The organism is Streptomyces sp. NBC_01717 (genome assembly GCF_036248255.1).
GTDB lineage: Bacteria > Actinomycetota > Actinomycetes > Streptomycetales > Streptomycetaceae > Streptomyces.
On sequence record NZ_CP109178.1, the window covers coordinates 7,307,494 to 7,365,164 of the forward strand.

Annotated in this window: 46 protein-coding genes, 1 tRNA gene and 2 pseudogenes (2 of these 49 only partly in view); 32 read left to right on the forward strand and 17 right to left on the reverse strand. The window is 69.7% G+C overall.

All coding sequences use genetic code 11. The features are described from left to right. The 3 genes from OHB49_RS33070 to OHB49_RS33080 all read left to right on the forward strand — a co-directional run. A protein-coding gene (locus tag OHB49_RS33070; protein ID WP_329164623.1) for an amidohydrolase crosses the window boundary here: on the forward strand, positions 1-1,440 show its 3' portion. The gene continues 204 nt to the left of window position 1, outside the view; the window shows 1,440 of its 1,644 coding nt (coding positions 205-1,644); its start codon lies beyond the left edge, outside the window; its stop codon occupies positions 1,438-1,440. 161 nt (positions 1,441-1,601) lie between these two features. Next, entirely contained in the window at positions 1,602-2,687 is a 1,086-nt protein-coding gene (locus OHB49_RS33075) for an S-(hydroxymethyl)mycothiol dehydrogenase (RefSeq protein ID WP_329164624.1), read from the forward strand. Continuing rightward, a complete protein-coding gene (locus OHB49_RS33080) occupies positions 2,687-3,316 on the forward strand; it encodes an MBL fold metallo-hydrolase (protein WP_329164625.1) in 630 nt (209 codons plus the stop codon). The genes OHB49_RS33075 and OHB49_RS33080 overlap by 1 nt, the downstream gene beginning before the upstream one ends. A 12-nt stretch (positions 3,317-3,328) precedes the next feature. On the opposite strand, the gene OHB49_RS33085 is transcribed toward OHB49_RS33080, so the two are convergent. Both OHB49_RS33085 and OHB49_RS33090 read right to left on the reverse strand, forming a co-directional pair. Next, positions 3,329-4,264, reverse strand: coding sequence for a pseudouridine synthase (locus tag OHB49_RS33085; RefSeq protein ID WP_329164627.1), 936 nt, complete (start codon positions 4,262-4,264; stop codon positions 3,329-3,331). A gap of 223 nt (positions 4,265-4,487) precedes the next feature. Next, positions 4,488-4,712: pseudogene (locus OHB49_RS33090) on the reverse strand (hypothetical protein); the annotation flags it as partial. 334 nt (positions 4,713-5,046) lie between these two features. Between OHB49_RS33090 and OHB49_RS33095 the strand changes: the two are divergent. Further along, positions 5,047-5,853 carry an SDR family oxidoreductase gene (locus OHB49_RS33095; protein WP_329166699.1) on the forward strand — a complete coding sequence of 269 codons (807 nt, stop codon included), beginning with the start codon at positions 5,047-5,049 and terminating at the stop codon, positions 5,851-5,853. Between the two features lie 109 nt (positions 5,854-5,962). On the opposite strand, the gene OHB49_RS33100 is transcribed toward OHB49_RS33095, so the two are convergent. Continuing rightward, positions 5,963-7,786 (reverse strand): glycoside hydrolase family 15 protein, encoded by a 1,824-nt coding sequence (locus OHB49_RS33100; protein WP_329164629.1) that lies wholly within the window; start codon positions 7,784-7,786, stop codon positions 5,963-5,965. 346 nt (positions 7,787-8,132) lie between these two features. On the opposite strand from OHB49_RS33100, the gene OHB49_RS33105 reads away from it, so the two are divergent. Together OHB49_RS33105 and OHB49_RS33110 are read left to right on the forward strand one after the other, a co-directional pair. After that, on the forward strand, positions 8,133-9,053 hold the full coding sequence (locus OHB49_RS33105; RefSeq protein ID WP_052189305.1) for an aldose 1-epimerase family protein: 921 nt from the start codon (positions 8,133-8,135) through the stop codon (positions 9,051-9,053). A gap of 99 nt (positions 9,054-9,152) precedes the next feature. Further along, on the forward strand, positions 9,153-10,952 hold the full coding sequence (locus tag OHB49_RS33110; protein ID WP_329164630.1) for a cation:proton antiporter: 1,800 nt from the start codon (positions 9,153-9,155) through the stop codon (positions 10,950-10,952). A gap of 81 nt (positions 10,953-11,033) precedes the next feature. Here OHB49_RS33110 and OHB49_RS33115 read toward each other — a convergent pair. Further along, positions 11,034-11,121, reverse strand: a tRNA-Leu gene (locus OHB49_RS33115). A gap of 184 nt (positions 11,122-11,305) precedes the next feature. Here OHB49_RS33115 and OHB49_RS33120 point away from each other — a divergent pair. The 3 genes from OHB49_RS33120 to OHB49_RS33130 all read left to right on the forward strand — a co-directional run bounded on the left by OHB49_RS33120 (position 11,306) and on the right by OHB49_RS33130 (position 13,932). Continuing rightward, complete coding sequence (locus tag OHB49_RS33120) at positions 11,306-12,631, forward strand: M20/M25/M40 family metallo-hydrolase (protein ID WP_030968419.1); 1,326 nt, start codon at positions 11,306-11,308, stop codon at positions 12,629-12,631. A gap of 142 nt (positions 12,632-12,773) precedes the next feature. Continuing rightward, positions 12,774-13,007, forward strand: a complete 234-nt coding sequence (gene chpH / locus OHB49_RS33125) for a chaplin ChpH (RefSeq protein WP_030918339.1) — start codon at positions 12,774-12,776, stop codon at positions 13,005-13,007. A gap of 139 nt (positions 13,008-13,146) precedes the next feature. Then, a complete protein-coding gene (locus OHB49_RS33130; RefSeq protein ID WP_030968422.1) occupies positions 13,147-13,932 on the forward strand; it encodes a chaplin in 786 nt (261 codons plus the stop codon). 69 nt (positions 13,933-14,001) lie between these two features. On the opposite strand, the gene OHB49_RS33135 is transcribed toward OHB49_RS33130, so the two are convergent. Further along, complete coding sequence (locus OHB49_RS33135) at positions 14,002-14,190, reverse strand: DUF5703 family protein (protein ID WP_030918345.1); 189 nt, start codon at positions 14,188-14,190, stop codon at positions 14,002-14,004. A gap of 47 nt (positions 14,191-14,237) precedes the next feature. On the opposite strand from OHB49_RS33135, the gene OHB49_RS33140 reads away from it, so the two are divergent. After that, complete coding sequence (locus OHB49_RS33140) at positions 14,238-14,897, forward strand: hypothetical protein (RefSeq protein WP_329164631.1); 660 nt, start codon at positions 14,238-14,240, stop codon at positions 14,895-14,897. Positions 14,898-14,958: 61 nt separating this feature from the next. Here the strand turns inward: OHB49_RS33140 and OHB49_RS33145 are convergent, their stop codons facing one another. Then, positions 14,959-17,196 carry an ATP-dependent DNA helicase gene (locus OHB49_RS33145; protein ID WP_329164633.1) on the reverse strand — a complete coding sequence of 746 codons (2,238 nt, stop codon included), beginning with the start codon at positions 17,194-17,196 and terminating at the stop codon, positions 14,959-14,961. Further along, entirely contained in the window at positions 17,193-18,176 is a 984-nt protein-coding gene (locus OHB49_RS33150) for an aldo/keto reductase (protein WP_329164634.1), read from the reverse strand. The genes OHB49_RS33145 and OHB49_RS33150 overlap by 4 nt, the downstream gene beginning before the upstream one ends. A gap of 140 nt (positions 18,177-18,316) precedes the next feature. Between OHB49_RS33150 and OHB49_RS33155 the strand changes: the two genes are divergently transcribed. Both OHB49_RS33155 and OHB49_RS33160 read left to right on the forward strand, forming a co-directional pair. Next, positions 18,317-19,369 carry an LLM class F420-dependent oxidoreductase gene (locus OHB49_RS33155; RefSeq protein WP_313936472.1) on the forward strand — a complete coding sequence of 351 codons (1,053 nt, stop codon included), beginning with the start codon at positions 18,317-18,319 and terminating at the stop codon, positions 19,367-19,369. A gap of 190 nt (positions 19,370-19,559) precedes the next feature. Then, positions 19,560-20,348, forward strand: a complete 789-nt coding sequence (locus OHB49_RS33160) for a ferritin-like domain-containing protein (protein WP_329164636.1) — start codon at positions 19,560-19,562, stop codon at positions 20,346-20,348. Between the two features lie 47 nt (positions 20,349-20,395). Here the strand turns inward: OHB49_RS33160 and corA are convergent, their stop codons facing one another. Next, on the reverse strand, positions 20,396-21,391 hold the full coding sequence (corA, locus tag OHB49_RS33165; protein WP_329164637.1) for a magnesium/cobalt transporter CorA: 996 nt from the start codon (positions 21,389-21,391) through the stop codon (positions 20,396-20,398). Between the two features lie 59 nt (positions 21,392-21,450). Between corA and OHB49_RS33170 the strand changes: the two genes are divergently transcribed. The 5 genes from OHB49_RS33170 (at position 21,451) to OHB49_RS33190 (ending at position 28,374) form a co-directional block, all read left to right on the forward strand. After that, positions 21,451-22,149, forward strand: a complete 699-nt coding sequence (locus OHB49_RS33170; protein WP_030968437.1) for a histidine phosphatase family protein — start codon at positions 21,451-21,453, stop codon at positions 22,147-22,149. 107 nt (positions 22,150-22,256) lie between these two features. Continuing rightward, a complete protein-coding gene (locus OHB49_RS33175; protein WP_030918365.1) occupies positions 22,257-22,847 on the forward strand; it encodes a DUF3090 domain-containing protein in 591 nt (196 codons plus the stop codon). After that, positions 22,811-23,656 carry an SCO1664 family protein gene (locus OHB49_RS33180; RefSeq protein ID WP_329164639.1) on the forward strand — a complete coding sequence of 282 codons (846 nt, stop codon included), beginning with the start codon at positions 22,811-22,813 and terminating at the stop codon, positions 23,654-23,656. Before OHB49_RS33175 ends, OHB49_RS33180 begins: the two co-directional genes overlap by 37 nt. 323 nt (positions 23,657-23,979) lie before the next feature. Next, entirely contained in the window at positions 23,980-25,209 is a 1,230-nt protein-coding gene (gene mshC, locus OHB49_RS33185; RefSeq protein ID WP_030968441.1) for a cysteine--1-D-myo-inosityl 2-amino-2-deoxy-alpha-D-glucopyranoside ligase, read from the forward strand. A gap of 117 nt (positions 25,210-25,326) precedes the next feature. Beyond that, positions 25,327-28,374, forward strand: a complete 3,048-nt coding sequence (locus OHB49_RS33190) for an NPCBM/NEW2 domain-containing protein (RefSeq protein ID WP_329164641.1) — start codon at positions 25,327-25,329, stop codon at positions 28,372-28,374. A 70-nt stretch (positions 28,375-28,444) separates the two neighbouring features. Here the strand turns inward: OHB49_RS33190 and OHB49_RS33195 are convergent, their stop codons facing one another. Beyond that, positions 28,445-29,506, reverse strand: a complete 1,062-nt coding sequence (locus OHB49_RS33195) for a PAC2 family protein (RefSeq protein ID WP_329164642.1) — start codon at positions 29,504-29,506, stop codon at positions 28,445-28,447. 256 nt (positions 29,507-29,762) lie between these two features. Between OHB49_RS33195 and OHB49_RS33200 the strand changes: the two genes are divergently transcribed. The 5 genes from OHB49_RS33200 to OHB49_RS33220 all read left to right on the forward strand — a co-directional run bounded on the left by OHB49_RS33200 (position 29,763) and on the right by OHB49_RS33220 (position 35,583). Further along, complete coding sequence (locus OHB49_RS33200) at positions 29,763-31,109, forward strand: L-fuconate dehydratase (protein ID WP_329164643.1); 1,347 nt, start codon at positions 29,763-29,765, stop codon at positions 31,107-31,109. Further along, entirely contained in the window at positions 31,106-31,885 is a 780-nt protein-coding gene (locus OHB49_RS33205) for an SDR family NAD(P)-dependent oxidoreductase (protein WP_313936463.1), read from the forward strand. The genes OHB49_RS33200 and OHB49_RS33205 overlap by 4 nt, the downstream gene beginning before the upstream one ends. Before the next feature lie 85 nt (positions 31,886-31,970). After that, the gene (locus OHB49_RS33210; RefSeq protein ID WP_329164645.1) at positions 31,971-33,011 is read left to right on the forward strand and encodes a sugar ABC transporter substrate-binding protein; all 1,041 of its coding nucleotides are present in this window, start codon (positions 31,971-31,973) and stop codon (positions 33,009-33,011) included. 2 nt (positions 33,012-33,013) lie between these two features. Next, on the forward strand, positions 33,014-34,534 hold the full coding sequence (locus OHB49_RS33215; RefSeq protein WP_329164647.1) for a sugar ABC transporter ATP-binding protein: 1,521 nt from the start codon (positions 33,014-33,016) through the stop codon (positions 34,532-34,534). After that, positions 34,531-35,583: an ABC transporter permease gene (locus OHB49_RS33220; RefSeq protein WP_327423923.1), complete on the forward strand. Its 1,053-nt coding sequence runs from the start codon at positions 34,531-34,533 to the stop codon at positions 35,581-35,583. Before OHB49_RS33215 ends, OHB49_RS33220 begins: the two co-directional genes overlap by 4 nt. A 141-nt stretch (positions 35,584-35,724) precedes the next feature. Here OHB49_RS33220 and OHB49_RS33225 read toward each other — a convergent pair whose 3' ends face one another. The 5 genes from OHB49_RS33225 to OHB49_RS33245 form a co-directional block, all read right to left on the reverse strand. Beyond that, positions 35,725-36,396 carry a FadR/GntR family transcriptional regulator gene (locus tag OHB49_RS33225; protein WP_030968455.1) on the reverse strand — a complete coding sequence of 224 codons (672 nt, stop codon included), beginning with the start codon at positions 36,394-36,396 and terminating at the stop codon, positions 35,725-35,727. Between the two features lie 363 nt (positions 36,397-36,759). Further along, positions 36,760-38,370: a glycerol-3-phosphate dehydrogenase/oxidase gene (locus tag OHB49_RS33230; RefSeq protein ID WP_030968457.1), complete on the reverse strand. Its 1,611-nt coding sequence runs from the start codon at positions 38,368-38,370 to the stop codon at positions 36,760-36,762. Between the two features lie 5 nt (positions 38,371-38,375). Then, complete coding sequence (gene glpK / locus OHB49_RS33235) at positions 38,376-39,902, reverse strand: glycerol kinase GlpK (protein WP_030968458.1); 1,527 nt, start codon at positions 39,900-39,902, stop codon at positions 38,376-38,378. A gap of 55 nt (positions 39,903-39,957) precedes the next feature. Beyond that, a complete protein-coding gene (locus OHB49_RS33240; RefSeq protein ID WP_329164649.1) occupies positions 39,958-40,749 on the reverse strand; it encodes an MIP/aquaporin family protein in 792 nt (263 codons plus the stop codon). 231 nt (positions 40,750-40,980) lie between these two features. Beyond that, on the reverse strand, positions 40,981-41,763 hold the full coding sequence (locus tag OHB49_RS33245; RefSeq protein ID WP_030968462.1) for an IclR family transcriptional regulator: 783 nt from the start codon (positions 41,761-41,763) through the stop codon (positions 40,981-40,983). 222 nt (positions 41,764-41,985) lie between these two features. Here OHB49_RS33245 and metH point away from each other — a divergent pair, with 222 nt between their 5' ends. The 3 genes from metH (at position 41,986) to OHB49_RS33260 (ending at position 48,281) form a co-directional block, all read left to right on the forward strand. After that, a complete protein-coding gene (metH, locus tag OHB49_RS33250) occupies positions 41,986-45,498 on the forward strand; it encodes a methionine synthase (RefSeq protein ID WP_329164651.1) in 3,513 nt (1,170 codons plus the stop codon). 116 nt (positions 45,499-45,614) lie between these two features. Next, positions 45,615-46,316: an HAD family hydrolase gene (locus OHB49_RS33255; protein WP_030968466.1), complete on the forward strand. Its 702-nt coding sequence runs from the start codon at positions 45,615-45,617 to the stop codon at positions 46,314-46,316. Positions 46,317-46,679: 363 nt separating this feature from the next. Further along, the gene (locus OHB49_RS33260; RefSeq protein WP_329164653.1) at positions 46,680-48,281 is read left to right on the forward strand and encodes an ABC transporter substrate-binding protein; all 1,602 of its coding nucleotides are present in this window, start codon (positions 46,680-46,682) and stop codon (positions 48,279-48,281) included. Between the two features lie 45 nt (positions 48,282-48,326). Here OHB49_RS33260 and OHB49_RS33265 read toward each other — a convergent pair whose 3' ends face one another. Beyond that, positions 48,327-48,998: a response regulator gene (locus tag OHB49_RS33265; protein ID WP_030918413.1), complete on the reverse strand. Its 672-nt coding sequence runs from the start codon at positions 48,996-48,998 to the stop codon at positions 48,327-48,329. Between the two features lie 9 nt (positions 48,999-49,007). Further along, the gene (locus OHB49_RS33270; RefSeq protein ID WP_329166701.1) at positions 49,008-49,853 is read right to left on the reverse strand and encodes a RecB family exonuclease; all 846 of its coding nucleotides are present in this window, start codon (positions 49,851-49,853) and stop codon (positions 49,008-49,010) included. Positions 49,854-50,024: 171 nt separating this feature from the next. Between OHB49_RS33270 and OHB49_RS33275 the strand changes: the two genes are divergently transcribed. The 3 genes from OHB49_RS33275 (at position 50,025) to OHB49_RS33285 (ending at position 53,067) form a co-directional block, all read left to right on the forward strand. Beyond that, positions 50,025-51,272, forward strand: a complete 1,248-nt coding sequence (locus OHB49_RS33275; protein ID WP_329166703.1) for a site-2 protease family protein — start codon at positions 50,025-50,027, stop codon at positions 51,270-51,272. 51 nt (positions 51,273-51,323) lie between these two features. After that, positions 51,324-52,229, forward strand: a complete 906-nt coding sequence (locus OHB49_RS33280; RefSeq protein WP_030918422.1) for a tRNA (adenine-N1)-methyltransferase — start codon at positions 51,324-51,326, stop codon at positions 52,227-52,229. Between the two features lie 256 nt (positions 52,230-52,485). After that, a complete protein-coding gene (locus OHB49_RS33285; RefSeq protein WP_329164655.1) occupies positions 52,486-53,067 on the forward strand; it encodes a hypothetical protein in 582 nt (193 codons plus the stop codon). 40 nt (positions 53,068-53,107) lie between these two features. Here OHB49_RS33285 and OHB49_RS33290 read toward each other — a convergent pair whose 3' ends face one another. Continuing rightward, complete coding sequence (locus OHB49_RS33290; RefSeq protein ID WP_030968477.1) at positions 53,108-53,419, reverse strand: ferredoxin; 312 nt, start codon at positions 53,417-53,419, stop codon at positions 53,108-53,110. Positions 53,420-53,660: 241 nt separating this feature from the next. Here OHB49_RS33290 and arc point away from each other — a divergent pair, with 241 nt between their 5' ends. The 4 genes and pseudogenes from arc to OHB49_RS33310 form a co-directional block, all read left to right on the forward strand. Beyond that, positions 53,661-55,427, forward strand: a complete 1,767-nt coding sequence (gene arc / locus OHB49_RS33295; RefSeq protein WP_030968479.1) for a proteasome ATPase — start codon at positions 53,661-53,663, stop codon at positions 55,425-55,427. Positions 55,428-55,663: 236 nt separating this feature from the next. Beyond that, the gene (gene dop / locus OHB49_RS33300; protein ID WP_376259497.1) at positions 55,664-57,175 is read left to right on the forward strand and encodes a depupylase/deamidase Dop; all 1,512 of its coding nucleotides are present in this window, start codon (positions 55,664-55,666) and stop codon (positions 57,173-57,175) included. Between the two features lie 120 nt (positions 57,176-57,295). Continuing rightward, positions 57,296-57,514 (forward strand): ubiquitin-like protein Pup, encoded by a 219-nt coding sequence (locus OHB49_RS33305; protein ID WP_016325855.1) that lies wholly within the window; start codon positions 57,296-57,298, stop codon positions 57,512-57,514. A 106-nt stretch (positions 57,515-57,620) separates the two neighbouring features. Next, a pseudogene (locus OHB49_RS33310) lies at positions 57,621-57,671 on the forward strand (endonuclease domain-containing protein); its annotated part runs 135 nt beyond the window's last position; the annotation flags it as partial.

Sequence of the window (57,671 nt, forward strand, 5' to 3'; positions counted from 1 at the left end):
CACATCCACCCGGTCACCGCCGGCCTCGAACTCGGGCAGTGCAACCTCACGGAGTCCCGTACGGCGGCGGACACCCTCGCCGCGGTACGGGCCTACGCCGACAGCCATCCGAACCAGGAGTGGATCACCGGCGGCGGCTGGTCCATGGAGGCCTTCGACGGTGGCAGCCCGACCCGGGACCGGCTCGACACCGTCGTACCCGACCGTCCCGTCTTCCTGGTCAACCGCGACCATCACGGCGCCTGGGTCAACACCCGCGCCCTGACGCTCGCCGGCATCACCCGCGACACCCCCGACCCGGCCGACGGCCGTATCGAACGCGACGACCGGGGCGAGCCCACCGGACTCCTCCAGGAGGGCGCCATGGACCTGGTCGCCCAGCACACCCCGCGCTCCACGCCCGCCGACCGGCTCACCGCCCTGCTCCGAGCCCAGCGCCTCCTCCACTCCTACGGGATCACCGCCTGGCAGGACGCCATCGTCGGCGTCTACGGCTCGATGGACGACGCGTCCGACGCCTATCTCACCGCGGCCCGCGACGGATCGCTGACCGCCCGTGTCGTCGGCGCCCTGTGGTGGGACCGCGAGCGCGGCGCCGAGCAGATTCCCGAACTCGTCGCCAGGCGGAAGGAGCTGACAGACGGAAGGTTCCGGGCCGGCTCGGTGAAGATCATGCAGGACGGGGTCGCCGAGACGGGCACCGCCGCCCTGCTCACCCCGTACCTCGACGCCTGCGGCTGCGCCACCACCAACAGCGGCACCAGCTTCGTCGACCCCGTCGAGCTGCGCCGGTACGTCACCGAACTGGACGCCCTCGGCTTCCAGACCCACTTCCACGCCCTCGGTGACCGCGCCGTGCGCGAGGCACTCGACGCCGTCGAGGCGGCCCGCACCGCGAACGGCCGCACCGACACCCGGCCCCACCTCGCCCACCTCCAGATCGTCCACCCCGACGACATCCCCAGGTTCCGCGAGCTCGGTGCCACAGCCAACATCCAGCCGCTGTGGGCCGCCCATGAACCGCAGATGGACGAGCTGACCATCCCCTTTCTCGGCGACGAACGCGCCGCGCTGCAGTACCCGTTCGGCGCGCTGCTGCGGTCCGGCGCAACCGTCGCGGCGGGCAGCGACTGGCCGGTCAGCAGCGCCGAACCGCTGCACGGCATCCACACCGCGGTCAACCGGATCGCCCCGGACGGCGAAGGACCGGTCTTCCTGCCCGGGGAGCGCATCGGGCTCACCGCCGCCATCGCCGCGTACACGGCAGGATCGGCCCATGTGAACCACCTGGACGACACCGGCTCCATCCGCGCCGGAGCCCTCGCCGACCTGGTGGTCCTGGACCGCGACGTGTACGCGGGCCCGCCCGAGGAGATCGGCGCCACCCGCGTGCTCCAGACGTACGTCGGCGGACACCGGGTCCACGACACGGAGGCCTGACACACCGGTAGGCGGCCCCCGCGGAACCTCCGGTGGGGCCGCCCCGCCGCGCCACCGCTGCCGTGACACCCACCCACCGCGTACGGTTGTTCGCGTTCGATCACCGGGCATCGGTCGTACGTCGCAGAAGCCCGGACCGTCACGAAAAGGGAGACCGCGGTATGGCGCAGCAGGTACAAGGGGTCATCGCACCGGGGAAGAACGAGCCGGTACGGGTCGAGACCATCGTGATCCCGGACGCCGGCCCCGGCGAGGCTGTCGTGAAGATCCAGGCGTGCGGCGTCTGCCACACCGATCTGCACTACAAGCAGGGCGGCATCAACGACGACTTCCCGTTCCTGCTCGGTCATGAGGCCGCGGGCATCGTGGAGTCCGTCGGCGAGGGCGTCACGGACGTCGAGCCCGGCGACTTCGTCATCCTCAACTGGCGTGCGGTCTGCGGGCAGTGCCGGGCGTGTCTGCGCGGCCGCCCCTGGTACTGCTTCAACACCCACAACGCCAGGCAGAAGATGACGCTGCTGGACGGCACCGAGCTGTCGCCCGCGCTCGGCATCGGTGCGTTCGCGGAGAAGACCCTGGTCGCCGCGGGCCAGTGCACCAAGGTCGACCCCGAGGTCTCGCCGGCCGTCGCCGGGCTGCTCGGCTGCGGCGTCATGGCGGGCATCGGCGCCGCCATCAACACCGGCGAGGTCGGCCGCGGCGACTCGGTCGCCGTCATCGGCTGTGGTGGCGTCGGCGACGCGGCCGTCGTCGGCGCGCGGCTGGCCGGCGCGGCGAAGATCATCGCGGTGGACATCGACGACCGCAAGCTGGACACGGCGAAGAAGATGGGCGCCACCCACACCGTCAACTCCCGCTCCACCGACCCGGTCGAGGCGATCCGTGCCCTGACCGGCGGCAACGGCGCCGACGTCGTCATCGAGGCGGTGGGCCGCCCGGAGACGTACAAGCAGGCGTTCTACGCCCGCGACCTCGCCGGCACCGTCGTCCTCGTCGGCGTCCCCACCCCCGAGATGCAGCTCGAACTGCCGCTCCTCGACGTGTTCGGCCGTGGTGGCTCACTCAAGTCCTCCTGGTACGGCGACTGTCTGCCCTCGCGCGACTTCCCGATGCTGATCGACCTGCACCAGCAGGGCCGGATCGACCTCGGCGCGTTCGTCACCGAGACCATCGGACTCGGTGACATCGAGCAGGCCTTCACCCGGATGCACGAAGGCGACGTGCTGCGCTCGGTGGTGGTCTTCTGATGACCGCCCGCATCGACCACCTCGTCACGTCCGGCACCTTCGCCCTCGACGGCGGCGAGTGGGACGTCGACAACAACGTCTGGATCGTCGGCGACGACACCGAGGCGATCGTCATCGACGCCGCCCATGACGCCGCTGCCATCGAGGCCGCCCTGGGCGGCCGTACGCTGCGCGCCATCGTCTGCACGCACGCGCACAACGACCACATCGACGCGGCCCCGGCCCTCGCCGACGCCACCGGTGCGCCGATCCTGCTGCACCCCGACGATCTGCCGCTGTGGAAGCAGACCCATCCGCACCGCACCCCCGACGCCGAACTGGCCGAGGGCCAGGAGCTGGAGATCGCCGGGACCACGCTCCAGGTCCTGCACACGCCCGGCCATGCCCCGGGTGCGGTCTGTCTGTACGCCCCCGAGCTGGCCACCGTCTTCACCGGGGACACGCTCTTCCAGGGCGGCCCCGGCGCCACCGGACGGTCCTTCTCGCACTTCCCGACGATCGTCGAGTCGATCAGGGACCGGCTGCTCGCGCTGCCGGCGGAGACCATCGTCCGTACCGGACACGGCGACTCCACCACGATCGGCGCGGAGGCACCCCACCTGGACGAGTGGATCGCCCGGGGCCACTGACCGCGCGGGGTCTCACCGGTCCGGCCACGCGGACAGCCGCAGCCCGCTCTCGAAGCGGCGCGGTCCGCCCGTGACCGGATCGGTGAACTCCAGGACCCGGGCCAGGAGTTGCAGCGGACGCGTCCAGTCGTCCGCCGCACCCTCCGGCTCGATCACCGGATAGACCGGATCGTGGACGAGCGGCAGTCCCAGACCTCTCATGTGCACCCGCAGCTGGTGGGTCCGGCCGGTGGCGGGCAGCAACCGGTAGTGGCCGAGCCCCTCCCGGTGCTCCAGCAGTTCGATCCGGCTCTCGCTGTTCGGCTCGCCCGGCTCCTCCCGGGCGGCGATCACTCCGCGCTCCTTGACGATCCGGCTCCGTACCGTACGGGGGAAGGCGATCGAGGGGTCGTACGGTGCCACCGCCTCGTACTCCTTGCGCACCAGCTTGTCCCGGAACAGCGTCTGGTACGCACCGCGGTCCTCGGGCCGCACGACGAAGAGCACCAGGCCCGCGGTCAGCCGGTCCAGCCGGTGTGCGGGCTGCAGCGACGGCAGCCCCAGTTCCCGGCGGAGCCGCGCCACGGCCGTCTCGGTGATGTGCCGGCCGCGCGGTGTCGTGGCGAGGAAGTGCGGCTTGTCGGCGATGACGAGCCGGGCGTCGCGGTACACCACACCGACCGGGAACGGCACCGGTTCCTCGGGCGCGAAGTCCCGGTGGAACCAGAGGAAACGGCCTGCTGTGTACGGCTCGTCGGGGGCCACGGGCCCCAGCACCGATACGAACCGGCCGTCGGCGAACATGGCGTCCACCCGGTCCGCTCCGATCGCACCGGCGAACCGCGCCAGCAGATGATCGCGGACCGTCGCCCACTCCTCGCCCGGATCCTCGGGGAGCCGCACCCTGACCGGATCGATCCCGTCCCGCTGCGGCAGAGGCGCCGGCGGAGGCTTCGCACGGCCTCTCATCGCGCGGGCCCTGCCTGTTCGTCGGCGCCCGGGGCGCGGCGGCTCGAGGTGCTGGTGGTCATGGTGCGGCAATCCTGTCACAGCGTCGGCGCAGGTCAGCGACGGCTGCGCGGTCACGCCCCACCGGCATCGGGCGGGCGGCAGCGCCCTCTCCCCGGTGGCCGCAGCCGATGCGCTCGGCCACGTGGCCACCGAGGAGGAACGGGCCCCGCTCACCTCCTGCTCACTCCACGGTCGAGAACACGAACGAGAACTGTGCCGCCGCCGCGTCGAGCCGGTACTGCGGCAGCACGCCCGGACCGCACGACTGCGAACCGATGCCCTGCATCGCGTGATCCAGATTGACCCGGACGGTCTCCCGGGCCACCAGATCCGGCAGATGCTCCGCCGCATCCAGCTGCTCGTTGGTCCACCGCCGGGCGGTGAACCAGAACGGCTCAGTTCCTTCGCGGGGCTCCGGGCGGGACCGCCTGCGCCGCGCCGGCGGCGTCGGGCGTCCCGGGCGGGTCATTGGCCCGGTTGCGTGACATTCCCGCCCCCGCCGGGACCGCTCTGCGCGCCGGGTCCGGGCCGCTCGCCGCGCTCGGTGTTCCCTTCCTGGGGAAGGCGGCGCGGCGCGAAAGGGCTCGCTTCTGCTCCCGGCAGGACGGCGCGGCGACGCCCTTCCCACAAGCGACTGCCGGTTCAGCGGCCCGCCCGGCGGCCATGTCTGCCGACGGGCCGCCCTGAATGCCGAAGGAGAAGTCGTGGTGGCTGGAAGTACCGGTGAGGTCCGGGGCGCGATGTCCGCGCGGCTCGTCGCAGGGCAGAAGGCGCTGGTGACCGGGGCCAATTCAGGTATCGGCAGGGCGACCGCGATCGCACTCGGACGGGCCGGTGCGGACGTCGTGGTCAACTACGTCGCCGGTGAGGACGAGGCCGAGCAGGTCGTCGCGGAGATCAAGGGCTTCGGGGTCCGCGCCTACGCCCATCAGGCCGATGTCTCCGACGAGGCCCAGGTCGTCGGCATGGTCGCCCGCATGGTCGAGGAGTTCGACACCATCGACATCCTGGTGGCCAACGCGGGCCTCCAGCGGGATGCGCCGAGCGTGGAGATGACGCTCGCCCAGTGGCAGAAGGTCATCGACGTCAACCTCACCGGCCAGTTCCTCTGCGCGCGGGAGGCCGTCAAGGAGTTCGTGCGGCGCGGCGTCGTGCCGGAGGTCTCCCGGTCTGCCGGGAAAATCGTCTGCATGAGCTCGGTCCACCAGATCGTCCCCTGGGCGGGCCACGTGAACTACGCCTCCTCCAAAGGCGGCGTGGGCATGATGATGGAGACCCTCGCGCAGGAGCTGGCCCCCCAGGGAATCCGGGTGAACGCCGTTGCGCCGGGCGCCGTCCGCACCCCCATCAACAGGAGTGCCTGGGACACCCCGGAGGCCGAGTCCGACCTCCTGCGGCTGATCCCGTACCGCCGGGTCGGGGAGCCGGAGGACATCGCCAACGCCGTCGTCGTGGTGGCATCCGATCTGCTCGACTATGTCGTGGGCGCCACGCTGTATGTGGACGGCGGAATGACACTCTTCCCCGGCTTCGCCACCGGAGGCTGAACGCTCCTGCCTGGCGTGGCTGTGTGGCCATGGACCGTGATCCTCCCGGAGAGCCGGCCGGGCGGCTGCCCGGGCGAGCGGTCTGCCGGCGGCGGCCGGGACGGCAGGGTCAGCGGCCCTCCTCCAGGTCGAGCGCCGCGTCGAGCGTGGTGGCGGCCATGATCAGGGACAGGTGGGTGAACGCCTGCGGGAAGTTGCCCAGTTGCTCACCGCTCGGGCCGATCTCCTCGGCGAACAGCCCGACGTGGTTGGCGTAGGTCTGCATCTTCTCGAAGGCGTATCTCGCCAGCGGGAGCCGGCCCGCGCGGGCCGTCGCGTCGACGTACAGGAAGGTGCAGAGACTGAACGTGCCCTCGGAGCCGCGCAGACCGTCCGGTGAGGCCGCGGGGTCGTACCGGTAGACGAGGCTGTCCGAGACGAGTGTGCGATCCATGGCGTCCAGCGTGGACAGCCATGCCGGGTCCTTGGGGGCGATGAACCCGACTCTCGGCATCAGCAGCAGTGAGGCGTCCAGCACGTCGCCGCCGTACTGCTGGACGAAGGCCTTCTCCGACTCGCTCCAGCCACGCTCCATGATCTGCTCGAAAATGGCGTCCCTGGTCCTCGTCCACCTGATGGTGTCGGCAGGCCTGCGGAAGACGTCCGCCAGGCGAAGCCCGTTGTCGAAGGCGGCCCACGTCATCACCCGGCTGTACGTGAAGTCCTTGCGGCCGCCACGGGTCTCCCAGATGCCTTCGTCCGGCCGGTCCCAGGCGTCCGCGAGCCAGTCGAGCGTCGTGGTGAGTGCCTTCCAGCCCGAGTAGGTGGCGTGCTGGCTGATCTCGCGGCCCTGCGCCAGTGCGTAGACGGCTTCGCCGTAGATGTCCAGCTGGAGCTGGCCGGCCGCGCCGTTGCCCGCACGGACGGGGTACGAGCCCTGATACCCCTCGAAGTGCGTCAGGGTCTGCTCGGGCAGGTTCGGGTCACCGTCCACCCGGTACACGGTCTGCAGAGGCTCCCCGCCCTTTCCCTCGCGCTCGTGCAGCCGGGCGACCAGCCAGTGGACGAACGCGACCGCCTCCTCGACGAAGCCGAGATCCATCAGGGCACGCACGGACAGCGAACCGTCGCGGATCCAGGTGTACCGGTAGTCCCAGTTGCGCTCTCCGCCGACCTGTTCCGGCAGCCCCATGGTCGGCGCGGCGACCATGGCGCCGGTGGGGGCGTAGATGAGCAGCTTCAGGGTGATCGCCGAGCGGTGTACGAGCTCGGGCCACCGGCCCCGGTAGCGCGAGGTGCGCAGCCACGCCTTCCAGAAGTGGATGACGTCCCAGGACCGTGCGGTGATCCCGTCGATGGTCAGGGGCGGGGGAGCCTCACCGCCCGGATCGCAGACGGTGAACACGGCGCAGCCGATCTCGCCCGCCCTCAGGGTCACCGTGCCCCGGACGTCCCGGCCGTCGCGCTCCAGCGGGAAGGTGCTCTGCAGGTGGGCGCTGATGCCGGGGGCCCGGAAGAGCGCGCCGTCCGGACCGAGGTCGAGCTCGTGCTCGGCCCGGCCGTAGTCGAAACGCGGCCTGCACCGGAGCGTGAAACCGACGGTCCCCCGCACGACCCGCACCAAACGGACCAGGGTGTGCCGGTCGGTGGCGGTACCCGTCCGGTCGGGAGGCATGTAGTCGACCACTTCGCCCACCCCGTCCGGCGACATGAATCGGGTCACCAGGACCGCCGTGTCGGGGTAGTAGAGCTGCTTGCAGCTGATGCCGGGCTGCTCCGGCGCCAACTGGAAATACCCCCCGCGTTCGACGTCGAGCAGCGCCGCGAAGATGCTGGGAGAGTCGAATCGGGGGGCGGCGAACCAGTCGATGACACCCCGGGACGAGACGAGCGCGGCAGTCTGCAGATCGCCGACCAGCCCGTGCTCGGCGATCGGCGGATAGCGTTCGTCCATCGTGGCTCCGGTGGTAGGAAGCCCCGAGCCCCACCCACCACTATCCGACAGAACGGATACCCGCGCCTGGTCTGTACGGGGTACGGGCGTCGCCGCCCGGCCGGTGTCACGGCGTAACCCCTCGACCACATCGTGGCCCTGGTGCAGTGGACGGGCGGCGGTGCAGTGGACCGCCACGTATGGCCCCCGTGGGCGAACTTGCCCGGCCATCGGAGCAGGACGTTCGTGTCCCGCTTGACTCGCCGGGTCGTTGTCCGCACGCTCCCGAGAGGCGGCCGACGGCCCGGCCGCCACCCAGCCCGGGCTTGCGGGCCGTCCGCCTTCGAGCAGACCGAGGAGGCCACGCGTGCACGAGAGCCGGACCGGACGGCAGGTGACTCTCCGCCATGGGGACCGGAGCGCGGTCGTCGTCGAACTCGGAGCGGCCCTACGCCATTACGCCGTCGGCGACCGGCTCGTACTCGACGGATTCGCGCCGGACGACCGGATCACCGGCGGGCGCGGTCAGATCCTCGCGCCGTGGCCCAACCGGATCCAGGACGGCCGCTACCGCTGGGACGGGCAGGACCAGCAACTGCCTCTGACCGAACCGGAGAACGGCAACGCCATCCACGGCCTGCTCCGCTGGACATCGTGGCGGATCGTCGAGGCGCAGGACGACCGGGCGGTGCTCGATGTCTCCCTGTGGCCCCAGCCCGGATACCCCTTCCACCTCCGGGTCCGAGCCGAGTACACCCTGGATGACGACGGCCTCGCTGTGGCCGTCGTCGCACGCAACGTCGGCGAGAACGCCGCACCCTACGGGGTCGGCCAGCACCCCTACCTCACGGTCGGCACCGGGACCGTGGACGACGCGCTGCTGACCGTACCGGCGCGGACACGGCTGCGCACCGGCGAGCGGGGGCTGCCGGTGGCTGCGGAACCGGTCCAGGACTCTCCGTACGACTTCCGCACGCCTCGAGCCATCGGGACCCAGCGACTGGACACCCCGTTCTGCGACCTCGACCGGGATGCGCGCGGGCGGGCCGTGGTCAGCCTCGCCCATTCCTCCGGCGCATGGGGTACCGACGTATGGCTGGGTGAGGGCGCCGGGCACGTCCAGGTGTACACCGGTGACACCCTGCCCGAAGGGGAGCGCCGCCGCTCCGTCGCCATCGAGCCGATGTCGTGCCCGCCGGACGCGTTCCGCACCGGCACGGGCCTTGTCACTCTGGGGCCCGGTGAGGAGCACACAGTCCGCTGGGGGATCACCCCGTGGCAGGAATGACGGTCGCGCCGCGGCGCTCGATGCCGCCCGTTCCCCGGGGCGCCCGCGTCAGGAGCATCCACCGGCCGGTCGGATGACCCGGCACCGCGGAGGCGCCGCATGACGACGGATCAGGTCCTCCTGGGCGTGGGACTGACCCTGGTGCTAGCCGTCGGATCGCAGGTCCTGGCAGGCCGGCTGCGTATCCCGGCACTCATCGTGCTGCTGCCGGTCGGGTTCACCGCCGGTGCGCTGGTGGACGAGCTCGACCCGCACCGGCTGCTGGGTCCGGCGTTCTCCCCTCTCGTGTCACTCGCCGTCGCGGTGATCCTCTACGACGCGGGTATCGGGCTCGATCTCAGGAGACTGAAGGGCCATGTCCGCCGCGTCGTCATCAGGCTGATCTGGATCGGGGTCCTGATCACCTGGGTGCTCGGCACACTCCTCGCCGTGCCACTGCTGGGCATGGACCGGCGGGCGGCCGTCATGCTGGGCGCGATCCTCGTGGTCTCCGGACCGACCGTGGTGGGGCCGCTGCTCAGCTTCGTCCGGCCGAAGGAACGGCCGCAGCACATCCTGGTCTGGGAGGGCTCCCTCATCGACCCGGTCGGCGGCATCCTGGGAGCGCTCGTCTTCCATCTCGTCGAAGCGAGCACCGGTCGTCACGTCGGCAGCGGAGCGCTGAACTTCCTCGGCAGCGTCGGTGTCGGGATGACGGGAGGCATTGCCGGAACCGTGCTCCTGTGGGTGCTGTTCCGCCGGCTCCGGCCCGGCGAGATCCTCGGGACCACTGCCCAGCTCGCCGCGGTGATCGCGGTGGCGGCCTGCTGCGATGTCGTGCGCGAGGACTCCGGACTCATCGCCGCTGTGATGATGGGCCTGGCAGTCGCCAACCATCCGGGTTTCGACGTCCCGGCACGCCGGCCCTTCTTCGAGACCTTGGTCAGTCTGATTCTCGGCCTGCTCTTCATCTCCATCTCGGCCACTGTCACCCCGCAGTCGCTGCGGCACGTGGTACTTCCCGCGCTGGGCCTCACCGTTGTCCTCGTGCTCGTGGTCAGGCCACTGGTGGCGTTCATGTCGACGCTCGGCACGGACCTGACCAGGGGCGAGCGGGGCTTCATCGGCTGGATGGCACCGCGAGGCATCGTCGCGGCGGCGACCGCCTCGACGTTCTCCGCCACCCTGGTCGCGAAGGGAATCGGCGGCGCTTCGAAGATTCTTCCCACCACCTTCGTCGTCATCGTGGCCACGGTGACGCTGTACGGGCTGACGGCATCGGCGGTCGCCAGGGGCCTGGGCGTCGTCAGACCGTCCCGCTCACGTCCGCTGCTGGTCGGTGGCGAGCCATGGGTGGTGGACCTCGGGCGGGCGTTGAGAGCGGCGGGGCTGCAGGTACTGATGTGGGCCGGCCTGGACCAGCAGCGTGAGCGCATCGGACAGGCGGGACTCGAGCTGGCCCCGGGGGAGCTGCTGGCTGCCGCCACCGGGGAGGGCGCCGAGCTGGAGGGCATCACGGCGGTGTTCCTCCTGACAGCCGAGGACGATTTCAACGCGCTGGCGGCCACCGTCCTGCGTGGCAGCGTCGAGGGATCCGTCCATCGAGTCGGTTCTCCGCGCGAGAGCGTCGGTGTGGTGGCCCCGTTCATCGGCGGCGAGGTCCTGTTCGGTACGGAGCTGACCGGGATGGCACTGACCCGGAGGTACGAGGAAGGGGCGTCCATCGTGACGAGGCCCGCAGATCAGGCCGCACCGGCCGGCTGGGACATGCTGTTCCTGGTCCGGGGCGACGGCCGGCTCGATCCGGTCACCGAGGGGAACCGTCCGCTACCCGGACCGGGGGACCTCGCCGTCCTCCTGGCTCCCGCCTCCACCGGTCGATCCGCTGTGCCACCCGCTCCGGGGCAGACACCGGCGTAGGACCACAAAAAAGCAGATGCGGATCGAGTACCTACTCGATCCGCATCTGCTACGTCTTCCTGCACAAAAGGGGAAGACCGCTGGTGTCCGAGGGGGGACTTGAACCCCCACGCCCGATAAAGGGCACTAGCACCTCAAGCTAGCGCGTCTGCCATTCCGCCACCCGGACAAGGTGTCTGTCTCGCGGGCCGTGCCCGTTCCGACGTGGAAAACAATAGCAAACATTCGGGGGTGCTCGATCACGCCACTGGCCGTGCGAACGGTGCATGACGGGGGGACGGGCGGCCTTGGGTGAGCGGGCCCGGCGCGGGAGGATGGGCGGGAGCACCAGGGTGACAGTGGAAGGAAGCAGTGTGAGCGAGACGAACACGGTCGGCGGCCCGTCCGGCGAGGACGAGGTCGTGGACCTCTGCCGCGAGCTGATCCGGATCGACACCAGCAACTACGGAGACCACTCGGGTCCGGGTGAACGGGTGGCCGCCGAGTACATCGCCGAGCAGCTCGCCGAGGTCGGGCTCGAACCGAAGATCTTCGAATCCCACAAGGGCCGTGCCTCGACGGTGGCCCGGATCGAGGGCGAGGACCCGTCGAGGCCCGCGCTGCTCATCCACGGCCACACCGACGTCGTGCCGGCCAATGCCCAGGACTGGACGCACGACCCGTTCTCGGGCGAGATCGCGGACGGCTGCGTGTGGGGCCGCGGCGCGGTCGACATGAAGGACATGGACGCGATGACCCTCGCGGTCGTCCGCGACCGGATGCGCAGTGGCCGCAAGCCCCCGCGCGACATCGTGCTGGCGTTCCTGGCCGACGAGGAGGCCGGTGGTACGTACGGTGCGCGGTATCTCGTCGACAAGCACCCGGACCTCTTCGACGGCGTCAGCGAGGCGATCGGTGAGGTCGGCGGCTTCTCCTTCACGGTCAACGAGAAGCTGCGGCTCTATCTCGTCGAGACGGCCCAGAAGGGCATGCACTGGATGAAGCTCACCGTGGACGGTACCGCCGGGCACGGCTCGATGACCAACGACGACAACGCGATCACCGAGCTCTGCGAGGCCGTCGGGCGGCTCGGGCGGCACAAGTGGCCGGTCAGGGTGACCAAGACCGTACGGTCCTTCCTCGACGAGCTGTCCGACGCGCTCGGCACCCCGCTCGACCCGGAGGACATGGACGCCACGCTCGCCAAGCTGGGCGGCATCGCCAAGATGATCGGTGCCACCCTGCGCAACTCGGCCGCCCCGACCATGCTGGGCGCCGGGTACAAGGTGAACGTGATCCCGGGCCAGGCCGTCGCCCATGTCGACGGCCGCTTCCTGCCCGGCTTCGAGGACGAGTTCCTGGCCGACCTGGACCGGATCCTCGGCCCGCGGGTGAGGCGCGAGGACGTGCACGGCGACAAGGCGCTGGAGACCAGCTTCGACGGCTCCCTGGTCGATGCCATGCAGGTCGCGCTGAAGGCGGAGGACCCGATCGCCCGCGCCGTCCCGTACATGCTCTCCGGCGGCACCGACGCCAAGTCCTTCGACGACCTCGGCATCCGCTGCTTCGGATTCGCGCCGCTGAAGCTGCCGCCGGAGCTCGACTTCGCGGGCATGTTCCACGGTGTGGACGAGCGAGTGCCGGTCGACGGTCTGAAATTCGGCGTGCGGGTGCTCGACCGTTTCATCGACAACTGCTGAATCATCACGCCGGTAATCGCCAGCGTGTACGTATGTGACCGGAACGAGTGAAAGGAACCATACGCTCGTAGCCCCATTACTTCTTCCTCGTTACAGGTGGTGCGGTCCGCGGCTGGGGCCGCATTGCCAACTAGGAGGAATAATGATCAAGAAGGTCGTCGCTGCTGCGGCAGTCACTGGCGGTCTGGTGCTCGCGGGTGCGGGCATGGCCGTCGCCGACTCGGGCGCGCAGGGTGCCGCTGTCGGGAGCCCCGGCGTGATCTCGGGCAACACGATCCAGGTTCCCGTGCACGTGCCGGTGAACGTGTGCGGCAACACGATCTCCGTGATCGGGCTGCTCAACCCCGCCTTCGGCAACGGCTGCGTCAACGGCTGATGTTGTGCATCAACCCGTAAGGGTTTGAGCCCGGTCGGCCCCGGGGTGCACGCCATGCACTCCGGGGCCGACCGGGCACTCCGCCCCCCGCACGGTCGAGTCCGGGGGTTTTCCGGAAGGTAGAAGGCAGGAACAACCTATGCGACAGGTCACGCGTAAAGGCCTGATCACCATGGCGGCAGCGGGCGGAGTGCTCGCGCTGAGTGGTGGCTATGCGCACGCCGACGCGGGAGCGACCGGCGACGCATCGAATTCCCCGGGGGTGCTGTCAGGGAATTCGATCGAGATCCCGGTCCACGTACCGGTCAATGCATGCGGTAACTCCGTGAGTGTCGTCGGACTGCTCAATCCCGCAGCCGGAAACGCTTGCGGAAGCGGTTCGGGAAGTGATTCGGGAAGCGCGACTTCGAGCCGACACGGCTCGGCCGCCCCCGCATCGGGCAGCCGGGCGTCGAACCACAGCGCCCAGGACCCGTCGGCAGTCGACCTCGGGCCGGGAACCGGCAAGCACCGGGCCGTCGGCAGCGACAGCAGGAACGGGGCGACCGCCGAGGGGTACACGCAGGGCTCGCCCGGCATCCTCTCGGGCAACACCGTCCAGGCGCCCATCGACATCCCGGTGAACGCCTGCGGAAACAGCATCACCATCGGCGGACTCCTCAGCCCGTCCTCCGGCAACAGCTGCGAGAACGACCCTGACGTCGCACCACCGCCGGTCAGGCAGGTCACCCCGGGCAAGCCCACCCCCCCGATGGGGCTCACGGGGTTCGGAGTGCCCAGCACCCCGAATGCACCCGAGCCCCAGGCGGTCGAACTCGCACACACCGGAGCGGGCGGGCTCGACCTGCTCGTCCCGGCGAGCGCGGGCCTGCTGCTGGCGGGCGCGGGCACGGTGCTGTACCGCCGCTCCCGCATGTCCGCGTAACAGCAGGACGAACACGGGCACAGGCGGAACGAAACGAGCGGGCCCCGCGAATGCGGGGCCCGCTCCGTTTCACCAGGTGGCCCGTAGCTGGCGGATGATCCGCCGGCGCAGCCGCACCCTGCGGCTGCCGTCACGGCGCAGCGTCAGTCGGTCCAACTCCCAGTGCCCGTACTCGGCATGGTCGGTCAGCAGGCGGGCCGTCTCCTTCCGGGACACCCCGCGCGGCACGTACACGTCGACAAATTCGTATTCCGGCATCGCATCTATTGTGCGGGCAGAGGCTGTGTACGGATAGCGTCTGCACTATGTCTGATGCTGCGCAGCCCACCGCTGCCGAGGTACGCGCCGCCGCCGATGCCGTCAAAGCCGCGCTCGACCATCACCTCGAGGCGGTCGAGCGCCGGTCCGGGGACGACGACCCGGCCGTCTACGACGCGTTCAACGCACTGGCCGCTGCGGCCGAGGTCTACGACGAACTCCTCTACGACCGCTATGACGAGGTCACCCCCTTCGAGATTCCCGGCGTCGACGACTCCATGCCGCCGTACGCCGGCCCCGAGGAGCCGAACGCGCTCAGCGTGCTGATCCGCCGCGACTACGCGGTGGTGGAGCCGCCCCGGCTGCTCGCACAGGCGCAGCGGATCGCCGACGCGGATCCGGGCGACGGCGGCAAGGGGGCCGGCGCCGCGGCCGGGACCAGTGTCCATGCGGCGCTCGGTGTGCTCTTCGGCGAGTACGAACCGGACGAGATCGCCTCCCGGCATCAGGAGTTCGGCCTGGAGGAGGGCGACTCGACGCTCTGGGTCTCGGCGGCCGAGGAACTGCCCGAGGCGGGGGAGTGGCTCGGCGCCCCATTCGACGAGGCCGACCCGCAGCTGGTGGTCTGCCGCTTCGACGTCAGTTCCGTCTTCGACGAGGACGACCTCGACGAGGAGCTGGACGACCTGGCGGCCGACAGCTCCTGATCCCGTCGCCGACGGAGCCGGAGGACCGCTGCAGTGTGCGGTCCTCCGGCCCTCCGGTCGTCTAGACCGTGGCCGTCGGCAGCGCCTCCAGCAGGGCGCGCAGCCGGGTCGTGCGGTCCTGGGACGGGGACTGGGCCACCGCGCGCGGCAGCGCCTGGTCCACCCCGTGCACCACGGACAGATGCCGCTCCCCACGGCTGAACGCGGTGTACACCCACGCCCGGCTCAGCCCCTGCGCGGCGTCACCGGGCAGTACGACGACCACTGCCGGCCATCGCATCCCGGTCGCCTGGTGGGCGCTGAGGGCCCAGCCGTGGCGTACCGACGACTCCACCCGCTCCTGCGGTACGACGACCGGCGTGCCCGCGCAGTCCAGATGCAGGCCCTCGGCGTCGGCCGAGACGACCACGCCGGGGACCGTCCTGCCGGGCGTCGGGATGTGCACGACCCGGTCGCCCGGGTCGAAACCGCCGAACCGTCCGGGGCCGGCGTTCAGCCGCTGCTTGAGCGCTGTGTTGAGCGCCCGGGTGCCCGCCGGGCCGCCGTGCCCGACGGTGATCACCTGTGTGTCCGCCGACGGTACGCCGATCGCGCGCGGCACCGAGTCGGCGACCAGTTGCACGGTGCGGTGCACCGCCTCGCCCGCGTCGTGCACGGGGACGATCACCACTTCCTTGCCGGGCGCTTCCACCTGGTTCAGCTCGCCGATGCCGATCCCGGAGACCAGCTCGCCGATCGGACCGGGATCCGGCGTACGGGAGACCACCTGCGGGCACGTGCGGGCGGCCAGCACGTCCGCGAACACCCGGCCCGCACCCGCCGAGCCCAGCACTCCCGGATCGCCGCTCAGCACCAGCCGGGTGCCGTCGGCGAGGGACTCCACCAGGATCGCGGCCGTCTCGACATCCAGCTGCGGGGCGTCCAGCACGACCAGCAGGTCGACGGCGATCGCCCCGTCCTCGTCCCGGCCGGGGCCCTCCGCGCCGGAGAGCAGTCCGGTGATGGTGACTGCCGCGGACGGGTCGCCGAGTGCCTCGGCCAGCCGCCGACTGCCGTCCACGCTGTGGGTGGCGCCGACGGCCTGCAGCCCGAGGGAGCGGGCGGCGGTGATCAGCGCGGCGGGTTCGGCCCTGGCCGCCTCACCGCCGGTGTGCGCGACGAGGCCACCGGCCGCGACCGTGCGGACCAGCTCGGCCGCGGAGGGGGAACCGGCGGCCGCGGCCGGCTCCGACCAGTCGGCATCCTTCTCACAGGCGTTGACCAGCCGCGCCAGACCGTCGGCGAGACTCTCCTCGGCGAGCGCGTACCGGTCGAGCCCGAGGAGCACCTGCGGCGGCTCCTGCCCGGCGCTGACCTCGGCCTGCTCGCCGGATTCCGCGAGCTCCTCAGCCCCCTCGTCGGCCGGCTCGTCCAGACCCTCCTGGAAGACCAGCACGACGCCCTCGGCGACAGCGTGCTGCACGGCTGCCTCGGGGTCGGTCACCGCACGCTCGGCGAGCGCGGCCCGCACGGCAGAGGCGTCCAGCGCGGTATGCCCCTGCAGCGCGGCGCGCTCAAGCAGCCAACCGACCAGCGCCGCCGTCCGCCGCTCGTCGTCCGGGCCGCAGTCGGCACCCAGCAGCGCCCGCGCGAAGCCGTCGGCCTGCTCAGGCCGGACGCCGGCGACGGCCAGCAGCTGCCACGGGTCCTCACGCAGCACGTCGGCCGCCTGAGCGCCGAGCGTCTGTGCCGCCGGGCCCGCCAGTACCTCCGGCGCCCCGCCCTCGGCCAGCACGGCCGACACCGCGGCCACGGCCTCCGCGGAGGCGCCCTGCGGCGCCCGGACCGGCTCGGATGCACGGGGGCGTACCGGTGCGGGTGCGGGAGCGACCCGGCGGGGGGCGGGCGCGGGCGCGTCGAAGAACGCCGCACCGGGCTTCTCGCCGCTCTCCACGGCGCGCACCGCCGCCAGCAGATCGGCGGCCGGCCCGCTCAGCTTGGCGCCGGCCGCGATGGGACCGCCCTTCTCGGCCTTGCGCTTCTCGATCCGCTCCCGCAACTCACGCTGGGCAGCGAGCTCGGCCTCGGCCTCGGAGAGCGCGGCGGCCGCCTCGCCGTCGGCCGTGTCGGTGGAGTCCGCCGCGCCGGCCGCGTCCGTCCCGTCCGTCTCCTCCGCCTCGGGGTCCGTGGCCGCCCCGCTCGCGTCCCCTCCCACGTCCTGGGCGGACGGGTCGGGTGCGGCGGCAGCGGTGTCCGCGACAACGGTGTCGTCGGCGGCGGCCGAGGGGCCGGGGGTTTCCCCCCGGGGAAGCGCAGTCACAGCGTGCTCCAGTCCTGGTCGGGATAGCGGTGCACGGGCGCCGACACATCGTCGAGCGCCTGGCAGATCTCGTCAGGAAGACTAAGCGCCTCCACTGACAATGCTTCCGTGAGCTGCTGCGCGTTGCGTGCGCCGACGATCGGAGCCACCACTCCCGGCCGGTCCCGGACCCAGGCGAGCGCCACCTGCAGGGGTGTCGTGGCCAGACCGTCGGCCGCCGTCGCCACCGCGTCCACGATGCGGCTCGCCGGGTCGTCGAGATACGGCTCGACGAACGGGGCCAGCAGCTCCGATGCGCCGCGCGAGTCCGCCGGAGTGCCCGTCCGGTACTTGCCGGTCAGCACCCCGCGGCCCAGCGGGGACGACGGCAGCAGCCCCACGCCCAGATCGAGCGCGGCCGGCAGCACCTCGCGTTCCACGCCCCGCTGCAGCAGTGAGTACTCCATCTGCGTACTGGCCAGCCGGGTGCGCACCCCGGGCGAGGCGAGCTGCCAGGTCGCCGCCTTGGCGAGCTGCCAGCCGCAGAAGTTGGACACCCCCGCGTACCGGGCGCGGCCGGTCGACACCGCCAGGTCGACCGCCTGAAGGGTCTCCTCCAGCGGAGTCACCGGGTCGAAGGCGTGCACCTGCCACAAGTCCACGTAATCCGTACCGAGCCGCTCCAGCGAAGCGTCCAGCGCGGCCAGCAGATGCCCGCGCGAGCCGTTGAAACGGCGGTACGGATCGGCCACGCTGCCCGCTTTCGTGGCGATGACCAGATCGTGCCGAGGCACCAGCCCCTCGACGAGCTGCCCCAGCAGGTACTCGGCCTCGCCGCCGCCGTACACATCGGCTGTGTCGATCAGCGTGCCGCCCGCCTCCCAGAAGGCCTTCAGCTGTTCGGCAGCGTCGTGCTCGTCGGTGTCCCGGCCCCAGGTGAGGGTGCCGAGCCCGATCCGGGACACTCGAAGGCCGGTGCGGCCGAGATGCCTCTGCTCCATGGGGGCTGAGATTACTGGCCAGAGCCCCACTCGGCGGAAGCCTGTGGACAACCAGTGGCCAAGTCGCCCCTGCCGGATCCCGTTGCCGCGCGCTAGAGTCCCCGACACAGGGACGTTACTGATCAGTAAGGGGAGCGGCTATGCGGCTCGGCATCAATCTCGGTTACTGGGGCGCGGGAATGGACGGCGACAACCTCGCCGTCGCCCAGGAGGCCGACCGGCTCGGCTACGACGTCTGCTGGGCGGCCGAGGCGTACGGCTCCGACGCCCCGACCGTACTGACCTGGGTCGCGGCCCAGACCGAGTCCATCGACGTCGGCTCCGCCATCATGCAGATCCCGGCCCGCCAGCCGGCCATGACGGCGATGACCGCCGCCACGCTCGACTCGCTCTCCGGCGGCAGGTTCCGCCTCGGCCTCGGTGTGTCGGGACCGCAGGTCTCCGAGGGCTGGTACGGCGTCAAGTTCGACAAGCCGCTGGCCCGTACCCGTGAGTACGTGGAGATCGTCCGCCGGGCGATGTCCCGCGAGCGGCTCTCGTACGAGGGCGAGCACTGGACGCTCCCGCTCCCGGACGGCCCGGGCAAGCCCATCAAGCTGACCGTCCACCCGCAGCGCGAGCACATTCCGCTGTACATCGCCGCGATCGGCCCGAAGAACCTGGAGCAGACCGGCGAGATCGCCGACGGTGCGCTGCTGATCTTCCCGTCCGCCGAACACCTCGAGGACACCGCCGTGAAGCACCTGCGGGCGGGCCGCGAGAAGGCAGGGAAGACCATGGAGGGCTTCGACGTCTGCCCGACGCTGCCGCTGGCCGTCGGTGACGACATCAACGGGCTCGCCGACATGTTCCGCCCGTACACCGCGCTGTACGTCGGCGGCATGGGCAGCCGCAAGCAGAACTTCTACAACCAGCTCGCCCAGCGCATGGGGTACGAGAAGGAAGCCGCCGAGATCCAGGACAAGTACCTGTCCGGCGACAAGAACGGTGCCGCGGCCGCCGTGCCGCACCAGCTGATCGACCAGACCACACTGCTCGGTTCGGTCGAGCGGATCGCCGAGCGGATGCAGGCCTACGCCGCCGCCGGTGTCACCACGCTGACCCTCGCCCCGGCCGGCTTCACACTCGACGAGCGGCTCGCCGCCCTGCGCGCCGGTACGGACGCCCTGGAGCTGTCCGGCCTGACCGCCTGAGCGGACAGCACTACGGCCGTGGTGGGGGCTCGGGGGTCTTCCCCGCCACGGCCGTTACGCAGCACAACGCGCCACGCCGTCATCGGTTACGCTCCGCCCGTTCGGCCCTGTCGAACCGGACTCCGGTTGCCGACCTCCCCGTACCGCATTTGACTTTCCTTCTGCGGTCACCGGCACGGAGGCGCCAGCGATGCTCTCGGCAAAGAACCTGTTCCAGGAGATCCTCGACAACGACGAGTCGTTCCGTCTCTTCTGTTCCGTCGCCGCCGGCGGAGAGTCCCAGGGCGGCTGGGAGAACGGCCGCATCGCGGCCCTCGCCCCCGAGAGCCAGCGCGCCCTGGTCCCCAAGATCGCCCGGCACGGCGCCGACGAGGACAAGCACGGCCGGATCTTCAACGCCCTGCTGAAGAGGCGCGGGCTTCGGCCGGTCGAGGTGCCGCACGAGACCGACTACACGATGCTCCTGGAGCAGCACGGCGTCGGCCTCGCCCACGAGCAGTTGAAGCGCGACGAACCGCTCACCGAGCAGGACATCATCATGTATCTCGCGCACAGCAGAGTCACCGAGCAGCGCGCCTCCGAACAGATGGCACTGCTCCTCAGGTACTTCGCCGACCACCCGGACCTGGGCCGCGCGGTGAAGATGATCTCGAACGACGAGGACAACCATCTGTCCTACTGTCACGAGGAGTTGCTCCGCCTCGCCCGGTCCGGACACGGCCGCACGATCCAGCGCATCCTGCGGCAGTGCGCGCTCACCGAGATCCGGGTGTACCGCGACGTCAGCCTCGCCGTGATGGACCACATGGGCCGCATCCTGGGCTGGCCCAGCGCCAAGGCGGCGGTGCTGGCCGCCGCGATCCGCGGCATCTACGCGTACGAACGCCTCGTCGGCTGGCGGCGCATGGTCAGCCTGGCACCGCCCGAGCGGCGCGACGCGCTGGGCGGCCCGCCGGTCCCGGCGCCGGAGTACGCCTGAGCCGCGCAGTCCGGGCCTCCGGCTGCGTCGTGGGTTCTGCCGTCGCCTCAGAGCCAGCCGCGGCGCTTGAACATGCGGTACAGGCCGAAGACCGCACAGCCCATCAGCACGATCACCGTCGGATACGTCCACACCCAGTGCAGCTCGGGCATGTGGTCGAAGTTCATGCCGTAGATCCCCGCCACCATGGTCGGAACGGCAGCCATGGCCGCCCAGGCCGAGATCTTCCGCATGTCGTCGTTCTGCCGCAGCCCCGTCTGCGCCAGATGTGCGGCCAGGATGTCGGAGAGCAGCCGGTCCAGCCCCTCCACATGCTCGTTGGCACGGGTCAGATGGTCGCCCACGTCCCGGAAGAACGGCTGCGAGTGCTCGTCGACGAACGGCACGCTGGCGCCCGCCAGCCGGCCCATCGGCGCGCTCAGCGGGCCGGTGGCCCGGCGGAACTCCAGCACCTGCCGCTTGAAGGTGTAGATGCGCGATGCGGTGTTCTTGGTGTCCCCGCTGCCGTTCGGTGCGAACACCTCGGCCTCCAGCTCCTCCAGGTCGACCTGGAGCTCGGCCGCCACGTCTATGTAGTGGTCGACGACGGCGTCGCTGACCGCGTACAGCACCGCGGTCGGCCCGTGCCTGAGCACCTCCGGTTCGGCCTCCAGCCGGCGGCGTACCTCGGCGAGCGGCGCACTCTCCCCGTGCCGGACCGTGACGACGAACGAATCGCCTATGAAGAGCATCAGCTCGTCGGTGGTGACCGTGTCGCCTTCCGGTTCGTACACCACAGGCTTGATGACCACGAAGAGGGAGTCGTCGTACACCTCCAGCTTGGGCCGCTGGTGCGCGCACAGCGCGTCCTCCACGGCCAGCGGGTGCAGCGCGAACTCGCTGCTGACGAGGTCGAACTCCTTCTCCGTGGGCTCGTGCAGCCCGATCCAGAGAAAAGCGTCCCCGGTGGCCCGTGCCTCGTCGAGGGCATCGGAGAAATCGGCGGGTCCGTCGGTACGACGCCCGTCCCGGTAGATGGCACAGTCCACAATCACGGCGCGCATTCTTCCCTGCTCCGGGCCCCGGCGCACCTTTCGGGGAACGTCGGCCTACGCTGGCCCGTATGCCGACCCTGATCCTCGTACGCCACGGACGCTCCACCGCCAACACGGCCGGGGTGCTCGCGGGCCGGACCCCCGGTGTCGCGCTCGACGAGCGCGGCGCCGCGCAGGCCGCCGCGCTGCCCGGGCGACTCGCCTCACTGACCCTCGCCGCCGTCGTCACCAGCCCCCTGCAGCGGTGCCGGGAGACGCTGCAGCCGCTGCTCGACGCCCGGCCCGGGCTGCCGCTGCACACCGAGGAGCGGATCAGCGAGTGCGACTACGGCGACTGGGCGGGACGCAAGCTCGCGGAACTCACCGACGAGCCGCTGATGGCCGTCGTGCAGCAGCACCCCTCGGCCGCGGCGTTCCCCGGCGGGGAGTCGATGCGCGCCATGCAGGCACGTGCCGTCGACGCGGTACGGGACTGGAACGCCCGGATCGAGGCCGAGCACGGCGACGGAGCCGTGTACGTCATGTGCTCGCACGGCGACATCATCAAGTCCCTCGTCGCCGACGCACTCGGGATGCACCTCGACCTCTTCCAGCGGATCCAGGCCGAACCCTGCTCGGTCACCGCGATCCGGTACACCCGGCTACGGCCCTTCCTGCTGCGGCTCGGCGACACCGGGGACTTCGCCTCGCTGGAGCCGCGCGAACAGAGTGCAGGCACCGATGCGGATACGGATGCGACGGTCGGGGGCGGCGCTGGGGCGCCGTGATCGCTTCGCGCAGTAGGGTGGACGCGCCGTAGGCGCCTTTCCGGGGGACCGACTTCCCGGACCCCGGCCGCCCCTCATTTGCCGTCAATACTCAAGGGAGACAGGACGTGTCCCGTCAGGTGTTCCTCTACGACCCCCCGGACCGTTTCGTGGCCGGTACGGTCGGGCTGCCTGGACGTCGTACGTTCTTCCTGCAGGCCTCCTCAGGCGGACGTGTCACCAGCGTGGCCCTGGAGAAGACCCAGGTCGCCGCGCTCGCCGAACGGATCGACGAACTCCTCGACGAGGTGGTGCGGCGGACCGGCGGGAACTCCCCGGTGCCCGCCGTGGCACCGATGGATGTCACCGACACCGCGCCGCTCGACGTGCCCGTCGAGGAGGAGTTCCGGGTCGGCACCATGGCACTCGCCTGGGACGGCGAGGAGCAGCGCATGATCGTCGAGGCGCAGGCCCTGGTCGAGCTGGACGCGGACTCCGACGACGATCTCGCGGAGGCCGAGGAGCGGATGCTGCAGGACGAGGAGAACGGTCCGCCGATGCTCCGGGTCCGGCTCAGCGGCGCGCAGGCCCGCGCGTTCGCCAAGCGCGCCCTGGACGTCGTCAACGCAGGCCGCCCGCCGTGCCCGCTGTGCAGCCTGCCGCTCGACCCGGAAGGACATGTATGCCCGCGCCAGAACGGATACCGCCGGGGAGCCTGACGGACGCCGAGCTGGTCAACCTGCTCACCAAGGGGCAGCTCACCGTCCTCGGTCAGGTCGGGGGGGCATCCAACGCGGTGCTCTACTGCACGGTCGCGTACGAGGGCGAGGAACGGACCTGCGTCTACAAGCCCGTCGCCGGGGAACAGCCGCTGTGGGACTTCCCCGACGGCACGCTCGCCCAGCGGGAGGTGGCCGCGTACGAGATCTCCGAGGCGATGGGGTGGGGGCTGGTGCCGCCGACCGTGCTGAGGGACGGACCGTACGGGGAGGGCATGTGCCAGCTCTGGGTCGAGGCGCCTGCCGGGGAATCGGCGGACGGTGACTCACCGCTGCTGGCGCTCGTCGAGGACGAGGAGCCGGCGGACGGGTGGAAGGCCGTCGCCCTCGCCGAGGTGGGCGAGGGGAAGACGGCCCTGCTGGTGCACGCGGACGATCCGCGGCTGCGGAGGCTCGCGGTGCTCGACGCGGTGATCAACAACGGTGACCGCAAGGGCGGCCACCTGCTGCCCGCGCCCGGCGGCCGGCTGTACGGCATCGACCACGGTGTGACATTCAACGCGGACGACAAGCTGCGGACGCTGCTGTGGGGGTGGGCGGGCGAGCCGTTGACGGCCGAGGCCGTCGAGGCGCTGGGGCGGTTGGCGGAGGAACTCGTGCCGGGGACGGCGCTGGTCACTCGACTGGCGGAGCTGATCACTGCGGTGGAGATCGATGCGTTGCGCGGGAGGGTGGAGGGGCTGCGGGTGGCGGGGCGGCACCCGGAGCCGAGTGGGGGGTGGCCGTCCATACCGTGGCCGCCGGTGTGACGGGCGAGACGTCGTTCTTCCCCTGCCCGCCCCTCCCCGGAACCGGGGCTCCGCCCCGTACCGCGCCGGTCCTCAAGCGCCGGACACGCTGGGTTCTTTGGGGCTCTGCCCCGGCCCCCACTCCTCGAGTCGAGCGCCGGAGGGGCTGGGATGGGACTGGCTGGAATTGGCGGTCGGGGCGTCTTTCAGGGGTCCGGGGCCGTGCCCCGGTCCGGGAAGGGGCGGCGCGGGCATAGCACACCCGGCACGCGCAAGACCGCCTCTCCGGCCAGGATCCCGTATCCGGTTCGTATCCGGAAGCAACGTCCGGTTACGCTCATGACATGCATGCCTGGCCCGCTTCTGAGGTCCCCGCCCTGCCTGGCAAGGGCCGCGACCTTCGGATCCACGACACCGCGACCGGCGGACGGATCACCCTTGACCCCGGTCCCGTCGCCCGCATCTACGTCTGCGGCATCACGCCGTACGACGCGACCCATATGGGTCATGCGGCGACCTACAACGCGTTCGACCTCGTTCAGCGCGTGTGGCTCGACACCAAGCGGCAGGTTCACTATGTCCAGAATGTGACCGACGTGGACGATCCGCTGCTGGAGCGGGCCGTGCGCGACGGTCAGGACTGGACCGAGCTCGCCGAACGCGAGACGGCCCTCTTCCGCGAGGACATGACCGCCCTGCGCATGCTTCCGCCGGAGCACTACATCGGCGCGGTGGAGGCGATACCGGGCATCGTCCCGCTCGTCGAACGCCTCCGGGACGCCGGCGCCGCCTACGAGCTCGACGGCGATGTGTACTTCTCCGTCGAGGCCGACCCGCACTTCGGCGAGGTGTCCAACCTGGACGCCGAGGCGATGCGGCTGCTGTCCGCAGAGCGCGGCGGCGACCCGGAGCGCCCGGGCAAGAAGAACCCGCTCGACCCGATGCTGTGGATGGCCGCCCGCGAGGGCGAGCCGAGCTGGGACGGGGCCTCGCTCGGCCCGGGCCGGCCCGGCTGGCACATCGAGTGCGTGGCCATCGCCCTGGACCACCTCGGCATGGGCTTCGACGTCCAGGGAGGCGGGTCCGACCTCGCCTTCCCGCACCACGAGATGGGCGCCTCGCACGCCCAGGTGCTGACCGGCGAGCACCCGTTCGCAAAGGCGTACGTGCACGCCGGGATGGTGGCCCTGGACGGCGAGAAGATGTCGAAGTCCCGGGGCAACCTGGTCTTCGTGTCGGCGCTGCGCCGGGACGGTGTGGATCCGGCCGCGATCCGGCTGGCCCTCCTCTCGCACCACTACCGGTCGGACTGGGAGTGGACCGATCAGGTGCTCGCCGACGCCGTGGAGCGGCTCGGACGGTGGCGTTCCGCCGTCTCCCGGCCCGACGGACTGTCCGCCGACGCCCTGGTCGAGGAGGTCCGCGAGGCCCTCGCCGACGACCTGGACGCCCCGGCCGCCCTGGCCGCCGTGGACCGCTGGGCCGAGCGCCAGAACGCCGAGGGCGGTAAGGACGAGGGTGCACCCGGTCTCGTCTCGCGTACCGTCGACGCGCTACTGGGTGTCGCGCTCTGACAGGTTGTAACCCCGTCTGTTTCCGTCCGGTGACCGGCCTTGGACTTCTCCACGAAGTTCGGGGCCGGTCCTGTTTTGTCCATGGTCAAATGCTCGAGACTGCGCTAAAAGCGCTCTATGCAATCATCAACGCGCATCAGAGTGGCGGCAGTTGCAGCTCTGCTGGGACTGGTCGCCGTCTTCGCGGGGCCTGGCAGCGCACAGGCCGAGTCGGCCGAGCCCGACGCCACGACGGTCGGTGATGTCACCGGCTTCCTTGCCGACGGGCCCGTCTACCACCTCGAAGCCGGCACCGCCGAGGCCCGTGTCAGCTTCGTCTCCGCCGAGACCTTCCGTATCGAACTGGCCCCGGACGGTACGTTCGCCGACCCGACCGGCGACGACATAGTCCTGCCTCAGGGCGCCCCGCCGCACACCCGGTGGAAGGAGCGGAGCGACCGCTACGAACTCTCCACCGGCAGCATCACCCTGCGCGCCTACAAGTCGCCGCTGCGCTTCGAACTCCGGCGGGCCGACGGCAGCCTCGTCTGGTCCGAAGCCAAGGGGCTGAGCTGGGACGGGAAGCGGACCACCCAGACCCTGGCCCGCGGCGCCGACGAGCAGTTCTACGGCGCCGGGATGCAGAACGGCCGCGGCAACACCTCGCACCGCGGCCAGACCGTCGAGGTCGGCGTCGACTACAACTGGGACGACGGGGGCCACCCCAACTCCGTGCCGTTCTACCTCTCCTCGGCCGGATACGGCGTCTTCCGTAACACGTACGCACCCAACACCTACGCGTTCACCGATCCGGTGACCACCAGCGCGCAGGAACAGCGCTTCGACGCCTACTACTTCGCCGGCGACGGTGCCAAGGACGTCATCGGCCAGTACACGAAGCTCACCGGCAAGCCCTTCCTGCCGCCCGTGTACGGAATGGAGATCGGCGACGCCGACTGCTATCTGCACAACGCCAACCGCGGCGAGCGCCGCACCCTGGACGCCCTGAAGGTCGCCGACGGTTACGTCGAGCACGACATGCCGAACGGCTGGATGCTCGTCAACGACGGCTACGGCTGCGGATACGAGGACCTCGCCGAGACCTCCAAGGGCCTCCAGGACCGCGGCATGCAGCTCGGGCTGTGGACCGAGGACGGCATCGACAAGATCGCCGACCAGGTCAAGGCCGGTCAGCGGGTGGCCAAGCTCGACGTCGCGTGGGTCGGCTCGGGCTACAAGTTCGCTCTCGACGGCTGCAAGGACGCGTACAAGGGCATCGAGGACAACAGCGACGCCCGCGGCTTCACGTACGCTCCCGAGAGCTGGTCGGGGGCGCAGCGCTGCGGCGTCCAGTGGTCCGGTGACCAGTACGGCACCTGGGACTACATCCGCTGGCAGATCCCGACCTACGCGGGCGCCACGATGTCCGGCCTCGCCTACACCACCGGCGACGTGGACGGGATCTTCGGCGGCAGCGCCAAGACGTACACCCGTGACCTGCAGTGGAAGATGTTCCTCGGCACCACGATGACCATGGACGGCTGGGCGGCCAGCGACAAGCAGCCCTACCGGTACGGCGAGCCGTACACCACCATCAACCGGGACTACCTCAAGCTCAAGGAGTCGCTGCTGCCGTACCAGTACTCGTACGCACACGAGGCGACCAAGACCGGCGTCGGCATGGTCCGCCCGCTCGTCCTCGAATACCCGGACGACCCCAAGGCGGCGACGGACGCGGCGAAGTACGAGTTCATGTCCGGCGAGGACTTCCTCGTCGCACCCGTCTACCAGGACAGCACCCGACGCGACGGGATCTATCTGCCGAAGGGCACCTGGATCGACTACTGGAGCGGCCGGACGTACGAGGGGCCGACCACCGTCGACCACTACAGTGCGCCGCTCGACACCCTCCCGCTCTTCGTGAAGGCCGGTGCCAGCGTGCCGATGTGGCCGGGCATCCGCTCGTACCAGGACCGCACGAGCGACTCCCCGCTGGCCTGGGACATCTACCCGCAGGGCAGGTCGTCCTTCACGCTGTACGAGGACGACGGCGTCACCCGCCGGCACCGCGACGGCAAGTACGCGACCCAGCGGGCGGACGTCGACGCACCCATCCGGGGCGCGGGCGACATCACCGTGAACATCGGTGAGAGCAAGGGGGACTTCACCGGCAAGCAGCGCAGGCGACCGTACGAGTTCAGCGTGCACACCGGGTCGGCACCGAGGGCCGTCAAGCTGAACGGCACACTGCCCCGGCTCGGCTCCGCGGCCGCGTACCGGACCGCGAAGCAGGGCTGGTGGTACGACCAGGACGACCGCGGTGGTGTGGTGAAGATCAAGACCGCCCCGCTGAGCACAGACCGGAAGTTCAGCCTGAAGCTGGAGGGCACCAGCGCCGTCGGCGGCAGGAAGGCGTCCACCACGGCCGTCGTCTCCGCGCCGGACGCGCAGGAGGTCGGGGCGGGAGTCGAAGGCACCGTGGCCGTCGATGTCACCGCGGGCAGCGCCGATGTGACGAACGCAGCGGTCACCCTGGACGTCCCCGAGGGGTGGCAGGTCACCCCGGCGAAGACCGTGGACCGGATCCCGGCGGGCACCACCCGGCGGGTCGAGCTGGCGGTCACTCCGGCGATGGACGCCGTGGCCGGGGAGGCCCGGATCACCGCGGTCGCCCGTTACCGGGCATCGGGTGAACTCCGTACCACCGTCCAGCGGTTCGCGGCCGGGGTGATGCCCCAGCCCCCGACCGCCGACGCCTGGGCGAGCGATCTGGTCTGGCTGAAGTCGACCAACGGCTACGGGCCGGCCGAGCGTGACCGCAGCAACGGCGAATCGGGTGCGACCGACGGGCACACCCTCACCCTGGCCGGGAAGACGTACGAGAAGGGGATCGGTTCTCACGCCGACTCCGACATCGAGGTCTATCTCGGCGGGCGCTGCACCACGTTCACCGCCGACGCGGGGATCGACGACGAGATCAACGGTTACGGCGAAGTGGCCTTCTCCGTCGAGGCGGACGGCAAGGTGCTGTGGACGTCGCCGAAGGTGACCGGGGCGTCGGCGACCGTGCCGGTCGAGGTGGACGTCGCCGGTGCGCGCCATGTGCACCTGAAGGTCACCGACACCAACGGTTCCAAGACCGGTGACCACGGGGACTGGGCCGCGGCGCGGTTCAGCTGTTCCTGACAGGAGGAGCGCCGGGCGGGTCCCACCCGCCCGGCGCTCGACCGGTCACGACGGACTGCCGTGCCGCTCCTCAGTCCTCCGATGAATCCGGCGAACCGGATGAGTCCTCGGGACCGGAACCGGTGTCGTCGTCGGAGGGCCTGTCCGGGGCGGACTCGCCCGTGGCTCCCTGCGGCGGTCCCGGCTCCGGTTTCGGCGGCTTCGGCGGCCTGGTCCGTCCGCTCGACGTGTCGCGCAGGTACGATGCGTCGCCGCTCTCGGTGGCATGCCCGCCGGGCGCCTGGCCGGGCGCGATGTCCCGGCGCCGCAGATACCGCTCGAACTCCCGGGCGATGGCCTCGCCCGACGCCTCGGGGAGCTCCGCGGTGTCCCTGGCCTCCTCCAGCGTCTGCACATACTCGGCCACTTCACTGTCCTCGGCGGCCAGTTGGTCGACCCCGAGCTGCCAGGCACGCGCGTCCTCGGGCAGTTCGCCCAGCGGGATGCGCAGCCCGATCAGGTCCTCCAGGCGGTTCAGCAGCGCCATGGTTGCCTTCGGGTTCGGCGGTTGCGACACATAGTGCGGCACCGCCGCCCACAGGCTCACCGCGGGCACACCGGCATGCGTGCAGGCCTCCTGGAGGATGCCGACGATGCCCGTCGGGCCCTCGTACCGGGTCTCCTCCAGGTCCATGGTCCGCGCCAGGTCCGGATCGGAGGTGACCCCACTGACCGGCACGGGGCGGGTGTGCGGGGTGTCGCCGAGCAGTGCGCCCAGAACCACCACCATCTCCACGCCCAGCTCATGGGCGAAGCCCAGGAGCTCGTTGCAGAACGAGCGCCAGCGCATCGACGGCTCGATACCGCGGACCAGGACGAGATCGCGGGGTTTGTCCCCACCGACGCGGACCACCGAGAGCCGCGTGGTCGGCCAGGTGATCTTGCGTACCCCGCCGTCCAGCCACACCGTCGGCCGGTTGACCTGGAAGTCGTAGTAGTCCTCGGCGTCGAGCGCCGCGAACACCTCGCCCTTCCATTCCCGGTCCAGGTGTGCGACCGCTGTGGAAGCGGCGTCACCTGCGTCGTTCCATCCCTCGAACGCGGCCACCATGACCGGGTCGATCAGCTCGGGAACCCCCTCGAGCTCGATCACCCAGGCCTCCTTCCGAAGTTCCCTTGCGTACGCACCAACCTTACGGCTTCCGGCCTCTCCCGCCGCAGCCCCTGTGCACGACCGGGTGAACCCGGCCCCACGAGGTGCATCACCGGTCCAACCAGGGCATCTGTCTCCACATTCATCCGAGCTGTGTCCCGGGGATTTCGTCTCAACTCTGGACGTTGGGGCTGTCGCACCGCTATACATCGGATGACCGAAACAGAGGTCCGATGTTATTCCCCTGGGGGCGCACATGAGTCAGACCGTCACGGACTTCGAGGTCCACGACATCCGCTTTCCCACCTCGGAGCAACTGGACGGCTCGGACGCCATGAACCCCGATCCCGACTACTCCGCCGCCTATGTCGTCCTGCGTACCGATACCTCGCTCGACCCGGAAGCGGACGGAACCGTCATGGAGGGCCATGGCTTCTGCTTCACCATCGGCCGCGGCAACGAGGTCATGGCAGCCGCCATCGAAGCGATGCGCCCGTACGTGATCGGTCGCCCGGCCCCCCGTACCGCGGCCGATCTCGGCGCGCTGTACCGCGAGCTCACGCATGACTCGCAACTGCGCTGGCTCGGCCCCGAGAAGGGCGTGATGCACATGGCGGCCGGGGCGGTCGTCAACGCAGCCTGGGACCTGGCCGCCAAGCAGGCGGGCCGACCCGTCTGGCAGTTCCTCTCCGAGATGACGCCGCAGGAGCTCGTCTCCCTCGTCGACTTCCGCTACCTCACCGACGTCCTCACCCCCGACGAGGCCCTCGAAATCCTGCAAGCCGCCGAACCGGGCCGCACCGAGCGCGCGGAACGGCTGCGCGCCGAGGGCTACCCCGCGTACACCACCTCGCCCGGCTGGCTCGGCTACTCCGACGACAAGCTGGTCCGGCTTGCGAAGGAGGCCGTCGCCGACGGCTTCACCCAGATCAAGCTGAAGGTCGGCGGGGACCTCGGCGACGACATCCGCAGACTCGCCTTGGCCCGCGAGGCCGTCGGACCTGACATCAGGATCGCCGTCGACGCCAACCAACGGTGGGACGTCGCCGACGCGGTGGAGTGGATGACCGCTCTCGCGCCGTACGACCCGCACTGGATCGAGGAACCGACCAGCCCCGACGACATCCTCGGCCACGCCGCCGTACGGGCCGGCCAGCCGATCAAGGTCGCCACCGGTGAACACGTAGCCAATCGCGTCGTGTTCAAGCAGCTGCTCCAGGCCGGCGCGGTCGACTTCGTCCAGATCGACGCCGCGCGCGTGGCGGGCGTCAACGAGAACCTGGCGATCCTGCTGCTCGCCGCCAAGTTCGGCGTGCCGGTCTGCCCGCACGCGGGCGGCGTCGGACTGTGCGAGCTGGTGCAGCACCTGTCGATGTTCGACTATGTGGCCGTCTCCGGCAGCTGGGAGAACCGCGTGATCGAGTACGTCGACCATCTTCACGAACACTTCGCCGACCCGACCGTGATCGAAGCGGGGCGTTACGTCGCCCCGCGCGCCCCGGGCTTCTCCGCCCGGATACTCCCCGCCTCGATCACCGCACACCGCTACCCGGAGGGCCCCGTATGGCAGGCCCGCCACACGCCTGAGGAGGCCGACCGATGACCGGTACAAGGGACTTCGACGGGATGTCCGCCCTGGTGACGGGCGGCGCCTCCGGTATCGGGGCCGCCGTCGCGACCCTGCTGCTGGAGCGCGGCGCGGACGTCGCCGTACTCGACCGGGAGACCGCCGGTGCCCCCACGGGCACGCTGGCCCTCAAGGCGGACGTCACCGACGACGACGCCGTACGCGACGCGGTCGACCGGGCCGCCGCCGAACTGGGTGGTCTGCACACCCTGGTCTCCAACGCGGGCATCGGGTCCATCGGCACCGTGGAGGACAACGACGACGACGAGTGGACCCGCGTCCTGGACATCAACGTCCTCGGCATGGTCCGCACCGCCCGGCACGCCCTGCCCCATCTGCGGCGCGCCGCCGCCGACCGCCCCGGCTCCGTCTCCATCACCCAGACCTGCTCCATCGCGGCGACCGCCGGGCTGCCGCAGCGGGCCCTGTACAGCGCCAGCAAGGGCGCGGTCCTGTCGCTGACCCTCGCCATGGCCGCCGACCATGTCCGCGAAGGAGTTCGCGTCAACTGTGTCAACCCCGGCACCGCGGACACCCCGTGGATCGGCCGGCTCCTGGGTCAGGCCGACGACCCGGCAGCCGAGCGCGCCGCCCTCAACGCCCGCCAGCCGCTGGGACGGCTGGTGTCGGCCGACGAGGTGGCCGCCGCGATCGTCTACCTGGCGAGCCCGGCCGCAGCCTCCGTCACCGGCACGGCACTCGCCGTCGACGGCGGCATGCAGGGCCTGCGGCTTCGGCCCGCCGCCGACTGACCCCGCGCCACCACCCCTTGAGCCCCATGCACCAGTCTTTGCCAATCCAGCACCGAGCCGGTACTCCACAAAGGACGGGACACCAATGAGAGTGCGTACGACAAGTGCGGCAGCCTGCGCCGTACTACTGGCCGTCACTGCCCTCGCGGGCTGCAACCGCGAGTCCACCGACGACGGCGCCGGCGCCGGGAAGGTCGGGATCGACCTGCCGCGCAGCGACAGCGACTTCTGGAACTCGTACCAGAGCTACATCGAGAAGGGCGTGAAGGCGGGCGACGTCAAAGCACTGCCCCTGACCAACTCCCAGAACGACATAGGCAAGCTCGTCGCCAACGTCCAGACCTTCACCGACCAGGGCGCCAAGGCCGTGGTGATGGCCCCGCAGGACACCGGCGCCATCGCCGAGTCGCTGAACACGCTGAACGACAAGAAGATCCCGGTCGTCAGCGTCGACACCCGCCCCGACAAGGGCAACGTCTACATGGTGGTGCGCGCCGACAACAAGGCGTACGGCACCAACGCCTGCAAGTACCTCGGCGAGCAGCTGAAGGGCAAGGGCAAGGTCGTCGAGTTCCAGGGCGACCTGTCCTCGATCAACGGCCGCGACCGGTCCCAGGCCTTCAAGGCCTGCATGGACAAGGACTACCCGGGCATCAAGGTCTTCGAGCTGGCCACCGACTGGAAGGGCGACGTGGCGTCCGCCAAACTCCAGTCGACGCTCGCCGCACACCCCGACATCAACGGCATCTACATGCAGGCCGGCGGGGTCTTCCTGCAGCCGACTCTCGCGCTCCTGGAGCAGAAGAAACTGCTGAAGCCGGCCGGTTCGCCGGGCCACATCACGATCATCTCCAACGACGGCATCCCGGAGGAGTTCGACGCCATCAAGGCCGGGAAGATCGACGCGACGATCTCCCAGCCGGCCGACCTCTACGCGAAGTACGCCCTGTACTACGCCAAGGCGGCCCTGGACGGCAAGACCTTCAAGGAAGGTCCGACCGACCACGACTCGAACATCATCAAGATTCCCAATGGTTTCGAGGACCAGCTCCCCGCGCCCCTGGTGACCAAGGACAACGTCGACGACCCGAAGCTGTGGGCCAACCAGCTGGAGAAGAAGAGCTAGTCATGGACCAGGCACCACCCCCCGCCGTACAGGCGGAAGGCGTTGTCAAACGCTTCGGACCGACCGTTGCGCTCGACGGGGTGAAGCTCACCGTGCAGCCCGGTGAGTCGCACGCCCTCGTCGGCCGCAACGGTGCGGGCAAGTCGACGCTGGTCAGCGTCCTGACCGGACTCCACAAGGCGGACGCCGGCACGGTCACGTTCGGCGGGGAGCCCGCGCCCGCCTTCGGGGACACCACGGCCTGGCAGTCGAAGGTCGCCTGCGTCTACCAGAAGTCCATGGTCGTCCCCGACCTGACCGTCGCCGAGAACCTCTTCCTCAACCGGTTCGACGACAACGCCCGCTGGATCAGCTGGGGGCGGCTGCGCAAGCGCGCGGAGCAGCTCCTCGCCGACTACGGCGTCCAGGTCGACCCGAACACCCGGGCGCGCGATCTCGCCGTCGAGCAGCGGCAGTTCGTCGAGATCGCCCGCGCGTTGTCCTTCGGCGCGCGGCTGATCATCCTCGACGAGCCGACCGCCCAGCTCGACGCCCGGGGCATCGGGCGGCTCTTCGACAAGCTCCGGGAACTGCAGAGCCAGGGAGTGGCGTTCCTCTTCATCTCCCACCATCTGCAGGAGGTGTACGAACTGTGCACGACGGTCACCGTCTACCGCGACGCCCGCCACGTCCTGACCGCCCCGGTCGCCGACGTCGCGAAGGACGAACTGGTGTCGGCGATGACGGGTGAGAAGTCCGGCGGCGCCGTCGCCTGGCACGCGACCGGCACCGCCACGCCGCCCGCCGCGTCGGCCCAACCCGTTCTGAGCACCCAAGGGCTCACCCTGGAGGGCTGGTTCGAACCGGTGGACCTCCAGGTGCGCCCCGGTGAGGTGCTCGGCTTGGCCGGTTCCGCCGCCAGCGGCAACACCGCACTGGGCGAGGTGCTGTCGGGCATGCGCAAGGCGGGCGGCGGCACGGTCCGGGTGCACGGTGCGGCCGTGCGCTCGGGAAGCGTGCCGCACGCGCTGGATGCCGGGATCGGCTACATCCCCGAGGACCGGCACGACCAGGGCCTCGTCCTCGGGCGCAGCGTCGCCGAGAACGCCACGCTCACGGTCACCGACCAGCTCGGACCGTGGGGGACCGTACTGCCCTCCCGTACCAGGGAGTTCGCCCGAACCATGATCGACTCGCTGGACATCAAGACCCAGGGGCCGGAGCAGCCCGTCTCCGGGCTCTCCGGCGGCAATCAGCAGAAGGTGGTGGTCGCCCGCGCGTTGGCCCGCAAGCCCAGTGTGCTGGTGGCGGTCCGGCCCACCGCGGGCGTGGACGTCAAGTCCAAGGACTCGCTCCTCGGGGTCGTACGGCAGGTCGCCGACCAGGGGAACGCCGCAGTGATCATCTCCGACGAGCTGGACGATCTACGGGTCTGCGACCGCGTACTCGCCCTGTTCCACGGACGTGTGGTCGCTACATTCGCAAGCGGGTGGACCGACGGAGAACTCGTCGCCGCCATGGAAGGTGTGGGGGAAAGGGAATGACCGGCACGGTACGGCCCCCGGCGGCCGAAGACATCGAGAGCGCGCTGAAGGGTCCGCTCGCGGGCGACAGCCCGCTGAACCGGCTGAAGCTGATCCGGTGGAGCGATTTCTCCCTGGTGCCGGTGATCCTGGTGCTGATGGTGATCGGGTTCATCGTCTCGCCGGTGTTCCTGTCCTCCGAGAACCTGATCAACGTTGTCCAGCAGTCCTCCGAGCTCAGCCTGCTGGTGCTCGCCCAGGCCTTCATCCTGATCTGCGGGCGGATGGACCTGTCGCTGGAGTCGACGATCGGTATCGCGCCGGTCATCGCGCTGTGGCTGGTTCTGCCGGCGGGGGGCGATCGATTCGCAGGCCTGGGAGTGATGCCCGCCTGGACGGCGATCCCACTCTGTCTGCTGGCCGGAGTCGCGATCGGTGCCTTCAACGGCTTTCTGATGCTGAAGCTGCGGGTCAACGGCTTCATCGCGACGCTCGGCATGCTGATGATGCTGCGCGGTCTCCACATCGGCATCACCGAGGGCAAGTCGATCATCGACGTCCCGGCTTCCTTCAGCTACCTGGGCAAGGCCGCCTGGCTCGGTGCTCCGGCAGCCGTCTGGATCTGCCTGGCGCTGTTCGCCGTCGGAGGCGCGGCGCTGGCCTGGACGCGGCACGGGCGTTCGCTCTACGCGATCGGCGGCAACCCGGAGGCGGCGCGGGCAGCCGGTATCCGAGTCGACCGGATCACCTGGATCGTGCTGGCCATCGGCGGGCTGCTCGCGGCCTTCGCCGGCATTCTCTACACCGGCCACTACGGATCGGTGGGGGCCTCACAGGGTAAGGACATGATCTTCGACGTCATGGCGGCCGCCGTGATCGGCGGAATCGGCCTGAAGGGCGGTCGAGGCACGATATTCGGCGCGCTCACCGGCGTGCTCACCCTTCGGCTGGTCGTCAATGTGATGACCCTGGCCGGTGTTCCGGGCCAGTGGGAGAAGTTCCTCAACGGCGCCATCATCATCATCGCCCTGGCCGCCTCGCGCTACGCGAGCCGCGAGGAACAGGACTGAGGGCCGATTCGCAAACGCCGGACGGGGCACATCCGGCCCCGTCGGCGTTTGAGGCACGGGGCGCGGGGCGGAGCCCCGGATACGGGAAGGGGCGGGTAGGGGAAAAACATCCCTATCCGCCCCTTCCCGCTGCACGCGCCGCTAAAGCGTCGACCGCAGCCACTGCTCCACACTCGCCACATGTACCGTCGCCCATGCCCGCGCAGCCTCCGCGTCCCGGTCCCGCAGCGCCGACAGGATCGCCCGGTGCTCGTGCAGCGTGCGGCTGACCGCGTCCTCCTGGGTCAGGCCGCGCCAGACGCGGGCCCGCGTCGTCGGCCCGGAGAGACCGTCGAGCAGGGAGCAGAGCACCGAGTTCCCGGACGACTGCACGATGCCGCGATGGAACTCCAGATCGCAGGCGACCAGCTCCTCCACCGAGGGCTGCGCGCCGAGTGCGTCCAACTGAGAGCTCAGTACGTCGAGTTGGGCCTCGGTGATCCGGGCCGCGGCCATCCCCGTCGCAGCCGGCTCCAGGATCCGGCGGACTGCCAGGAACTCGAGCACCGTGTCGTCGCGGTGGAAGTCCACGACGAAGCTCAGCGCCTCCAGCAGCAGCTGCGGGTCGAGGCTGGTGACGTACGTACCGTCGCCCTGCCGGACATCGAGAATACGGATCAGGGACAGGGCGCGGACCGCCTCGCGCAGCGAGTTGCGGGACAGCCCGAGCTCCGCCGCGAGTTCGCTCTCCTTGGGCAGACGGTCGCCGGGCCGTAGGGCACCCGAGACGATCATTCCCTTGATCTTCTCGATCGCCTCGTCGGTGACAGCCATGACGGTCCTCCTGGATTCGGGCGGGATCAGACCTCGGAAGAAGACATCCGATGTCTCCCTCCATTATGGGGGTCGAAACAGGTGGATGAACCGGGTCTGCCGTAGCTGGTGACCGATCGCTCGGTCCCGGAGCGTCGACGGCGCCTCGCGCCGTACCACCGGGGCGATCTCCTCCGTGAACCGTGCCAGGGTCAGAGCACCGAGAACTTCATGGCTTCCGCTGCCCCCCGCGTCACATCGCGCGCGTATGGCGGCACGTACACCGGCCGCTCCAGGGCAGCGGGCATGGGTGCACGTCGGCATGCGGACGGGGGCGGCTCCCCCCGTGGAAGCCGCCCCCGTCCGCGTACACGTCGGCCTGCCTCAGCCCTTGTCGGCCAGCAGGCCCTCGACCTTGGTCCGGATCTCGTCCGTGGCCAGGCCGCGGATCGTCAGCGTCGTCCGGCGGCGCAGCACGTCGTCGGCCGTCTCGGCCCACTCGTGGTCGCGCGCGTACGCGACCTGCGCCCAGATCTCCGGCGCGTCCGGGTGGATGCGCTCGGCCAGCGCCGGGTTGTCGTTCGCCAGCCGCGCGATGTCGAAGGAGAGCGAGCCGTAGTGGGTGGCGAGGTGCCGCGCGGTGTCGGCGGCCATCCGCGGTCCGGGTGTGCCGCCGTCGATCAGCAGCCGGTGCGCGACCGCGTTCGGGTTGGCGATACCGGGCAGCGGGAGTTTCTTCGGCAGACGGGCCATCGGCTCCATGTCCTCGGCCAGCGGGTGCCCGGGGAGCGCGGCCAGCTTGTTCATCACCGTACGGCCGATGTGACGGAACGTCGTCCACTTGCCGCCCGCGACGGACAGCATCCCGCCGCGGCCCTCCGTCACGACCGTCTCGCGCTTGGCCTTGGAGGTGTCGCCGGGGCCGCCCGGCAGCACCCGCAGGCCTGCGAAGGAGTACGTGATCAGATCGCGCGACAGCTGCTGGTCCTTGATCGAGAACGCCGCCTCGTCCAGGATCTGCGCGGTGTCCTTCTCGTTGACCGCGACGTCCGCCGGATCGCCCTCGTACTCCTCGTCCGTCGTGCCGAGCAGCAGCATGTCCTCCCAGGGCAGGGCGAACGTGATCCGGTACTTGTCGATCGGGGTGGCGAGCGCTGCCTTCCAGGGGCGGGTGCGCTTCAGGACGAGGTGCGCGCCCTTGGACAGCCGTATCGAAGGCGCCGCGTTCGGGTCCTCCATCTTCCGCAGGTGGTCGACCCACGGTCCGGTGGCGTTCAGCACGAGCCGGGCGGTGACGCCGAACTCCGTGCCGTCCGTACGGTCCTCCAGGTCGGCGCCCGTCACCCGGCCCTTGGTGAACCGCAGCCCGGTCACCGCGGCGTGGTTGAGGACGACCGCGCCCGCGTCGACGGCCGCACGGACCGTCATCAGTGCCATCCGGGCGTCGTTCATCTGGTCGTCGCCGTACACCGCGACGGCCTTCAGATTGTCCGTACGCAGCTCGGGCACATCGCGCTGCGCCTTCGCCGGGCTGATCACATGGCCGACGCCGTCACCGAACGCGGACAGCGCCGAGTACGCGAACACACCCGCGCCCAGCTTGGCCGCGCCGTGCGGCCCGCCCTTGTAGACGGGCAGGTAGAAGGTGAGCGGGTTGGCCAGGTGCGGGGCCACCTGACGGGACACCGCACGTCGCTCGAAGTGGTTCTCCGCGACCAGCTTCACCGCGCCGGTCTGCAGGTAGCGCAGGCCGCCGTGCAGCAGCTTGGAGGAGGCGGAGGAGGTGGCGCCGGCGAAGTCGCCGGCGTCCACCAGAGCCACCCGCAGCCCGGACTGCGCGGCGTGCCAGGCGGTGGAGATGCCCAGGATGCCGCCACCGATCACCAGGAGGTCGTACGTCGCCTTGGAGAGCTGCTCCCGAGTCTCGGCGCGGCTCGGAAGGGAGCCGGAGGCCGGGTGCGTCCCGAGGGCCGGGACGCTCTGCAGGGTGGTCATGTCGATTACTCCTCGTCTTCGATCCAGCCCATGGTCCGTTCCACGGCCTTGAGCCAGCTCTTGTACTCGCGGTCGCGGGAGTCCGCGTCCATGCGGGGGGTCCACTCGGCGGCCCGGCGCCAGTTGGCGCGCAGCGCGTCGGTGTCCGGCCAGAAGCCGACGGCGAGACCGGCGGCGTAGGCGGCGCCGAGGCAGGTCGTCTCGGCGACCATGGGCCGCACCACGGGTGCGTCCAGGAAGTCGGCGAGCGTCTGCATCAGCAAGTTGTTGGAGGTCATGCCGCCGTCGACCTTGAGGGCCGTCAGCTCGACCCCCGAGTCCTTGGTCATGGCGTCGGTGATCTCGCGGGTCTGCCAGGCGGTGGCCTCCAGCACGGCACGGGCGATGTGCGCCTTGGTGACGTACCTGGTCAGGCCGGCGATGACGCCGCGGGCGTCGGAACGCCAGTACGGGGCGAACAGGCCGGAGAAGGCGGGCACGAAGTACGCGCCGCCGTTGTCCTCGACCGACGAGGCCAGCGTCTCGATCTCGGCCGCGGAGTTGATCAGGCCCATCTGGTCGCGCATCCACTGCACCAGCGAGCCGGTGACGGCGATGGAGCCTTCCAGGGCGTAGACCGGCTTCTGGTCGCCGATCCGGTAGCCGACGGTCGTCAGTAGCCCGTTGTACGAGTTGACGGGCGTCTCACCGGTGTTCATCAGCATGAAGGTGCCGGTGCCGTACGTGGACTTGGCCTCGCCCTCGGAGAAACAGGTCTGGCCGAAGAGGGCAGCCTGCTGGTCGCCGAGCGCGGACGCGACCGGGACGCCGGCCAGGACGCCGTCCCTGGCCGTGCCGTACACCTCGGCGGAGGAGCGGATCTCGGGCAGCACGGCCGCCGGGATGTCCATGGACGCGAGGATCTTGTCGTCCCACGCCATGGTGTGCAGGTTCATCAGGAGCGTGCGCGAGGCGTTGGTGACGTCGGTGACGTGGACGCCGCCCTCGGTGCCACCGGTCAGGTTCCAGATGACCCAGGAGTCCATGGTGCCGAAGAGGATGTCGCCGCGCTCGGCGCGCTCGCGCAGGCCCTCGACGTTGTCGAGCAGCCAGCGGATCTTGGGGCCGGCGAAGTACGAGGCGAGCGGCAGCCCGGTCTCGCGGCGGAAGCGGTCCTGGCCCACGTTGCGGCCCAGTTCCTTGCAGAGCGCGTCGGTGCGGGTGTCCTGCCAGACGATGGCGTTGTGGACGGGCTCACCGGTGTTCTTGTCCCAGAGCAGCGTGGTCTCGCGCTGGTTGGTGATGCCGATCGCCTTTACGTCGGCGGCGGTGATACCCGCCTTGACGACGGAGCCGGCGACGACTTCCTGGACGTTCTCCCAGATCTCGGTCGCGTTGTGCTCGACCCAGCCCGGCTTCGGGAAGATCTGCTCGTGCTCCTTCTGATCGACGGAGACGATCCGGCCGTCCTTGTCGAAGATGATGCAGCGGCTCGACGTGGTGCCCTGGTCGATGGCCGCGATGAACGGTCCGGTGGTGTGTGCGTCGGTCACGGTGTGCTCCTGGAAGTCTGTGGGATCTGAGGGTTACGGCTCAGGGCTCTACGGTTCACGCGAAGGCGAGGTTGTAGAGACCGCCCGCGATCGCACCGCCGATGAGGGGGCCGACGACCGGGATCCAGGCGTAGCCCCAGTCGGAGCCACCCTTGTTCGGCAGCGGCAGCAGCGCGTGCACGATACGCGGACCGAGGTCGCGAACGGGGTTGATTGCGTAACCGGTCGGGCCGCCGAGCGAGAGGCCGATGCTGACGACGACCAGGGAGGTGATCAGCGCGCCGAGCGTGCCGAGCCCGTTGCCGTCGTTGTTCAGGCCCTGGGTGAGGATCGCCAGGACCAGCACGACGGTGGCGATGACCTCGGTGGCCAGGTTCTGCACGGCGTTCCGGATCTCCGGGCCGGTCGAGAAGATGCCCAGCACCGGGCCGGCCTTCGGGGCGGCGGCCTGGTCGACCATGCCCTCTTCACTCGGTCGGCTGTACAGGGTCTCCGGGTCGGTCAGATGGGCCCGGAACTGTCCGTAGTACGTCAGCCAGACCAGCACCGCGCCGATCATCGCGCCGAGCAGCTGGGAGCCGATGTACAGCGGTACGTCGCTCCACGCGGTACCACCCTTGATCGCGAGGCCGATCGTGACCGCGGGGTTGAGGTGGGCCCCGGACACGCCGCCGGCCAGATACGCGGCCGTCAGTACTGCGAAACCCCACCCGAAGGCGATCGAGAGCCAGCCGGCGTTCTGCGCCTTGGAGTGCTTGAGAGTGACGGCGGCACAGACACCACCGCCGAGCAGGATGAGTACGGCGGTACCGATGGTCTCGCCGATGAAGATGTCGGAGCTGGACACCCGCGACTCCTTTGTCCTTCGTCCAGGGAAGCCGAACCCCGGGTCCCTCCGGTGGTCCGCGCCCTCAGGTGAGGGCTTCACCGGCCCTTGGCACTGTCACACCCTAGCGCGTATTGCCGTTAGGTGTTCGACAATGCCGACCGATGAACGGCAGTGTTTCTCCCCGGTGAATGAAGCGTCAAGGGTTGTGGGACGGATAACACGATCGTTACCGATGATCCGTCAAATCGGTCAGAAGCGCCCGGCGCCGAGATCCCGGGAGACCGCCCGCGCGCAGTCCCGTACGGCGGCCACCAGCTCGGGGCGCAGCTCGCCGTCGGAGCAGACCCGTTCCACCGCACCGGTCACCGCCACCGCGCCCACCGGCATCCGGCGCCGGTCGTGGATCGGTGCGGCCACCGCGGCCACTCCTTCCCAGGTCTCCTCCACGTCGGCCGCCCAGCCGCGCGCCCGGGTCAGATCGAGCACCGTCTCGAACTCCTCCAGATCGGTGACGGTGCGCGGGGTGAAGGGCTGCCGCTCGCCCTCGACGGCCTCGGTGTGTGCCACCGGGTCGTACGCCGCCAGCACCTTGCCCAGCGCCGTGGAGTGCAGCGGCTGCATCGCCCCGACCTCCAGGACCTGCCGGCTGTCGTCGGGCCGGAACACGTGGTGGACGATGAGCACGCCCTGCTGGTGCAGGACGCCCAGATGGGCGCTCTCGCCGCTGGAGCGGGCCAGGTCGTCCGTCCAGACCAGCGCGCGCGCCCGCAGCTCGTGGACGTCCAGATAGCTGTTGCCCAGGCGCAGCAGCTCGGCGCCCAGCTGGTAGCGCCCGGATGCCGCGTCCTGTTCGACGAAGCCCTCGTGCTGGAGCGTGCGCAGGATGCCGTGTGCGGTGCCCTTGGCCAGGCCCAGTGAGGAGGAGATGTCGGAGAGCCCCAGCCGACGTTCGCCACCTGCCAGCAGGCGCAGCATCGCCGCCGCCCGCTCGAGCGACTGGATGTTCTTGGCCATGACGCCGTACTCCTCCATTGTGGTTCGACAATGCTGAACACTATCGGTCGATGTCGACCCATGTCCGGTCGTGCGGGAAACCTGCTCGACTGCTCGGATCCGGATAGCCCCCCGCACAGCATGCCGTCCGTCACGTGGGACACAGTGACGCTCCGAGGCGCTGCCCGGCTACCCTGACGAGGTGCGGCCTCTTCCGGAAGCCGTGAAGCCGACAGCCGTCGCATCCCAGGGAGCACATCCATGGCCTCGTTGCCGACCCCTTCCGCCGACAGCCGGAACCGAGCCGAAGCCCTCCGCGAGGCGCTCGCCACCCGAGTGGTCGTGGCCGACGGTGCCATGGGCACCATGCTCCAGGCGCAGGATCCCACCCTCGAGGACTTCCAGAACCTCGAAGGCTGCAACGAGATCCTCAACGTCACCCGCCCGGACATCGTGCGCTCCGTGCACGAGGAGTACTTCGCGGTCGGTGTGGACTGTGTGGAGACGAACACCTTCGGTGCCAACGCCTCGGCCCTGGGCGAGTACGACATTCCCGAGCGCATCCACGAACTCTCCGAGTCCGGCGCGCGCATCGCCCGCGAGGTGGCCGACGAGTTCACCGCCTCCACCGGACAGCAGCGCTGGGTGCTCGGCTCCATCGGCCCCGGCACCAAGCTGCCGACCCTGGGCCACGCGCCGTACACCGTGCTCCGCGACGGTTTCCAGCAGAACGCCGAGGGCCTGATCGCCGGCGGCGCGGACGCGCTCATCATCGAGACGACGCAGGACCTCCTGCAGACCAAGGCCGCGGTACTGGGTGCGCGACGGGCGCTCGAGGCGATGGGCAGCGACCTTCCGCTGCTGTGCTCGCTGGCGTTCGAGACGACCGGGACGATGCTGCTCGGCTCGGAGATCGGTGCCGCGCTGACCGCACTCGAACCGCTCGGCGTCGACATGATCGGCCTGAACTGCTCGACCGGCCCGGCGGAGATGAGCGAGCATCTGCGCTACCTCACGCGCCACTCGCGTATCCCGTTGCTCTGCATGCCCAACGCCGGACTGCCGGTCCTCACCAAGGACGGCGCGCACTTCCCGCTCGGCCCCGAAGGACTGGCCGACGCCCAGGAGACGTTCGTCCAGGAGTACGGCCTCTCGCTGGTCGGCGGCTGCTGCGGTACGACTCCGGAGCACCTGCGGCAGGTCGTCGAGCGCGTGCGCGGCGCGGCCCTCGTCCTCCGTGACCCGCGGCCCGAGCCCGGCGCCGCCTCGCTGTACCAGACCGTCCCGTTCCGTCAGGACACCTCGTACCTCGCCATCGGCGAGCGGACGAACGCCAACGGATCCAAGAAGTTCCGTGAGGCCATGCTGGAGGCCCGCTGGGACGACTGCGTGGAGATGGCGCGCGACCAGATCCGGGAGGGCGCGCACATGCTCGACCTCTGCGTCGACTACGTCGGCCGCGACGGTGTCGCGGACATGGAGGAACTGGCCGGCCGCTTCGCCACCGCCTCCACGCTCCCGATCGTGCTCGACTCCACCGAGCTGCCGGTCCTGCGGGCCGGACTGGAGAAGCTCGGCGGCCGGGCCGTTCTCAACTCCGTCAACTACGAGGACGGCGACGGCCCGGAGTCGCGCTTCGCCAAGGTCACCGCACTGGCTGTCGAACACGGCGCCGCGTTGATCGCCCTGACCATCGACGAGGAGGGCCAGGCCCGCACCGTCGAGCACAAGGTCGCCGTCGCCGAGCGGCTCATCGAGGACCTGACCGGCAACTGGGGCGTCCACGAGTCGGACATCCTCATCGACACGCTGACCTTCACCATCTGCACCGGTCAGGAGGAATCCCGGAAGGACGGCATCGCCACCATCGGCGCCATCCGCGAGCTCAAGCGGCGCCATCCCGACGTCCAGACCACGCTCGGCCTGTCGAACATCTCCTTCGGTCTCAACCCGGCCGCTCGAGTCGTCCTGAACTCCGTCTTCCTCGACGAGTGCGTCAAGGCCGGTCTCGACTCCGCGATCGTGCACGCCTCGAAGATCCTGCCGATCGCGCGCCTGGAGGAGGAGCAGGTGAAGGTCGCACTCGACCTCATCTACGACCGCCGCGCCGAAGGCTACGACCCGTTGCAGCGGCTCATGGAGCTCTTCGAGGGCGTCAACATGAAGTCGATGAAGGCCGGCAAGGCCGAGGAGCTCCTCGCGCTGCCGCTCGACGAGCGCCTCCAGCGCCGCATCATCGACGGCGAGAAGAACGGCCTGGAGACCGACCTCGCCGAGGCACTGCAGACCCGTCCGGCCCTCGACATCGTCAACGACACCCTGCTCGAGGGCATGAAGGTCGTCGGCGAACTGTTCGGTTCCGGCCAGATGCAGCTGCCGTTCGTGCTCCAGTCCGCCGAGGTCATGAAGTCCGCCGTGGCCTACCTGGAACCGCACATGGAGAAGTCCGACGCGGAGGGCAAGGGCACGATCGTCCTGGCCACCGTCCGTGGCGACGTCCACGACATCGGTAAGAACCTCGTCGACATCATCCTGTCCAACAACGGCTTCAACGTCGTCAACATCGGCATCAAGCAGCCGGTCTCCGCGATCCTGGAGGCCGCGCAGGAGCACCGCGCCGATGTCATCGGCATGTCCGGCCTCCTGGTGAAGTCCACCGTGATCATGAAGGAGAACCTGGAGGAGCTGAACCAGCGCAAGCTGGCCGCCGAATATCCGGTGATCCTCGGCGGCGCGGCTCTCACCAGGGCCTATGTCGAGCAGGACCTCCACGAGATCTACGAGGGCGAGGTCCGCTACGCCCGGGACGCGTTCGAGGGCCTGCGCCTGATGGATGCCCTGATCGCGGTGAAGCGCGGCGTCCCCGGCGCGACTCTCCCGGAGCTCAAGCAGCGCCGGGTGCCCAAGCGGGAGACCGCCGTACTGGAGGTCGACGAGCCGGAGGAAGGCGTCCGCTCCGACGTCGCCACCGACAACCCGGTCCCCGAGCCCCCGTTCTGGGGCACCCGCGTCGTCAAGGGCATCCAGCTCAAGGAGTACGCCTCCTGGCTCGACGAGGGTGCGCTCTTCAAGGGGCAGTGGGGCCTGAAGCAGGCCCGCGCCGGTGACGGACCGACGTACGAGGAGCTCGTGGAGGCCGAGGGCCGCCCGCACCTGCGCGGTTGGCTCGACAAGCTGCACACCGAGAACCTGCTGGAAGCCGCCGTCGTCTACGGCTACTTCCCCTGCGTGTCCAAGGGCGACGACCTGATCCTGCTCCACGAGGACGGCTCGGAGCGCACCCGCTTCACCTTCCCGCGCCAGCGCCGCGGCCGCCGCCTCTGTCTCGCGGACTTCTTCCGTCCCGAGGAGTCCGGCGAGACCGATGTGATCGGCCTCCAGGTCGTCACGGTCGGCTCGAAGATCGGCGGGGAGACCGCCAAGCTCTTCGAGGCCAACTCCTACCGCGACTACCTGGAGCTGCACGGCCTCTCCGTCCAGCTGGCCGAGGCCCTCGCCGAGTACTGGCACGCCCGGGTCCGCTCCGAGCTCGGCTTCGGCGGCGAGGACCCGGCCGACGTCGAGGACATGTTCGCGCTGAAGTACCGCGGTGCGCGCTTCTCCCTCGGCTACGGCGCCTGCCCCGATCTCGAGGACCGGGCGAAGATCGCCGACCTGCTCCGGCCCGAGCGGATCGGGGTGCACCTCTCCGAGGAGTTCCAGCTGCACCCGGAGCAGTCCACCGACGCGATCGTCATCCATCACCCGGAGGCGAAGTACTTCAACGCGCGGTAGCGACTCGACGCGTCGTAGCGGGACAAGTCGTACACTGGTCGGTCCAGTGCAGGCCGGTCGCCTTTTCCTCCGGAAACGGTGACCGGCCTTCTCGTCCCTCGTGGAAGGTGTGCCGCATGACCAGTACGGTCTCCGCGTCCTTGACCCGTATGGCCGACGGCGCCGCCCTTCAGGCCGTCTTTCTAGACATGGACGGCACCCTGGTCGACACCGAGGGCTTCTGGTGGGACGCCGAAGTCGAAGTCTTCGCCGATCTCGGTCACCGGCTGGACGAGGCGTGGAGGAACGTGGTCGTCGGCGGCCCGATGACCCGCAGCGCCGGCTACCTCATCGATGTCACCGGCGCGGACATCACGCTTCCCGAGCTGACCGTGCTGCTCAACGACCGCTTCGAGGCGCGTATCGGCCGCGGTGTACCGCTGATGCCGGGCGCCGCCCGGCTGCTCGCCGAGCTGGCGGCCCACGAGGTGCCGACCGCCCTGGTCTCCGCCTCGCACCGGCGCATCATCGACCGGGTGCTGGACTCGGTCGGGCACCACCATTTCTCGCTCACCGTCGCAGGCGACGAGGTCTCCCGGACGAAGCCGCACCCGGAGCCCTATCTCACCGCCGCCTCGGGCTTCGGGGTGGCTCCGGAGCGCTGCGCGGTCATCGAGGACACCGCGACCGGTGTCGCCGCGGCGGAGGCCGCCGGCTGCCGGGTCGTCGCCGTGCCGTCCGTGGCACCGATCGCACCCGCCTCCGGACGGGTCGTCGTGGGCTCCCTCGAAGAAGTCGATCTCGCATTTCTCCGGGGACTGGTCACTGGAGTGCGTTGATACGTATACCGAGAGTATTTCTGTGAATAAACAGCAAAACTCTCGCCGCTGCGATGTGCGCATTTCGTCGTACGTGCGTGTGGGTAAGGCGGGGCCGTGCCAACGGCAAGGAATTGCTCGGGCGTGAGTTTTATCACGCCCCGGGCTTTTGGAGCCCTTCAAGATCGACCCAGCTGTCCGTTTTGATCCACCGGTCTGTCCCGATTCATGAATACCTGTACGGAACGTTCCCCGCTCGGGAAATCGGCTCGCAGACCATTCCCCTCATCATTCGATTACACAGCGCAGAGCACCCGTCCGGCATTACCGGTGGCGCCTACTAATGTCGTTTTCTCAATGGCCGGATGAGGGAGAACGTCCAAGATGAACCGCAAGACTCTGGTGCTGCCGGCCGTCGTCGGCCTGCTCGCGCCCGTACTCGCCGCCTGCGGCGGGACGGACAGCGGGAGCGATGGCAAGGCCGCCATCGTTGTCGGCACCACGGACCAGTTCGTCGCCACCGAGGACAACCCCGCGCCGCTCGACCCCGCCATAGGCTACGAAGCAGGCGTCTGGAACGTCCTGCGGCAGACCGTGCAGACCCTGACCCACGTGCCGCGTGGCGGCGGCCAGCCTGTCCCCGAGGCCGCCAGGAGCTGCACCTTCACCGACCGGGAGAACGAGAGCTACCGCTGCAAGCTGCGCAGCGGCCTCACGTTCGCCGACGGCACGCCCGTCACCGCCGAGGACGTCAAGTACTCCATCAACCGCGTCATCGACATCAAGTCCGACAGTGGCCCCGTCGGTCTGCTCACCAACATCGACACGATCGAGACGAGCGGTGCCGACGAAGTCATCTTCCATCTGAAGACGCCGGACGCGACCTTCCCGTACAAGCTCGCCACCCCGGCCGCAGGCATCGTGCAGAAGAGCAAGTACCCGGCGAGGTCCCCGCGCAGCGGCTTCCAGGTCGACGGCTCCGGTCCGTACACGATGAAGCCGGAGGTCAGGAACGACCAGGTCGTCAAGGTCGTCTTCACCAGGAACCCGCGCTACAAGGGCGATCTGAACGTCCTGAACGACAAGGTCGAGCTGGACCTCTTCCCCGACGCCAAGGCGATGGGCAAGGCGCTCGACGCCCAGAAGATCGACATGATGACCCGCACCATGTCTCCCGGGCAGGCTCAGCAGATGCTGGAGCAGCCGAAGGACGGCATCGAGCTCACCGAGATGCCCGGCCTCGCCATCAGCTATCTCGCCTTCGACACCACCGACCCCGCGGTGGAGAGCAAGGCCGTCCGGCAGGCCATCGCCCAGGTCGTCGACCGAGGCCAGATCGCCGGGCAGGTCTACGGCGCCACCGCCGAGCCGCTCTACTCGCTCATCCCGTCCAGCATCACCGGACACACCAACTCGTTCTACAACAAGTACGGCGAGCCCAGCACCACCAAGGCCGCCGCCATCCTGCAGGCCGCCGGCATACAGACACCGGTGAAATTCACCCTGCACTACACGACCGACCACTACGGGCCCGCCACCGCCACCGAGTTCAAGGCGCTGAAGAAGCAGCTCAACGCCACCGGGCTGTTCGACGTCGACGTCAAGGGCACCCCCTGGGCGAAGTACCGCCCCGCCCAGAAGCGCGGCGACTACGCCGTCTACGGCATGGGCTGGTTCCCCGACTTCCCGGACCCGGACAACTACACGGCGCCGTTCCTCGACAAGAACAACTTCCTCAACTCGCCGTACAGGTCCGCACTGGCCCAGAACACGCTGATCCCGCAGTCCCGCCGGGAGGAAGACCGGGCCTCGGCCGCCAAGACCTTCCAGAAGCTCCAGGACATCGTCGCCGCCGACGTTCCCGTACTTCCGATCTGGCAGGGCAAGCAGTACGTCGCCTCCCGCGACGGCCTCACCGGCGTCGAGTGGTCGATCAATTCCTCGGCCGACCTGCAGCTCTGGGAGCTCGGCCGCAGCGCCGTCTGAATCACGGTGCCACCCCGGCGCCCCGTCCCGGCCGCACCGGCCGGATCACTGGGCGCCGGGGCGCACCAGCCCGCTCTCGTACGCGTATACCGCGGCCTGCACCCGGTCGCGCAGCCCCAGCTTCGTCAGCACATGACCCACATGCGTCTTGACCGTCGTCTCGCTGACGAACAGGTCGGCGGCGATCTCCGCATTCGACAGGCCGCGGGCCACCAGCTTCAACACCTCCACCTCACGCTCCGTCAGCGTGTGCAGCGTGTCCGGCACGGCGTCCTCGCCCGACGGCAGATGGTCCGCGTACTTGTCCAGCAGCCTGCGGGTGATGCTCGGGGCCAGCATCGCCTCGCCCGCCGCGACCACCCGGATCGCCTGCACCAGCTCATTGGCCGGAGCATCCTTCAGCAGAAAGCCGCTGGCGCCGGCACGCAACGCCTCCACCACGTACTCGTCGAGATCGAACGTGGTCAGCACCAGCACCTTCGCCGGACCGTCCCGTCCCGGCCCGGTGATCTGACGCGTCGCCTCGACGCCGTCCATCCGCGGCATGCGGATGTCCATCAGCACCACATCGGGCTGCAGCGCCCGCACCTGATCGAGGGCCTGGAGGCCGTCACCGGCCTCACCCACCACCGCAAGATCTCCCTCGGCCTCCAGAATCATCCGGAAGCCGGTGCGCAGCAGCGGCTGGTCATCGACCAGTAGGACGCGGATTGCCACCAGATCTCCTCAAGGTCCTTCGACGGCCGCGGGCCGGCCGGTCCCGGCCCGGACCGGGCCCATTGTGCCCTGGACACCCTGCCCTGATTCCGCCGGCCGCACGGACAGCGGGTATACCGGGGGAGTCCCGCCGAATTCCGGACAGACCGCCTGGTGGTCGCACCAGCCGCAGAGCTTCGTCGGCCGGGGCCGCCACTCGCCCGTCTCCGTGGCCAGCCTGATCGCATCCCACAGAGCCAGCAGCTTGCGCTCCACCCGCTCCAGATCAGCTACGACCGGGTCGTACGTCATGACGTCGCCGCTGCCCAGATAGACCAGCTGCAGCCGCCGCGGCACCACACCCTTCAGCCGCCAGATCACCAGGGCGTAGAACTTCATCTGGAACAGGGCGCCCTCCGCGTACTCCGGCCGCGGCGCCTTCCCCGTCTTGTAGTCCACGATCCGGACCTCGCCCGTCGGCGCCACATCGATCCGGTCGATCACCCCGCGCAGCCGCAGCCCCGACTCCAGCTCCGTCTCGACGAACAGCTCCCGCTCGGCCGGCTCCAGTCGCGTCGGATCCTCCAGCGAGAACCACCGCTCCACCAGCCGCTCCGCCTCCGCCAGCCAGCGCGAGAGCCGCTCGCCCTCCGCATCGTCGGAGAACAGCTCCGACAGCTCCGGCTTCGACTCCAGCAGCCGGTCCCACTGGCCGGGGATCAACGCCGTGGCCCGACCGGCCGTACGCTCCACCGCCGGCTTGTCGAACAGTCGTTCCAGTACCGCATGGACCAGCGTGCCGCGGGTAGCTGCCTCGCTGGGCTTCTCCGGCAGCCTGTCGATGACCCGGAACCGGTACAGCAGAGGACACTGCATGAAGTCACTCGCCCGCGACGGCGACAGGGACGAGGGCGGCTGCGGCGGCCGGGGCACGGAAGTCATGACGAAGACCCTACGACCCCCCACTGACACTCAGCGGCATACCATCGACCACAGACCCTCGCACACCGCATGATCGTGCCGAACGGCACCGACCGAAGGGACCCCGTGGACGAGAGCGGCGACAGCGGCCAGCCGCAGCCCGGCGCAGGGGGAACCGACCCCGCCGCGCCCGAGAACGGCAAACCGCAACGCCCCCGAGAGCCGGGCGGCGGCCTCCTGATGGGCCGTCCCTTCGGTGTGCCGGTATACGTCGCACCCAGCTGGTTCCTCGTCGCGGCGCTCATCACCTGGGTCTTCGGCGGTCAGCTCGACCGGGTGCTGCCCGAGCTCGGCACGGCCCGCTATCTGGTCTCCCTCTTCTTCGCGATCGCCTTCTACGCCTCCGTACTCGTCCACGAACTCGCCCACACCGTGGTCGCACTCCGCTACAAGCTCCCCGTGCGCCGCATCCAGCTGCAGTTCTTCGGCGGTGTCTCCGAGATCGAGAAGGAGTCCGAGACCCCCGGACGCGAATTCGTCCTCGCCTTCGTCGGCCCGCTCCTCTCGCTGGTCCTCGCCGGCGTCTTCTACCTGGGCATGAAGTTCGTCGAACCCGGCACCGTCCCCGGTGTCCTGCTCGCCGGGCTGATGATCTCCAACCTCATCGTCGCCGCCTTCAACCTGCTCCCCGGGCTGCCGCTCGACGGCGGCCGCATGCTCCGGGCCGTCGTCTGGAAGATCACCGGACGCCCCATGAGCGGCACCGTCGCCGCGGCCTGGGTCGGCCGCGCCCTCGCCGTCAGTGTCCTCATCGGACTCCCGCTCCTCACCCAGACCGGGGGGTTCGGGAACAACACCGACGACATCAGCGGCATGGACACCGTCACCGACGCCCTGCTGGCCGCCATCCTCTGCGCCATCATCTGGACCGGGGCGGGCAACAGCCTGCGGATGGCCCGCCTGCGCGAACACCTCCCCGAGCTGCGCGCCCGCACCCTGACCCGACGCGCCGTCCCCGTCGAGGCCGCCACCCCGCTCTCCGAGGCGCTGCGCCGGGCCAACGAGGCGGGCGCCCGCGCGCTCGTCGTCGTCGACGGGCACGGCGACCCCAAGGCCGTCGTCCGCGAGGCCGCCATCGGCTCGGTCCCCGAACACCGCCGCCCCTGGGTCGCGGTGAGCACCCTCGCCCAGGACCTCACCGACGGCATGAAGATCTCCGTCGAGCTGTCCGGCGAGACGCTCCTGGACACCCTCAGGGCCAGCCCGGCCACCGAGTACCTCGTCCTGGAGGAGACCGGCGAGATCTACGGCGTCCTCTCCACCGCCGACGTCGAACGCGCCTTCGTCGCCGCCATGGCCCGCCCCGCAGCCTGAGCCGCTCCGGGCGGCGGTCGGAGCCCCGGGAAACACCGGTACGCTGGTCACATGTCTGAACCGACCGGTGCCGCCCGCCGACGTGGGCCCTTCAAGGTCGGGGACCAGGTCCAGCTCACCGACCCCAAGGGACGCCACTACACCTTCACGCTCGAAGCCGGAAAGAACTTCCACACCCACAAGGGTTCTTTCCCGCACGACGAGCTGATCGGTGCGCCCGAGGGCAGTGTGGTCCGAACCACGGGAAACGTCGCCTATCTCGCGCTGCGCCCCCTGCTCCCCGACTACGTCCTGTCCATGCCCCGCGGCGCCGCCGTGGTCTACCCCAAGGACGCGGGGCAGATTCTGGCGTTCGCCGACATCTTCCCCGGCGCCCGCGTCGTGGAGGCCGGGGTCGGCTCCGGCTCGCTCTCCACCTTCCTGCTCCGCGCCATCGGCGACCAGGGCATGCTGCACTCGTACGAGCGCCGCGAGGACTTCGCCGAGATCGCCCAGCAGAACGTCGAGCGCTACTTCGGCGAACCGCACCCCGCGTGGCAGCTCACCGTCGGCGACCTGCAGGACAACCTGTCCGACACCGACGTCGACCGGGTCATCCTCGACATGCTCGCCCCCTGGGAGTGCCTGGACGCCGTCGCCAAGGCGCTCGTGCCCGGCGGCATCCTCTGCGCGTACGTCGCCACCACCACCCAGCTCGCCCGGACCGTCGAGTCCATCCGTGAGATGGGCTGCTTCGCCGAGCCGCAGCCCTGGGAATCGATGATCCGCAACTGGCACGTCGAGGGCCTGGCCGTCCGCCCGGACCACCGCATGATCGGCCACACCGGCTTCCTCGTCACCGCCCGCCGTCTCGCCGACGGTGTGGAGGCCCCGCTGCGCCGCCGCCGGCCCGCCAAGGGCGCCTACGGCGAGGACTACGACGGCCCCGGCAGCCAGAGCGGCTCCTCCCGCGGCTGACCCCGCGCAACGCACCGGCGCCGCCGCCGAGTTCCCGGACCGACCCGGGAACTCGGCGGCGGCGCCTTTTCGTTGCCGCGCGGAGGATGCCGGAACGGGACCGCCCACCGGGAATCGGGATCCGTACCCACCCCACCGTTCCACTGCCCTGTGAGGTATGGCACGATGCTGGCCACCCCCACCTACGGCGTTCGCCCCACCGGTCCCGTCGTTCACGGGCATCGCCGAACCACAGGAACCACAGGAGACATCCCGCGTGCAGACCTCCGAGCTCCCGGACCTCGCGCACACCGACACGACGCCGATGCACTGGCTCGCCACCGCTACCGCCATGGCCGCCGTCATCGCCGGGGCGGGCATGCTCCAGCCCGACGACGCGACCGCCTCGGCCTCGCCCTCCCACCGCACGACCGCGCAGCACGGCACCGCACCGGTCGCGGCCCCCGATCCGGCCGGTGTGACCTTCCCGCTGCAGTGCGGGACGGCGGACAGCACCGTTGCCGATCAGGTCCCCGGTGACCTCGACGGCGACGGCCGCCCGGAGACCGTCGCGGTGGCCCGCTGCGCGGCCGGATCCGGTACACCGCCGAGCGGTGTCTACGTCCTCACAAAGGGAAGCGGGGCCGCACCCCGGATCGTTGCGACCCTGGTGGACCCCGCGCAGAAGATGAGCGTCGGCGACCTCACCGTGCGTGACGGGATCATCTCCGCCACGCTCCTCGGCTACTCCTCGACCGACGTCCCGCGTTGCTGCCCCGACCAGCAGGAAAAGGTGACCTGGCAGTGGCGGAACGGCGCCTTCGTCCGTGCTGCCCAGAACGAGACGGGCAGCGCCTGACCGGTTACTGCGCGTAGTCGATCGGGCCGGGCCGGCCGGATCAGGCAGCCTCGGGGCCGTAGACCTCGACCCTGTCCGAAACGCGCCGTACATGAATGCAGTCGCCGGGGCACTCCTTGGCCGAATCGACCACGTCCTGAAGCAGCGGCAGCGGAACGGGCGTCGTCGCCCCCTTGTCCTGCAGCAGCTCGTCCTCGCTGCTCTTCACATACGCCAGACCGTCGATGTCCAGCTCGAACACCTCGGGTGCGTACTGCACGCAGATGCCGTCCCCGGTGCAGAGGTCCTGGTCGATCCAGACCTCCAGATCCTGCGTGTCGCTGCCGGTCGGGGCGTCCTGCTGCACGGTCATTTCTCCTGCCGTTTCCTGCGTATCCGAACCAAAAATGGCCAGCCCTGACGGGTGTTGAACGGTTCGACGATACAACCGGCCGCTTTCCGATGTTGAAGGGTGGGTATTCCCCTGGCGTGAGGGAGAGCGCAAGGGTGAAGATCGGACACGTCCCGGAGTCTTTGTGATCTAGGGGTTTCAATCAGCACCCACCCAGGTAGGGTCAGGAAGCGTCCAGCTCCCCTTGGAGGAGGTGAGGACCGTGGCAGCCCACGACGACGACATCAACCGCGGCATCCGGCCCGGGCGGGGGTCTGAAGACCCAGCCGGCCAGGTCGCCTATCTCGAGCAGGAAATCGCCGTCCTGCGACGTAAGCTCGCCGACTCTCCGCGCCATACGAGGATTCTCGAAGAGCGGATCGTCGAGTTGCAGACCAACCTCGCAGGCGTCTCGGCACAGAACGAGCGGCTCGCCAACACCCTGCGCGAGGCCCGCGACCAGATCGTCGCCCTCAAGGAGGAGGTCGACCGGCTCGCACAGCCACCGGCCGGCTTCGGAGTCTTCCTGCAGGGCAACGAGGACGGTACCTGCGACATCTTCACCGGGGGCCGCAAGCTCCGGGTGAACGTCAGCCCCAGCGTCGAGCTCGACGACCTCCGGCGTGGCCAGGAAGTCATGCTCAACGAAGCGCTCAACGTGGTCGAGGCCATGGAATTCGAGCGGGCAGGGGACATCGTCACCCTCAAGGAGATCCTCGAGGACGGCGAGCGGGCCCTGGTGCTCGGGCACACCGACGAGGAACGGGTGGTACGGCTCGCCGAACCGCTTCTCGACATCAACATCCGGCCCGGCGACGCGCTGCTGCTCGAACCCAGGTCCGGCTACGTCTACGAAGTGGTGCCGAAGAGCGAGGTCGAGGAGCTTGTCCTCGAAGAGGTTCCGGACATCGACTACGACAAGATCGGCGGCCTGGGCGACCAGATCGAGCTGATCCGGGACGCGGTCGAGCTCCCCTACCTCCACCCCGACCTCTTCAAGGAGCACGAACTGCGGCCGCCGAAGGGCATCCTGCTCTACGGCCCGCCCGGCTGCGGCAAGACTCTCATTGCCAAGGCCGTCGCCAACTCCCTGGCCAAGAAGGTCGCCGAGGTGACCGGACAGCCCGCCGGCAAGAGCTACTTCCTCAACATCAAGGGTCCTGAGCTCCTCAACAAGTACGTCGGTGAGACCGAGCGGCACATCCGCCTCGTCTTCCAGCGGGCCCGTGAGAAGGCGAGCGAGGGCACCCCCGTCATCGTCTTCTTCGACGAGATGGAGTCGCTCTTCCGTACCCGCGGATCCGGCGTCAGCTCGGACGTGGAGAACACCATCGTCCCGCAGCTGCTCGCCGAGATCGACGGTGTGGAGGGGTTGGAGAACGTCATCGTGATCGGCGCCTCCAACCGCGAGGACATGATCGACCCGGCCATCCTGCGCCCCGGCCGACTCGATGTGAAGATCAAGATCGAGCGTCCGGACGCGGAGGCCGCGAAGGACATCTTCGCGAAGTACCTCACGGCTTCCCTGCCCCTGCACGCGGACGACCTCGCCGAGCACACCGGCTCCAAGGAAGCCGCGGCGCACGCCATGATCCAGTCCGTCGTCGAGCGGATGTACACCGAGTCCGAGGAGAACCGCTTCCTCGAGGTCACGTACGCCAACGGCGACAAGGAAGTCCTGTACTTCAAGGACTTCAACTCCGGCGCGATGATCCAGAACATCGTCGACCGGGCCAAGAAGATGGCCATCAAGGCCTTCCTCGACCAGGGCCAGAAGGGCCTTCGCGTCTCCCATCTCCTCCAGGCATGCGTGGACGAGTTCAAGGAGAACGAGGACCTTCCCAACACCACCAACCCCGACGACTGGGCCAGGATCTCCGGCAAGAAGGGCGAGCGGATCGTCTTCATCCGTACGCTCGTCACCGGAAAACAGGGCGCAGACACGGGTCGCTCCATCGACACAGTGGCAAACACCGGGCAGTACCTGTAGAACGCAGACCGGCTGCGGATGCCCGGCCGGGCATCCGCAGCCGGTTGCTTTCCGGACAGCTCCCACGACACCGGAGCAATGACGTAATTGATCTCCCCACCAGCGCAGAGGCGCTCTAGGCTCTTCCGTACCGCCCAGTCGCGCAGTGCGGGGACGGGCACCGCACACGCACCGGACAAGCAGCGGTACTTGAGCGCCGATCCCGGAAGGGAACGCCGCCGGGCAAGGAGGGCCGCATGACCGTACGGCGAGTAATGGGCATCGAGACGGAGTACGGCATCTCCGTGCCCGGCCACCCCAACGCCAATGCCATGCTCACCTCGTCCCAGATCGTCAACGCCTACGCGGCGGCGATGCACCGGGCGCGACGCGCCCGCTGGGACTTCGAGGAGGAGAACCCGCTGCGAGACGCGCGAGGCTTCGACCTCGCCCGCGAGACCGCCGACTCCAGTCAGCTGACCGACGAGGACATCGGCCTCGCCAACGTCATCCTCACCAACGGAGCACGGCTCTACGTCGACCATGCGCACCCCGAGTACAGCTCGCCGGAGATCACCAACCCGCGGGACGCCGTCCTCTGGGACAAGGCCGGCGAACGCATCATGGCGGAAGCCGCCGAACGCGCGGCCCAGCTGCCCGGCGCCCAGCCGATCCACCTCTACAAGAACAACACCGACAACAAGGGCGCCTCGTACGGCACGCACGAGAACTACCTGATGAAGCGGGAGACCCCGTTCTCCGACATCGTGCGCCACCTGACCCCGTTCTTCGTCTCCCGCCAGGTCGTCACCGGTGCCGGCCGCGTCGGCATCGGTCAGGACGGTCACGAGCACGGCTTCCAGATCAGCCAGCGGGCGGACTACTTCGAGGTCGAGGTCGGCCTGGAGACCACGCTCAAGCGCCCCATCATCAACACCCGCGACGAGCCACATTCCGACGCCGAGAAGTACCGCCGCCTCCATGTGATCATCGGCGACGCGAACCTGTCGGAGATCTCCACGTATCTCAAGCTCGGCACCACGGCGCTCGTTCTGTCCATGATCGAGGACGGCTTCATCAATGTCGACCTGGCCGTCGACCAGCCGGTGCGCACCTTGCACCACGTGTCCCACGACCCCTCGCTGCAACATCTGATCACGCTGCGTAGCGGTCGGACGCTCACCGCGGTGCAGCTCCAGATGGAGTACTTCGAGCTCGGCCGCAAGTACGTCGAGGAGCGGTACGGGGCGGACGCCGACGAGCAGACCAAGGACGTCCTGATCCGCTGGGAGGACACCCTCAACCGGCTGGAGAACGATCCGATGAGCCTCTCCGGGGAGCTCGACTGGATCGCCAAGCGTGAGCTCATGGAGGGCTACCGCCGGCGCGACAGCCTGGACTGGGACGCGCCCCGGCTGCACCTGGTGGACCTCCAGTACGCCGACGTGAGGGCCGAGAAGGGCCTCTACAACCGTCTGGTGGCCCGCGGCAAGATGAAGCGCCTGCTGGACGAGAACGAGGTCGAGCAGGCCCGTACGAAGCCCCCGGAGGACACCAGGGCGTACTTCCGTGGCCGCTGCCTGGAACAGTACGCGGACGACGTCGCCGCTGCCTCCTGGGACTCGGTCATCTTCGATCTGCCGGGCCATGACTCGTTGCAGCGGGTGCCGACGATGGAACCCCTCCGAGGGACCCGTAACCACGTCAAGGAGCTCCTGGACCGCTGTCGTACGGCGGAAGAGCTGGTCCGGGTGCTGTCCGGCGGCTGAAATGGCCGCGATCAGGGAATCATCGAGATGGCCCCCGTGCGTTGAGACAAGTACCGGGCCAATGTCGGACCCCGTAGGTAGGGTCTGATCAAGTGCTTCGAACCGAGCGGGGTGAGCTACATGGCGACCAAGGACACCGGCGGCGGACAGCAGAAGGCGACACGCTCCACCGAGGAGGTCGAGGAGCAGGCGCAGGACGCGCAGGCTTCGGAGGACCTCAAGGAGCGGCAGGAGAAGCTGAGCGACGATGTCGACTCGGTTCTGGACGAGATCGACGACGTCTTGGAGGAGAACGCCGAGGACTTCGTCCGTTCGTTCGTTCAGAAGGGTGGACAGTAGTCCATCCATGTGAACAAGGGGGAGTGGAGTGGTGCGCGCGGTACGGGCGAAAGGAGCCCGTGCCGCGCGGCCGCAACCGGCACTTCGGACTCCGCGGGCTTCCTCCGCAGACCATGTGGATCACCGCCACGAGACGGGTAGGGTCCGTGGCGTACTG

Bases quoted from the DNA above. Each gene is read 5' to 3' on its own strand.
- OHB49_RS33075 (WP_329164624.1), top strand. From the start codon at position 1,602: ATGGCGCAGCAGGTACAAGGGGTCATCGCACCGGGGAAGAACGAGCCG.
- OHB49_RS33080 (WP_329164625.1), top strand. From the start codon at position 2,687: ATGACCGCCCGCATCGACCACCTCGTCACGTCCGGCACCTTCGCCCTC.
- OHB49_RS33085 (WP_329164627.1), bottom strand. From the start codon at position 4,264: ATGAGAGGCCGTGCGAAGCCTCCGCCGGCGCCTCTGCCGCAGCGGGAC.
- OHB49_RS33095 (WP_329166699.1), top strand. From the start codon at position 5,047: ATGTCCGCGCGGCTCGTCGCAGGGCAGAAGGCGCTGGTGACCGGGGCC.
- OHB49_RS33100 (WP_329164629.1), bottom strand. From the start codon at position 7,786: ATGGACGAACGCTATCCGCCGATCGCCGAGCACGGGCTGGTCGGCGAT.
- OHB49_RS33110 (WP_329164630.1), top strand. From the start codon at position 9,153: ATGACGACGGATCAGGTCCTCCTGGGCGTGGGACTGACCCTGGTGCTA.
- chpH (WP_030918339.1), top strand. From the start codon at position 12,774: ATGATCAAGAAGGTCGTCGCTGCTGCGGCAGTCACTGGCGGTCTGGTG.
- OHB49_RS33130 (WP_030968422.1), top strand. From the start codon at position 13,147: ATGCGACAGGTCACGCGTAAAGGCCTGATCACCATGGCGGCAGCGGGC.
- OHB49_RS33135 (WP_030918345.1), bottom strand. From the start codon at position 14,190: ATGCCGGAATACGAATTTGTCGACGTGTACGTGCCGCGCGGGGTGTCC.
- OHB49_RS33140 (WP_329164631.1), top strand. From the start codon at position 14,238: ATGTCTGATGCTGCGCAGCCCACCGCTGCCGAGGTACGCGCCGCCGCC.
- OHB49_RS33150 (WP_329164634.1), bottom strand. From the start codon at position 18,176: ATGGAGCAGAGGCATCTCGGCCGCACCGGCCTTCGAGTGTCCCGGATC.
- OHB49_RS33155 (WP_313936472.1), top strand. From the start codon at position 18,317: ATGCGGCTCGGCATCAATCTCGGTTACTGGGGCGCGGGAATGGACGGC.
- OHB49_RS33160 (WP_329164636.1), top strand. From the start codon at position 19,560: ATGCTCTCGGCAAAGAACCTGTTCCAGGAGATCCTCGACAACGACGAG.
- corA (WP_329164637.1), bottom strand. From the start codon at position 21,391: ATGCGCGCCGTGATTGTGGACTGTGCCATCTACCGGGACGGGCGTCGT.
- OHB49_RS33170 (WP_030968437.1), top strand. From the start codon at position 21,451: ATGCCGACCCTGATCCTCGTACGCCACGGACGCTCCACCGCCAACACG.
- OHB49_RS33180 (WP_329164639.1), top strand. From the start codon at position 22,811: ATGCCCGCGCCAGAACGGATACCGCCGGGGAGCCTGACGGACGCCGAG.
- mshC (WP_030968441.1), top strand. From the start codon at position 23,980: ATGCATGCCTGGCCCGCTTCTGAGGTCCCCGCCCTGCCTGGCAAGGGC.
- OHB49_RS33190 (WP_329164641.1), top strand. From the start codon at position 25,327: ATGCAATCATCAACGCGCATCAGAGTGGCGGCAGTTGCAGCTCTGCTG.
- OHB49_RS33200 (WP_329164643.1), top strand. From the start codon at position 29,763: ATGAGTCAGACCGTCACGGACTTCGAGGTCCACGACATCCGCTTTCCC.
- OHB49_RS33205 (WP_313936463.1), top strand. From the start codon at position 31,106: ATGACCGGTACAAGGGACTTCGACGGGATGTCCGCCCTGGTGACGGGC.
- OHB49_RS33210 (WP_329164645.1), top strand. From the start codon at position 31,971: ATGAGAGTGCGTACGACAAGTGCGGCAGCCTGCGCCGTACTACTGGCC.
- OHB49_RS33215 (WP_329164647.1), top strand. From the start codon at position 33,014: ATGGACCAGGCACCACCCCCCGCCGTACAGGCGGAAGGCGTTGTCAAA.
- OHB49_RS33220 (WP_327423923.1), top strand. From the start codon at position 34,531: ATGACCGGCACGGTACGGCCCCCGGCGGCCGAAGACATCGAGAGCGCG.
- OHB49_RS33225 (WP_030968455.1), bottom strand. From the start codon at position 36,396: ATGGCTGTCACCGACGAGGCGATCGAGAAGATCAAGGGAATGATCGTC.
- OHB49_RS33230 (WP_030968457.1), bottom strand. From the start codon at position 38,370: ATGACCACCCTGCAGAGCGTCCCGGCCCTCGGGACGCACCCGGCCTCC.
- OHB49_RS33245 (WP_030968462.1), bottom strand. From the start codon at position 41,763: ATGGAGGAGTACGGCGTCATGGCCAAGAACATCCAGTCGCTCGAGCGG.
- metH (WP_329164651.1), top strand. From the start codon at position 41,986: ATGGCCTCGTTGCCGACCCCTTCCGCCGACAGCCGGAACCGAGCCGAA.
- OHB49_RS33255 (WP_030968466.1), top strand. From the start codon at position 45,615: ATGACCAGTACGGTCTCCGCGTCCTTGACCCGTATGGCCGACGGCGCC.
- OHB49_RS33260 (WP_329164653.1), top strand. From the start codon at position 46,680: ATGAACCGCAAGACTCTGGTGCTGCCGGCCGTCGTCGGCCTGCTCGCG.
- OHB49_RS33270 (WP_329166701.1), bottom strand. From the start codon at position 49,853: ATGCAGTGTCCTCTGCTGTACCGGTTCCGGGTCATCGACAGGCTGCCG.
- OHB49_RS33280 (WP_030918422.1), top strand. From the start codon at position 51,324: ATGTCTGAACCGACCGGTGCCGCCCGCCGACGTGGGCCCTTCAAGGTC.
- OHB49_RS33290 (WP_030968477.1), bottom strand. From the start codon at position 53,419: ATGACCGTGCAGCAGGACGCCCCGACCGGCAGCGACACGCAGGATCTG.
- dop (WP_376259497.1), top strand. From the start codon at position 55,664: ATGACCGTACGGCGAGTAATGGGCATCGAGACGGAGTACGGCATCTCC.
- OHB49_RS33305 (WP_016325855.1), top strand. From the start codon at position 57,296: ATGGCGACCAAGGACACCGGCGGCGGACAGCAGAAGGCGACACGCTCC.